This window comes from Shinella kummerowiae (genome assembly GCF_009827055.1).
In the GTDB taxonomy this organism is placed as follows: domain Bacteria; phylum Pseudomonadota; class Alphaproteobacteria; order Rhizobiales; family Rhizobiaceae; genus Shinella; species Shinella kummerowiae.
Genome location: NZ_WUMK01000015.1, coordinates 1 through 57,671 on the forward strand (window position 1 = coordinate 1; position 57,671 = coordinate 57,671).

General features: G+C 62.7%; 52 protein-coding genes. 18 read left to right on the forward strand and 34 right to left on the reverse strand.

Annotated features, from left to right (window positions below):
• Positions 1-189 precede the first annotated feature (189 nt).
• Positions 190-1,503, reverse strand: a complete 1,314-nt coding sequence (locus tag GR138_RS27795; RefSeq protein ID WP_160862523.1) for an ABC transporter substrate-binding protein — start codon at positions 1,501-1,503, stop codon at positions 190-192.
• A 180-nt stretch (positions 1,504-1,683) separates the two neighbouring features.
• Positions 1,684-2,637, reverse strand: a complete 954-nt coding sequence (locus GR138_RS27800) for a sugar-binding transcriptional regulator (protein WP_160862524.1) — start codon at positions 2,635-2,637, stop codon at positions 1,684-1,686.
• A gap of 256 nt (positions 2,638-2,893) precedes the next feature.
• Here GR138_RS27800 and GR138_RS27805 point away from each other — a divergent pair, with 256 nt between their 5' ends.
• Positions 2,894-4,255 (forward strand): NAD(P)-dependent oxidoreductase, encoded by a 1,362-nt coding sequence (locus GR138_RS27805; protein WP_160862525.1) that lies wholly within the window; start codon positions 2,894-2,896, stop codon positions 4,253-4,255.
• A 12-nt stretch (positions 4,256-4,267) separates the two neighbouring features.
• Positions 4,268-5,581 carry an NAD-dependent dihydropyrimidine dehydrogenase subunit PreA gene (preA, locus tag GR138_RS27810; RefSeq protein ID WP_160862526.1) on the forward strand — a complete coding sequence of 438 codons (1,314 nt, stop codon included), beginning with the start codon at positions 4,268-4,270 and terminating at the stop codon, positions 5,579-5,581.
• Between the two features lie 71 nt (positions 5,582-5,652).
• Here the strand turns inward: preA and GR138_RS27815 are convergent, their stop codons facing one another.
• A complete protein-coding gene (locus GR138_RS27815) occupies positions 5,653-6,594 on the reverse strand; it encodes a DMT family transporter (RefSeq protein ID WP_338091188.1) in 942 nt (313 codons plus the stop codon).
• Between the two features lie 83 nt (positions 6,595-6,677).
• Here GR138_RS27815 and GR138_RS27820 point away from each other — a divergent pair, with 83 nt between their 5' ends.
• The gene (locus GR138_RS27820) at positions 6,678-7,151 is read left to right on the forward strand and encodes an Lrp/AsnC ligand binding domain-containing protein (protein ID WP_160862527.1); all 474 of its coding nucleotides are present in this window, start codon (positions 6,678-6,680) and stop codon (positions 7,149-7,151) included.
• A 272-nt stretch (positions 7,152-7,423) separates the two neighbouring features.
• Here GR138_RS27820 and GR138_RS27825 read toward each other — a convergent pair whose 3' ends face one another.
• Entirely contained in the window at positions 7,424-7,714 is a 291-nt protein-coding gene (locus GR138_RS27825; RefSeq protein WP_160862528.1) for a hypothetical protein, read from the reverse strand.
• A 240-nt stretch (positions 7,715-7,954) separates the two neighbouring features.
• Positions 7,955-8,593 carry an exopolysaccharide biosynthesis protein gene (locus GR138_RS27830; protein WP_160862529.1) on the reverse strand — a complete coding sequence of 213 codons (639 nt, stop codon included), beginning with the start codon at positions 8,591-8,593 and terminating at the stop codon, positions 7,955-7,957.
• 119 nt (positions 8,594-8,712) lie between these two features.
• On the opposite strand from GR138_RS27830, the gene GR138_RS27835 reads away from it, so the two are divergent.
• On the forward strand, positions 8,713-9,642 hold the full coding sequence (locus GR138_RS27835; RefSeq protein WP_246200787.1) for a DMT family transporter: 930 nt from the start codon (positions 8,713-8,715) through the stop codon (positions 9,640-9,642).
• Between the two features lie 78 nt (positions 9,643-9,720).
• Positions 9,721-10,944, forward strand: a complete 1,224-nt coding sequence (locus tag GR138_RS27840) for an OpgC family protein (RefSeq protein WP_160862530.1) — start codon at positions 9,721-9,723, stop codon at positions 10,942-10,944.
• Here GR138_RS27840 and GR138_RS27845 read toward each other — a convergent pair.
• Positions 10,934-11,575 carry a TetR family transcriptional regulator C-terminal domain-containing protein gene (locus GR138_RS27845; RefSeq protein ID WP_160862531.1) on the reverse strand — a complete coding sequence of 214 codons (642 nt, stop codon included), beginning with the start codon at positions 11,573-11,575 and terminating at the stop codon, positions 10,934-10,936. The two genes, GR138_RS27840 and GR138_RS27845, sit on opposite strands and share 11 nt — an antisense overlap.
• 275 nt (positions 11,576-11,850) lie before the next feature.
• On the opposite strand from GR138_RS27845, the gene GR138_RS27850 reads away from it, so the two are divergent.
• From GR138_RS27850 to GR138_RS27860, 3 genes are all read left to right on the forward strand, one after another.
• Entirely contained in the window at positions 11,851-13,101 is a 1,251-nt protein-coding gene (locus GR138_RS27850; RefSeq protein WP_160862532.1) for a Zn-dependent hydrolase, read from the forward strand.
• Positions 13,102-13,378: 277 nt separating this feature from the next.
• A complete protein-coding gene (gene hydA / locus GR138_RS27855) occupies positions 13,379-14,833 on the forward strand; it encodes a dihydropyrimidinase (RefSeq protein ID WP_160862533.1) in 1,455 nt (484 codons plus the stop codon).
• On the forward strand, positions 14,833-15,210 hold the full coding sequence (locus GR138_RS27860; RefSeq protein WP_160862534.1) for a hypothetical protein: 378 nt from the start codon (positions 14,833-14,835) through the stop codon (positions 15,208-15,210). The genes hydA and GR138_RS27860 overlap by 1 nt, the downstream gene beginning before the upstream one ends.
• 209 nt (positions 15,211-15,419) lie before the next feature.
• Here the strand turns inward: GR138_RS27860 and GR138_RS27865 are convergent, their stop codons facing one another.
• Positions 15,420-15,833 (reverse strand): cupin domain-containing protein, encoded by a 414-nt coding sequence (locus tag GR138_RS27865; protein ID WP_160862535.1) that lies wholly within the window; start codon positions 15,831-15,833, stop codon positions 15,420-15,422.
• Between the two features lie 116 nt (positions 15,834-15,949).
• Here GR138_RS27865 and GR138_RS27870 point away from each other — a divergent pair, with 116 nt between their 5' ends.
• From GR138_RS27870 to GR138_RS27905, 8 genes are all read left to right on the forward strand, one after another.
• Positions 15,950-16,753 carry an ABC transporter ATP-binding protein gene (locus tag GR138_RS27870; protein WP_160862536.1) on the forward strand — a complete coding sequence of 268 codons (804 nt, stop codon included), beginning with the start codon at positions 15,950-15,952 and terminating at the stop codon, positions 16,751-16,753.
• Positions 16,753-17,088, forward strand: coding sequence for a hypothetical protein (locus GR138_RS27875; RefSeq protein WP_160862537.1), 336 nt, complete (start codon positions 16,753-16,755; stop codon positions 17,086-17,088). Before GR138_RS27870 ends, GR138_RS27875 begins: the two co-directional genes overlap by 1 nt.
• Positions 17,089-17,091: 3 nt before the next feature.
• Complete coding sequence (locus tag GR138_RS27880; RefSeq protein ID WP_160862538.1) at positions 17,092-17,976, forward strand: ABC transporter permease; 885 nt, start codon at positions 17,092-17,094, stop codon at positions 17,974-17,976.
• Positions 17,973-18,842 carry an ABC transporter permease gene (locus GR138_RS27885; protein ID WP_160862539.1) on the forward strand — a complete coding sequence of 290 codons (870 nt, stop codon included), beginning with the start codon at positions 17,973-17,975 and terminating at the stop codon, positions 18,840-18,842. The genes GR138_RS27880 and GR138_RS27885 overlap by 4 nt, the downstream gene beginning before the upstream one ends.
• 25 nt (positions 18,843-18,867) lie before the next feature.
• A complete protein-coding gene (locus GR138_RS27890; protein WP_160862540.1) occupies positions 18,868-19,860 on the forward strand; it encodes an ABC transporter substrate-binding protein in 993 nt (330 codons plus the stop codon).
• Positions 19,861-20,159: 299 nt separating this feature from the next.
• A complete protein-coding gene (locus GR138_RS27895) occupies positions 20,160-21,368 on the forward strand; it encodes an efflux RND transporter periplasmic adaptor subunit (RefSeq protein WP_420853729.1) in 1,209 nt (402 codons plus the stop codon).
• A gap of 139 nt (positions 21,369-21,507) precedes the next feature.
• Complete coding sequence (locus tag GR138_RS27900; RefSeq protein ID WP_160862541.1) at positions 21,508-24,822, forward strand: efflux RND transporter permease subunit; 3,315 nt, start codon at positions 21,508-21,510, stop codon at positions 24,820-24,822.
• A gap of 155 nt (positions 24,823-24,977) precedes the next feature.
• The gene (locus tag GR138_RS27905; RefSeq protein ID WP_160862542.1) at positions 24,978-25,661 is read left to right on the forward strand and encodes a Crp/Fnr family transcriptional regulator; all 684 of its coding nucleotides are present in this window, start codon (positions 24,978-24,980) and stop codon (positions 25,659-25,661) included.
• A 41-nt stretch (positions 25,662-25,702) separates the two neighbouring features.
• Here the strand turns inward: GR138_RS27905 and GR138_RS27910 are convergent, their stop codons facing one another.
• From GR138_RS27910 to urtA, 16 genes are all read right to left on the reverse strand, one after another.
• Entirely contained in the window at positions 25,703-26,374 is a 672-nt protein-coding gene (locus GR138_RS27910; RefSeq protein WP_160862543.1) for an urease accessory protein UreF, read from the reverse strand.
• On the reverse strand, positions 26,367-26,843 hold the full coding sequence (gene ureE, locus GR138_RS27915; RefSeq protein WP_160862544.1) for an urease accessory protein UreE: 477 nt from the start codon (positions 26,841-26,843) through the stop codon (positions 26,367-26,369). Before ureE ends, GR138_RS27910 begins: the two co-directional genes overlap by 8 nt.
• Before the next feature lie 104 nt (positions 26,844-26,947).
• On the reverse strand, positions 26,948-27,733 hold the full coding sequence (locus tag GR138_RS27920) for a diguanylate cyclase (RefSeq protein WP_160862545.1): 786 nt from the start codon (positions 27,731-27,733) through the stop codon (positions 26,948-26,950).
• 148 nt (positions 27,734-27,881) lie between these two features.
• The gene (gene ureC, locus GR138_RS27925) at positions 27,882-29,588 is read right to left on the reverse strand and encodes an urease subunit alpha (protein WP_160862546.1); all 1,707 of its coding nucleotides are present in this window, start codon (positions 29,586-29,588) and stop codon (positions 27,882-27,884) included.
• Between the two features lie 30 nt (positions 29,589-29,618).
• On the reverse strand, positions 29,619-30,239 hold the full coding sequence (locus GR138_RS27930; protein ID WP_160862547.1) for a Urease operon accessory protein: 621 nt from the start codon (positions 30,237-30,239) through the stop codon (positions 29,619-29,621).
• Positions 30,240-30,243: 4 nt separating this feature from the next.
• Positions 30,244-30,675, reverse strand: a complete 432-nt coding sequence (locus GR138_RS27935; RefSeq protein WP_420853730.1) for a lysozyme inhibitor LprI family protein — start codon at positions 30,673-30,675, stop codon at positions 30,244-30,246.
• Position 30,676: 1 nt separating this feature from the next.
• Entirely contained in the window at positions 30,677-30,982 is a 306-nt protein-coding gene (locus GR138_RS27940; protein WP_160862548.1) for an urease subunit beta, read from the reverse strand.
• Between the two features lie 7 nt (positions 30,983-30,989).
• The gene (locus GR138_RS27945) at positions 30,990-31,244 is read right to left on the reverse strand and encodes a DUF1272 domain-containing protein (protein WP_160862549.1); all 255 of its coding nucleotides are present in this window, start codon (positions 31,242-31,244) and stop codon (positions 30,990-30,992) included.
• 4 nt (positions 31,245-31,248) lie between these two features.
• Entirely contained in the window at positions 31,249-31,551 is a 303-nt protein-coding gene (locus tag GR138_RS27950) for an urease subunit gamma (RefSeq protein ID WP_160862550.1), read from the reverse strand.
• 21 nt (positions 31,552-31,572) lie between these two features.
• A complete protein-coding gene (locus GR138_RS27955) occupies positions 31,573-32,388 on the reverse strand; it encodes an urease accessory protein UreD (RefSeq protein WP_160862551.1) in 816 nt (271 codons plus the stop codon).
• A 23-nt stretch (positions 32,389-32,411) separates the two neighbouring features.
• Positions 32,412-33,449: a CE1 family esterase gene (locus GR138_RS27960; protein WP_160862552.1), complete on the reverse strand. Its 1,038-nt coding sequence runs from the start codon at positions 33,447-33,449 to the stop codon at positions 32,412-32,414.
• Positions 33,450-33,538: 89 nt separating this feature from the next.
• Positions 33,539-34,234 carry an urea ABC transporter ATP-binding subunit UrtE gene (urtE, locus tag GR138_RS27965; RefSeq protein ID WP_160862553.1) on the reverse strand — a complete coding sequence of 232 codons (696 nt, stop codon included), beginning with the start codon at positions 34,232-34,234 and terminating at the stop codon, positions 33,539-33,541.
• Positions 34,235-34,238: 4 nt separating this feature from the next.
• Positions 34,239-35,003, reverse strand: coding sequence for an urea ABC transporter ATP-binding protein UrtD (urtD, locus tag GR138_RS27970; protein ID WP_160862554.1), 765 nt, complete (start codon positions 35,001-35,003; stop codon positions 34,239-34,241).
• Between the two features lie 5 nt (positions 35,004-35,008).
• A complete protein-coding gene (urtC, locus tag GR138_RS27975; RefSeq protein WP_160862555.1) occupies positions 35,009-36,175 on the reverse strand; it encodes an urea ABC transporter permease subunit UrtC in 1,167 nt (388 codons plus the stop codon).
• Positions 36,172-37,803, reverse strand: a complete 1,632-nt coding sequence (gene urtB / locus GR138_RS27980; protein WP_160862556.1) for an urea ABC transporter permease subunit UrtB — start codon at positions 37,801-37,803, stop codon at positions 36,172-36,174. Before urtB ends, urtC begins: the two co-directional genes overlap by 4 nt.
• Before the next feature lie 227 nt (positions 37,804-38,030).
• Positions 38,031-39,323, reverse strand: coding sequence for an urea ABC transporter substrate-binding protein (gene urtA, locus GR138_RS27985; RefSeq protein ID WP_160862557.1), 1,293 nt, complete (start codon positions 39,321-39,323; stop codon positions 38,031-38,033).
• Positions 39,324-39,671: 348 nt separating this feature from the next.
• Between urtA and GR138_RS27990 the strand changes: the two genes are divergently transcribed.
• Together GR138_RS27990 and GR138_RS27995 are read left to right on the forward strand one after the other, a co-directional pair.
• Positions 39,672-43,043, forward strand: a complete 3,372-nt coding sequence (locus GR138_RS27990; protein WP_160862558.1) for a hybrid sensor histidine kinase/response regulator — start codon at positions 39,672-39,674, stop codon at positions 43,041-43,043.
• Positions 43,036-43,959 carry a response regulator gene (locus GR138_RS27995; RefSeq protein ID WP_160862559.1) on the forward strand — a complete coding sequence of 308 codons (924 nt, stop codon included), beginning with the start codon at positions 43,036-43,038 and terminating at the stop codon, positions 43,957-43,959. The genes GR138_RS27990 and GR138_RS27995 overlap by 8 nt, the downstream gene beginning before the upstream one ends.
• Before the next feature lie 90 nt (positions 43,960-44,049).
• Here the strand turns inward: GR138_RS27995 and GR138_RS28000 are convergent, their stop codons facing one another.
• The 11 genes from GR138_RS28000 to GR138_RS28050 all read right to left on the reverse strand — a co-directional run bounded on the left by GR138_RS28000 (position 44,050) and on the right by GR138_RS28050 (position 57,596).
• A complete protein-coding gene (locus GR138_RS28000; RefSeq protein ID WP_160862560.1) occupies positions 44,050-45,168 on the reverse strand; it encodes a branched-chain amino acid ABC transporter substrate-binding protein in 1,119 nt (372 codons plus the stop codon).
• Positions 45,169-45,280: 112 nt separating this feature from the next.
• A complete protein-coding gene (locus GR138_RS28005) occupies positions 45,281-45,625 on the reverse strand; it encodes a DUF6867 family protein (protein WP_160862561.1) in 345 nt (114 codons plus the stop codon).
• Between the two features lie 103 nt (positions 45,626-45,728).
• The gene (locus GR138_RS28010) at positions 45,729-46,454 is read right to left on the reverse strand and encodes an ABC transporter ATP-binding protein (protein WP_160862562.1); all 726 of its coding nucleotides are present in this window, start codon (positions 46,452-46,454) and stop codon (positions 45,729-45,731) included.
• A complete protein-coding gene (locus tag GR138_RS28015; RefSeq protein ID WP_160862563.1) occupies positions 46,451-47,347 on the reverse strand; it encodes an ABC transporter ATP-binding protein in 897 nt (298 codons plus the stop codon). The genes GR138_RS28010 and GR138_RS28015 overlap by 4 nt, the downstream gene beginning before the upstream one ends.
• A complete protein-coding gene (gene livM, locus GR138_RS28020; RefSeq protein ID WP_160862564.1) occupies positions 47,347-48,738 on the reverse strand; it encodes a high-affinity branched-chain amino acid ABC transporter permease LivM in 1,392 nt (463 codons plus the stop codon). The genes GR138_RS28015 and livM overlap by 1 nt, the downstream gene beginning before the upstream one ends.
• 4 nt (positions 48,739-48,742) lie before the next feature.
• Complete coding sequence (locus GR138_RS28025; RefSeq protein WP_160862565.1) at positions 48,743-49,645, reverse strand: branched-chain amino acid ABC transporter permease; 903 nt, start codon at positions 49,643-49,645, stop codon at positions 48,743-48,745.
• A gap of 287 nt (positions 49,646-49,932) precedes the next feature.
• Positions 49,933-52,359, reverse strand: a complete 2,427-nt coding sequence (locus tag GR138_RS28030) for a GcvT family protein (RefSeq protein ID WP_160862566.1) — start codon at positions 52,357-52,359, stop codon at positions 49,933-49,935.
• A gap of 184 nt (positions 52,360-52,543) precedes the next feature.
• A complete protein-coding gene (locus tag GR138_RS28035) occupies positions 52,544-53,098 on the reverse strand; it encodes a sarcosine oxidase subunit gamma (RefSeq protein WP_160862567.1) in 555 nt (184 codons plus the stop codon).
• A gap of 10 nt (positions 53,099-53,108) precedes the next feature.
• The gene (locus GR138_RS28040) at positions 53,109-56,066 is read right to left on the reverse strand and encodes a sarcosine oxidase subunit alpha family protein (protein WP_160862568.1); all 2,958 of its coding nucleotides are present in this window, start codon (positions 56,064-56,066) and stop codon (positions 53,109-53,111) included.
• Positions 56,063-56,338: a sarcosine oxidase subunit delta gene (locus tag GR138_RS28045; protein ID WP_160862569.1), complete on the reverse strand. Its 276-nt coding sequence runs from the start codon at positions 56,336-56,338 to the stop codon at positions 56,063-56,065. The genes GR138_RS28040 and GR138_RS28045 overlap by 4 nt, the downstream gene beginning before the upstream one ends.
• Positions 56,339-56,345: 7 nt before the next feature.
• Positions 56,346-57,596, reverse strand: coding sequence for a sarcosine oxidase subunit beta family protein (locus tag GR138_RS28050; protein WP_160862570.1), 1,251 nt, complete (start codon positions 57,594-57,596; stop codon positions 56,346-56,348).
• Between the last annotated feature and the right edge of the window lie 75 nt (positions 57,597-57,671).

Genomic DNA, 57,671 nt, shown 5'->3' on the forward strand with positions numbered 1-57,671 from the left:
TCGTGACCTCCCTTTTCGCCGGCAGCTCCCCGCGCCGGGCAGGCATCGCATCCCCATCGGACCGAGCCCAAGTGCTATTGTCACACGTTTTCCCCGCTCCGGCTGCCAGACTGACCGCGCCGGATGCAGACCCCATCTATCGGCTGCCCGGAACGCGTCCCGGGCAGCCCGTCCTTGGGGAGGAGGTTTTTACTTGATGTAGCCGGCGCGGGTCATTTCACGCGTGGTGACCTGCTGTGCCTGGGCGAGTGCATCGTCGACCGTCATCTGGCCGGCAAGTGCTGCCGAGAAGAGCTGGCCGACCGTCGTGCCGAGACCCTGGAATTCCGGGATGGCCACGAACTGCACGCCGACATAGGGCACCGGCTTGACGGCCGGGTTCTTCGGATCGGCCGCATCGATCGAGTCGAGCGTCATCTTGGCGAACGGAGCCGCCTTCTGGTACTCGGCGTTTTCATAGAGCGACTTGCGCGTGCCCGGGGGCACGTTCGCCCAGCCTTCCTTCTCGGCGACGAGTGCCGCATATTCCTTGCTGGTTGCCCAGCCAATGAACTTCTCGGCCGCTTCGGTCTTCTGCGACCCTGCCGGGATGGCGAGGTTCCAGGCCCAGAGCCAGTTGCCGCGCTTGCCGAGACCGGTATCGGGTGCGAGCGCATAACCGACCTTGTCGGCAACCGTCGATTCCTTCGGGTTCGATACGAAGGACGCAGCGACCGTGGCGTCGATCCACATGCCGCAATTGCCCTGCTGGAAGAGCGCCAGGTTCTCGTTGAAGCCGTTCGAGGACGCGCCCTGCGGGCCGGCGTCGTTCATCAGCTTGACGTAGAAATCGAGCGTGTTCTTCCATTCCGGCTGATCGAACTGCGGCGTCCACTTCTCGTCGAACCAGCGGGCGCCGAAGGCGTTTGCGGTGGCGGTCAGGAAGGCCATGTTCTCGCCCCAGCCGGCCTTGCCGCGCAGGCAGATGCCGTTGATGCCGGCGGCACGGTCGGTCATCTTGCGGGCGGCGTCCGCGATGAACTCCCAGGTCGGGGCGTCGGGCATGGTGAGCCCGGCCTTTTCCATCAGGTCCTTGCGGTACATGACCATCGAGCTTTCGCCGTAGAACGGTGCAGCGTAGAGCTTGCCGTCTTCCCCGGTGAGGCCCGAACGAATGGCCGGCAGGAGATCGTCGACGTCGTAGTCGGCGCCGAGATTGTCGAGCGGCACGAGCCAGCCCTGTTTGGCCCAGATCGGAACTTCATAGGTCCCGATCGTCATGATGTCGTACTGGCCGCCCTTCGTCGCGACGTCGGTCGTGACGCGTTCGCGCAGCACGTTTTCCTCGAGCGTCACCCACTCGAGCTGAATGTCCGGGTTCTTCGTGGTGAAGGCTTCCGTCAGCCCCTGCATGCGCACCATGTCGCCATTGTTGACCGTCGCGATGGTGAGCGTTTCGGCGTTGGCGATTCCGCACAGGAGAGCAGCCGAGCAGGTGCCCAGCAGAAGGGTTCTCAAATTCATCATCTTCCTCCCAGAAGGGTTTTGAGCATTTGCTTCGCTCATGGGCAATTACCCACATATTGCCGTGTGAAGTCAACGACCAATCGTTGCTGCATCGCACAAAGCGAGGCAGCAGACTTTGAATCTGCTAGGAAATTTCTGTGTGGTGGTGGGGCTCCGGCCGGGCGGGAGGAGCCTGCGTCAGGCCGAAAGCAGGTACCGGGCCGTCGACTCGTCGGTGATGACACCGTTGATCATGCCGCCGCGAAGGGCGGCAAGGAGGGCGAGATGTTTGCGTTTACCCTTGGCGAGGCCGATGACCGTCGTCGTCTCGCGCGGCGGCAGCGGAACCGAAGCGACACGCTCGTTGATGCTGTTGTCGAGCAGCCTGCCGTTGCGGTCGAACATCCAGCCGCAGATCTCGCCCGCGGCTCCCTCCTCCATCAGCCGCGCCATTTCCTCCGGATCGAGGAAGCCGTCGAGGCAGAGCGGCGCATCCGCGCCGAGTTCGCCGATACCGACGAAGGCGACGTCGGCCTCGCGGCCAAGCCGCAGGGTCGACTGCACGAGGCTCTGCTTGTGCAGGAGGTCGCGTTCCTCCGTGGAGGAGACGAGAACCGGCAGTGGCATGGGGTAATGCCGCGCCTTCACGGCATCGGCCATGGAGAAGATGACGTTGTAATAGGCGGCCGAACCGTCAGGACCGATATTGCCGGTCAGCGACATGATGCGGTGCTGCGGACATTCCATGGTGGGCAGCTGGTCGATCGCCGCTTTCAGCGTGCGCCCCGTCCCGACGGCGAGTACGATCGGTTCGCTCTTCTTCAGCCAGCGTTCGATTTCCGCCGCACCCGCTTCGGCGATGCCGATCGTCGTCGAACTGGAGCCCGGGTCGCTCGGCACGATATCGACATGCACGAGCGAAAACTTCTTGCGCAGCGCCTCGCCCAGCTCGAGGCATTCGGCGATCGGGTGGTCGAGGCGCACCTTTATCAGCCGCTCGGCGACGGCGAGCGAAACCAGGCGTTGTGCCGACTGGCGCGAAATGCCCATGGCGGAGGCGATCTCGTCCTGCGTGCGGCCGGCGACGTAATAGAGCCAGCCGGCCCTCGCCGCATCATCCAGCCGCCCGGCTGTTTCCGTCCGCTTCGCCATCGTATTCCCCGCTTGTTTCACCCGATTTGCTGCATCTTTTCGGGTCATCTGTCAAACGCCACATGATGCCGCGACAAGAACAGCCTCTGATGCCCGGCCCCGTCACCGACTTGAAAACATAACCAAAAATCTCATGTTTTTCGACGCTGAACCGCCTGAGAAACCGGCATTTCTTTTAAGTTTTTACCGTTTGATAAAAAAATAAACCTGAGTTACCGTTCTGTCATTCAAAAGCCCACGCGAATGGGAGAATAACATGGGAACGACGCAATCTGGGATCCATCGGGGGCGTCTTGCGCCTGCCGAATACGAAACGAACTTTTCCGATCTTCACCCGCGCCTCGACGATCATGAGGCGCTGGTCGCAGCCGACCGCTGCTACTTCTGTCATGACGCGCCGTGCATGACGGCCTGTCCCACCTCCATCGACATTCCGCTGTTCATCCGCCAGATCTCGACGGGCAATCCGATCGGCTCGGCGAAGACGATCTTCGACCAGAACATTTTAGGCGGCATGTGCGCCCGCGTCTGTCCCACCGAAACGCTGTGCGAACAGGCCTGCGTGCGCAACACCGCCGAGCACCGCCCCGTGGAAATCGGCCGCCTGCAACGCTACGCGACAGACGTCGCGATGACGGAGAACAAACATTTCTACGAGCGCGCCGAGCGTACCGGCAAGGCCGTCGCCGTTGTCGGCGCCGGCCCGGCAGGCCTTGCCAGCGCCCATCGCCTTGCCATGAACGGCCATGACGTCGTGGTCTTCGATGCCCGCGAAAAGGCCGGCGGCCTCAACGAATACGGCATCGCCACCTACAAGACGGTCGACGATTTCGCCCAGAAGGAAGTCGATTACGTGCTGGCGATCGGCGGCATCGAGGTGAAGAACGGCCTGAAACTTGGCCGCGACTTCACGCTCGCCGACCTTACCGCCAATTTCGACGCCGTCTTCCTCGGCATGGGCCTTGCCGGCGTCAACGCACTGCGCGCCGAAGGCGAAACCTTGCCGGGAGTGGTTGATGCCGTCGATTTCATCGCGGAACTACGCCAGGCCGAGGACAAAGCCGCCATCCCGGTCGGCCGCCGTGTCGTCGTCATCGGCGGCGGCATGACGGCAATCGACGCCGCCGTGCAGGCCAAACTGCTCGGCGCAGAGGAAGTGACGATCTGCTACCGCCGCGGCAAGGAGCATATGAACGCCTCGCCGTTCGAGCAGGATCTTGCCGCTTCCAAGGGCGTGATGATCCGCCACTGGCTGCAGCCGAAGCGCGTCATCGCCAAGGATGGGCATGTTGCCGGCATCGAGGTGGAATATACCGAGATGCGCGATGGCACGTTGACCGGCACCGGCGAGACCGGTGTGCTGGCAGCTGACCAGGTCTTCAAGGCGATCGGGCAGAGTTTCGAGGCCTCGGGCCTCGGTTCGCTTGCCATGTCCGGCGGCCGGATCGTCATCGATTCCGAAGGTCGCACCTCGGTCCCCAATGTCTGGGCGGGTGGCGACTGCGTGAAGGCCGGCGAGGACCTGACGGTCACCTCCGTCGCCCAGGGGCGCGATGCCGCCGATTCCATCAACCGCATGCTGGCTGCCGGTGCGCAGCCCGCCGTCGCCGTCGCTTGAGGGAGATGAGACATGGCTGATCTTCGCAACAATTTCGTCGGCATCAAATCGCCCAATCCGTTCTGGCTCGCCTCTGCACCGCCGACCGACAAGGCCTACAATGTCGAGCGCGCCTTCAAGGCGGGCTGGGGCGGCGTGGTCTGGAAGACGCTCGGCGAGGAAGGCCCGCCGGTCGTCAACGTCAACGGCCCGCGCTACGGCGCGATCTGGGGCGCCGACCGCCGGCTTCTCGGCTTGAACAACATCGAATTGATCACCGACCGCGACCTCTACACCAACCTGCGCGAAATGAAGCAGGTCAAGATGAACTGGCCGGACAGGGCGCTGATCGCCTCGATCATGGTGCCCTGCGAGGAGGAGAGCTGGAAGGCGATCCTGCCGCTGGTAGAGGAGACCGGCGCCGACGGCATCGAGCTCAACTTCGGCTGTCCGCACGGCATGTCCGAGCGCGGCATGGGTGCCGCCGTCGGTCAGGTGCCGGAATATATCGAAATGGTCGTGCGCTGGTGCAAGCAATACACGCGCATGCCCGTCATTACCAAGCTGACGCCTAATATCACCGACATTCGCAAGCCCGCCCGCGCCGCCAAGGCCGGCGGCACCGATGCCGTGTCGCTGATCAACACGATCAACTCGATTGTTTCCGTCGATCTCGACAGTTTTGCCCCGAACCCGACGGTCGGCGGCAAGGGCACGCATGGCGGCTATTGCGGCCCGGCGGTGAAGCCCATCGCCCTCAACATGGTGGCCGAGATCGCCCGCGACCCGGAAACCCACGGCCTGCCGATCTCCGGCATCGGCGGCATCACCACCTGGCGCGATGCCGCGGAATTCCTGGTGCTCGGCGCCGGCAACGTGCAGGTCTGCACGGCCGCCATGACCTACGGCTTCAAGATCGTGCAGGAAATGATCACCGGCCTGTCCGACTGGATGGACGCCAAGGGCCATCGCGACCTTGACGACATCTGCGGCCGCGCCGTGCCGAATGTCACCGACTGGCAGTATCTCAACCTCAACTACATCGCCAAGGCGCATATCGACCAGGATGCCTGCATCAAATGCGGCCGCTGCCACATTGCCTGCGAGGACACCTCGCACCAGGCGATCACGCAGTTCGTCGATGGCCTGCGCCATTTCGAGGTGATGGAAGACGAATGCGTCGGCTGCAATCTCTGCGTCAACGTCTGCCCGGTGGAGAACTGCATCACCATGGTCGGCCTCGAACCCGGCGTGCTGGACCAGCGCACCGGCAAGCCCGTCGATCCGAACTACGCCAACTGGACGACGCACCCCAACAATCCGATGGCGAAGCAGGCTGCGGAGTAACCTTCTCTGGCAAAATCGATCGCAGGGCTTCGCGTTCTGCGATCGAACTTTGGGTGAGGACGGTAAGGAAGTCAGCGTTTTCTCAAGATCGGGAAGACCATTCCAAATGTTATGCTGGCAATTGCGATGATCTGGGAAGGCGTCAATGTTTCACCCAGCACCGCCATGCCTGCCACCGCCGTCGCCACCGGAATGCACGGCATGAACAGCGAAGCCTGTTGCGGGCCTAGTTGGCGAACCACGTAGGTGTAGAGCACCACCGCGACCGCACCGGCGAGAAAACCCTGGATCACCAATTGCGTGGCGATCTCGGCCATGGATGCCGTTGCCAGTCCGCTCGGCGCCAGAGCGTGCAGCAAGGGAAGCGGCAGGCAGGAGAAGAGGACAACGGCGATCGTCGTGGTCACCGCATCGAGCGACCAGAGCCTCACCAGCACCGCATAGACCGCAAACATGATCCCCGATCCAGCGAACAGCAGATCGCCGCGCAGCGTGTCGCCTGCGACGGCACCCGCATGAAACACGAACAGCAGTAACCCCGCGATGACCGCGGCAATGCCGACCTTGCGCGCGCCGGATACCTTGTCCTTGAACACGATGCGCGAGAACACGAAGGAGAAGAACAGGATGGAGGCGGGCGACAGCGCGGCGGCATGGCTCGCCGGTGCATATGTCAGCCCCTGATTGATGATCAGCGGATAGGGCAAGCCCGTCAGCAGGGCCAGAAGAATGGCCTTGCGCCAGCCGAGCGCCCTCAGCTTTCCGGTGCCGGCCGTCCACAACACCGGCAAGAAGACGAAGGCAGCACCGAGAAAGCGCAGGCTCACAATATCGGCCGCCGTCAGGTGTTCGCGCAGGCTGTAGCGGGCGGCAACGAACTGGATAGTGGTGATCGCGACGAACACAATTCCCGCCAGAATGGCCAGCCGCTTGCTGCCGGCATTGTCTCCGATCATCGCGATATGCACGTATGCCTCCCTCGTGGCGGGACGGGCCTCGCCCGTGACAATCACATGCTATTGCTCAATCATGCGCGCCTAAATATATTGAATTTCCGCATTTAAAGTGAAAATCACCATTCTTTGGATGATATAGCGTGAATCATGAACTTGCCGATCTCGACGCGATCGACCGCACCCTGCTGAGGCTCCTTCAGGAAGACGGACGGCGCACCACGCTCGAACTGGCCAATCGGGTCGGCCTGTCGCCGACGGGTGCCAGCCAGCGCGTCAAGCGCCTGTTTCGCGAGGGTTATGTAAAAGCCGTCAGGGCGATCCTTGACCCAAAAAAGATCGGCCGGGGCACGGTGGTGTTCATACAGGTCCGCCTCGACCACACCGCACCGCATATTTTCGAGCGGTTTTCCGATGCGATCTCGAAGGCGCCCGAAGTGCTGGAATGCCACATGGTCATCGGCGGCTTTGACTATCTCGTCAAAGCGAGAATTGCCGACATGTCGCTGTTTCAGGACTTTCTGGAGCGGGTGATCCTGCCTTTGCCCGGCGTAAGAGAAACCCACACCTATGCATCGGTAGGGGATGTAAAGCCCGACGCCGTGCTGCCGATTTAGTCATCGAGAGGTTGTGCGGATTTGCTGCGGTCCGGCCGAGACGCGCGAGCCGGAACTCACCCGAAGAAATTAAAGCTCTGCCCCGCGCTATAGGCCAGCAGCGCCAGCCCCGCGAAATACACGATCGTCAGCACGACCAGCCCCGTCGCGTTGCGAGATGCCGGCGGCAAGCAGCAGCATGGCGACGCCGGGGGAGCGTGGCAGTGTGAGCGGTAATCGCGCCAGACCTTTACCCACTGCCATTCGAGAGCGTTATGCCCCCGCGTTGGCTTTCATCGTTCTTTTCGCACGCTGTTACAGCTTATATTTAAGTATTCTGGCACAATTAAACGTTCACCTGTACCGCGTACAGCCATTCTGTAAGCTGAAAAGCCATAGGCATCGGCCATCAATTTATTTGGAATCAATATAATTGGAGCCCGATTTTCCGAGCGATCGGTTTCAACGAAGTGTCTGGCATCTTCCATGACCGGAAAAACGACAGCCGACCCTTCATCGCCGTAAAGTCCTTTCAGGGTATATTTGTTTTCCTCATTCTCCGCCGGATGAAGTTCAAAACTCATGGGAGGCCCAGACACCGACACGCATACCTTGTTGCTGTCACACGCGCTGATGGGGTGGCAGGACCAAGGCGGCCCCCCTGGCATCTCCATGGCCAAAGCAGGAGATGTAAAAACAACAAAAAGCATCAAGGGATTCGGTCTCAAAAACGCGCATCCCTTGGAGCAGGTGTTGGTGAAAGATGGCATTCGACTTGCCAGGACTTGTTGAACTCCGGCAGGGAACAGGTCGGCATGGAACTCTCACCCGAAGAAATTAAAGCTCTGCCCCGCGCTATAGGCCAGCAGCGCTAACCCCGCGAAATAGACGATCGTCAGAACCACCATCACATACCCCCCAAGCACCACCAGCCCGTCGCGCTGCGAAATGCCGGCGGCGAGCAGCAGGATGGCGACGCCGGGCAGTGTGTTGGAGAAGGGAATGAGGCCAAGCGGCGCCATGAGGAGAATGCCGGCACCCATCAGCACAAGGCCGTTGACGCGGTTCATGAGGGCGCCGCCGGTCAGGCCCGTTAGCCGCGGCTTGAAGAACCGGTCGAACTTGCGCAGGAACGTGACGCCGCGTTCCAGCACCGGCCGGAGCTTGCCGCTTTCCAGCCGCCGGTCGGCGACCTTTTGCGGCAGCCAGGGCAACCGGTTGAGCGTGATCGCCGCGCTGATCAGCACGATGCCGGCGCCGAACACCGTCGAGACGCCCGGAATGGACACGGGAAAGAGGAATGGCAGCGAGAGGAAGGCGCAAAGCAACAGCAGGCCGCTTTCGCCCATCATCGCCAGAAGATCGCGCAGCGTGATGTGCTCGCCCTTGATCGAGTGAATGATGTCCTCGAGCAATTCGCTCGTCTTGCGGTCCGTATCCTTGAAGCCGATGGCCGTCGTCATGAAGTGTCCTCTCAAGTGCCGCCGGCATATGGGCGGAGATTGCGGCATTCCTGTGGGGTGGCGCATCGCTCCCCACCGGTCTATGACCGCATCGCGCAGCAGACAATAGGGTGATTTTCTTGACGAAGCGTATGCCGGCCCGCGCGGCCCTTTCCGTTCATGCCAGGGGCCGCGAAAAACTCAAGGGCCACCTCGCGATGCTGCTCTTCGCGGTGCTGATCGCCGGTTCCTTCTCCTTCGGCGGGCTGGCCGCGCGCTACATGGAGGCCGAGCCGCTGACGCTCTGGCGCTACATATTGACGATCGTCGTCATGGCCGCGCTCGCCTTCGGCGCCTTCAAGGTGCCGGCCGTCTGGCCGAAAGAGATCTGGCGCTTCCTTTTGCTTGGCGGCCTCATTGCCATCTACATGTTGACCATGTTCACCGCGCTCGAATTCACGAGCCCCATCGCAACCGGCGCCGTCTTCACCCTGATGCCACTGTTGAGCGCCGGCTTCGCGCTGCCCGTGCTCGGCCAGAAGACCCGGCCCGGCGTGCTCGCCGGCCTGATCATCGCCGCAGCCGGCGCGGTCTGGGTGATCTTTCGTGGCAATATCGGTGCCATCCTGTCCTTCGACATCGGCACCGGCGAGATGATCTTTTTCGCAGGCGTCATCTGCCACGCCCTCTACGTGCCGCTGATCCGCCGCTTCGACCGCGGCGAACCGGCCGTCGCATTCGGCTTCTGGGTGACGGTCGGCGCGGCGCTCTGGCTCGTGCCGCCCGGCATTCGCGGCCTGATCGAGACGGATTTCTCTGCCCTGCCGCTGGCCGTCTACGCCGCCGTCGCCTATCTCGCCGTCGTCACCACGGCCTTTACCTTCCTGCTGTTGCAATATGCCTCGATGCGCCTGCCTGCCTCGAAGGTGCTCGGCTACGGCTATCTGACCCCGAGCTTCATCATTCTGCTGGAAGGCCTGCTTGGCCACGGCTGGGCGAGCCTGCCGGTGCTTGCTGGTGCGCTTGTCACAGCCTGCGGCCTCGCGCTGATGGCTTTTCTGCCAGACTGATTTTTTTCGGAACGATCCGTCACCTCGTGCGTTGCGGCCCCGTTGGGGCGCACGGTGAGTATCGACGGAGCGCATATTTTGAAGCGATTTGAAATCATAGACGGCATGCGGGGCTATTTCCTCGTCTTCATGCTGATCAACCACCTGATTTTTGTCGGGGGCTACTGGATGATGGAGGTCAACCATCGCCAGTTCGCCTTTGTCGAGGACGCGCAGGGCTTCGTCTTCCTCTCCGGCCTGCTGATCGGCATGGTCTATGCGCGCAAGATGCTGAAGTCGGGCTATGAAACCGGCCGGCAACTCCTGCGCAACCGCGCTTTCGAGCTCTACCGGTATGCGATGGGCACGGTGATGGCGGTTCTCATCGTCCAGATGGTCCTGCCCGATGCCTACAAGCTCTGGTACAACTGGCTCGGTTACACGAATTTCGACGAGCCTTTGCGGCTGGCGGCCATCGCTACCTTCCTGTTCCAACCGACCTTCATGGACATCCTGCCGCAATATATCGTCTACATGCTCTTTGCGCCGCCGCTCGTCTGGCTGTGCCTGCGCGGAAAGTGGGCGCATGTGCTGGCCGGCTCGCTGATCGTCTGGATGGCGGCGCAGCTCGGCCTGCAACGCTTCGTCACCGATCCCCTGAACAGCCTCTTCACCGGCTCGGACGGACAGGGCATCCGCGCGAGCTTCAACATGCTCGGCTGGCAGATCGTCTTCTTCTCCGCGATGGTGATCGGCGCGCTGACCGCTCAGGACAAGATCGACTGGGGACGCATTTTTGCGCCGGAAAAGACGCTGCTGCCGAAGGCGGCGCTCGCCATCTGCCTGTTCTTCCTGCCGCTGCGCATCATCACCGCCTGGGATCTGCTGCCGCAATCGGTGCTCGACAAGTTCGCGACGATGGAAATCCGCGCGGATTTCGGTCCGGTCTATCTGATAAACTTTGCCGCCGTCGCAACCGGTCTCACCTGGCTGCTGATCGCCGGGCCGAAACACCACAATATGTGGGTGCGCAGGCTGGCAAACGGCGTCACCACCGTCTTCACGCTGCGCTTCCTGCGCCTGCTCGGTCGTCATTCGCTGCAGGTCTATGTCTGGCACGTCGCCATCGTCTATGCGGTCTATTATGCCGATGGGCGCACGGCGGAACTGTCGCAGCTCACCAAGACCACCATTGCCGTCGTCTGCATCGCACTGCTGGCCCTACCCGCACTCTGGCGCGAACGGGAACAGATCGTCGCCAGCCTGTTCGGCCAGCCGAAGGCCGAACCGGTGAAAGGAAAAACGACGCCGGCTACTCGCTGACGTGGAGACCACTGAGGAAGAGCTGTTCGAGGAAGCGCGCCGCATCCTCGAACCGCCCTTCGCCGGCTTGATCCTGTCCGAGCACCGCGCGCACCTGTACGTCGAAGTCGGCATAGTGCTGGGTCGTCGACCAGATCGAGAAGATCAGGTGGTAGGGGTCGCATTTGGCGATCTTGCCCGCCTTCGCCCAGGCACGGATGACCTCCGCCTTCTCATCCACCAATGACTTCAGCGGCCCTTTCAGCTCATCCTCGATGTTCGGCGCCCCTTGCAGGATTTCATTGGCGAACAGCCGGCTTTCGCGCGGAAAATCGCGCGCCATTTCCAGCTTGCGGCGAATGTAACTGCGGATTTCCGACACCGGATTGCCCTCCGCATCGAACTCGCGCAGCGGGTCGAGCCAGGTATCGAGCACGCGGGTGATCAGAGAGCGGTGCATCGCCTCCTTGGTGCGGAAATAGTAGAGCAGGTTCGGCTTGGACATGCCGGCCACCTCGGCGATCTGGTCGACTGTGGCGCCGCGGAAGCCATGCAGTGAAAACACCTCCAGCGCCGCCTCGAGGATCTGCTCCTCCTTCGCCTCCTGGATGCGCGTACGCCGTTGAGTCCTCGCCGCCCTCGGTAGTGCCATGTCGCCCCCTCGGCCTTGACCGTTGGACCGGAAAAGTGCCGCCAAATTCACCAGTTTAAACAGCCGCCATTTTCTTGGGCGCACCCGAATGCTTTTTGGTTTTTCGGCTTGAGTGCCGCTACGGAAGCTGTAATGTTTACCAACCGGTCAAATTATCAGACAGTTATCAAGTAAAGGCAACTGCTCTGATCGGAAGGCGCAAAACAAACAATCGCGCCGCCAGCCGGTGGGAACAAATCGAGGCTGCAAGAGCCTGAAGACGTGGGAGCATAGACATGGCCGCACCTGGCGAAAACATGCGTGTCAACGCGGACCGCCTGTGGGATTCCCTCATGGACATGGCGAAGATCGGCCCCGGCATTGCCGGCGGCAACAATCGCCAGACGCTGACCGATTCCGACGCCGAAGGCCGCCGCCTCTTCCAGACCTGGTGCGACGCCGCAAGCCTCACCATGGGCGTCGACACGATGGGCAACATGTTCATGACGCGCGCGGGCACCGACCCGGATGCGCTGCCCGTCTATGTCGGCTCGCATCTCGATACCCAGCCGACCGGCGGCAAATATGACGGCGTGCTCGGCGTGCTGGCCGGCCTCGAAGTCATCCGCTCGATGAACGATCTCGGCATAAGGACGAAGCACCCCATCGTCGTCACCAACTGGACGAATGAGGAAGGCGCCCGCTTCGCCCCCGCCATGCTCGCCTCCGGCGTCTTCGCCGGCGTGCATACTCAAGACTATGCCTATGGCCGCAAGGACCCGGACGGCAAGACGTTTGGCGACGAGTTGAAGCGCATTGGCTGGGTCGGCGACGAAGAGGTCGGCGCGCGCAAGATGCACGCCTATTTCGAATATCATATCGAACAGGGGCCGATCCTTGAGGCAGAGGAAAAGCAGATCGGCGTCGTCACCCACTGCCAGGGCCTGTGGTGGCTGGAATTCACGCTGACCGGCCGCGAGGCGCATACCGGCTCGACGCCGATGGCGATGCGCGTCAATGCCGGGCTTGCCATGTCGCGCATCCTGGAGATGGTGCAGACCGTCGCCATGGAAAACCAGCCGGGCGCCGTTGGCGGTGTCGGCCAGGTGTTTTTCTCGCCGAATTCGCGCAACGTGCTGCCCGGAAAAGTCGTCTTCACCGTCGACATCCGATCGCCAGACCAGGCCAAGCTCGACGGCATGCGCGCCCGCATCGAAGCGGAAGCGCCGAAAATCTGCGCGACGCTCGGCGTCGGCTGCTCCGTCGAGGCGGTCGGCCATTTCGACCCGATCACCTTCGATCCGACATTGGTCGCGACCGTGCGCAAGGCTGCCGAAGACCTCGGCTACAGCCATATGAACCTCATCTCCGGCGCCGGCCACGACGCCTGCTGGGCCGCCAAGGTGGCACCCGCCACGATGATCATGTGCCCCTGCGTCGGCGGCCTTTCGCACAACGAGGCGGAGGACATTTCGAAGGAATGGGCCGCCGCCGGCGCCGATGTGCTGCTGCATGCGGTGATCGAGACGGCGGGGATTGCGGAGTGAGAGTCTATAGAAAAGCCTGCGGGAGAGAAGCCACTCCCAGAGACGGCTACTATTTGGCGTTCCCTCCCGGTGAAAACATTACCCCAGCTAGTGAGCGCTTCAAAACCGTAGAAGAACTAGCACTGTTCCTACTGAAGAACCCTAAGTGGAAAGTTTGGCTAGCAGCAAACTCTCTGCATAAAGACGGGCAACTTAGTTCGGAAATAATAATCGAAGGCAGATTGGATCGTGACGCCCTGATATCACAGGGGTTGTTATAGAACTCGGGAGTGACATCATGAGCACAGTCATCAAAGGCGGAACCATTGTCACCGCCGACCTGACCTACAAGGCGGACGTCAAGATCGACGGCGGGAAGATCGTCGAGATCGGCCCCAATCTCTCGGGCGACGACGTGCTGGATGCGGCAGGCTGTTATGTCATGCCGGGCGGCATCGATCCGCATGTGCATCTGGAAATGCCCTTCATGGGCACCTATTCGGCCGATGATTTCGAGAGCGGCACGCGCGCCGGACTTGCCGGCGGCACGACCATGGTGGTCGATTTCTGCCTGCCCGATCCCGGCCAGTCGCTGCTCGACGCGCTGAAGCGCTGGGACAACAAGTCGACCCGCGCCAACTGCGACTATTCCTTCCACATGTCCGTCACCTGGTGGGGCGAGCAGGTGTTCGACGAGATGAAGGCGATCGTCGAGGAAAAGGGCATCAACACCTTCAAGCACTTCATGGCCTACAAGGGCGCGCTGATGGTGAACGACGACGAGATGTTCGCCTCGTTCCAGCGTTGCGCCGCCCTCGGCGCCCTCCCCCTTGTGCATGCGGAAAACGGCGATGTCGTCGCCGCCATGCAGACGAAGCTGATGGACGAGGGCAACAACGGTCCCGAAGGACACGCCTATTCGCGCCCGCCCTCCGTCGAAGGCGAGGCGACGAACCGCGCCATCATCATCGCCGACATGGCGGGCAGCCCGCTCTATGTCGTGCACACCTCCTGCGAACAGGCGCATGAAGCCATCCGCCGCGCCCGCCAGAACGGCATGCGCGTCTATGGCGAGCCGTTGATCCAGCACCTGACGCTCGACGAAAGCGAATATTTCAACAAGGATTGGGACCATTCCGCGCGCCGCGTCATGAGCCCGCCCTTCCGCAACAAGCAGCATCAGGATTCGCTCTGGGCCGGCCTTGCGAGCGGTTCGCTGCAGGTGGTCGCCACCGACCATTGCGCCTTCACCACCGACCAGAAGCGCACAGGTGCCGGCGATTTCCGCAAAATCCCCAATGGCACCGGCGGCCTCGAAGACCGCATGCCGATGCTCTGGACCAACGGCGTCAACACCGGACGGCTGACGATGAACGAGTTCGTGGCCGTCACCTCCACCAACATCGCCAAGATCCTCAATGTCTACCCCAAGAAGGGCGCGATCCTCGTCGGCGCCGATGCGGATATCGTCGTCTGGGACCCGAAGCGCGCAAAAACCATTTCCGCCAAGAGCCAGCAATCCTCGATCGATTACAACGTCTTCGAAGGCAAGGAGGTGGTGGGCCTGCCGCGCTACACGCTGACGCGCGGCGTGGTCGCCATCGAGGAGAGCACGGTGAAGACGCGCGAGGGCCACGGCCAGTTCGTCAAGCGCGACCCCTTCACGGCGGTCAACAAGGCGCTGTCGACCTGGAAGGAAATCACCGCGCCGCGCAAGGTGGAGCGCAGCGGCATTCCGGCGAGCGGCGTCTGATGCCTCCCGGTCGCCCCCTCCTCGCCCTTCTCCTTGGTATTGCACTCGCCGGACCGGCGGGGGCGGCAGCCGATATCATCGACGGCAGCTATGGAGACGAGGAAGGCTGCCGCTATGCGACCACCGGCGAATCCTCCGGTGCGGATTTCTTCTTCCTGCTGAACAGGGATGGCGTGACCACTGCGGCTTCCTACTGCGAATTCAAGGGCGAAGGTGAACAGGTGGGCGGCGCCACGAAGATTGCGGCCGAATGCCACGAAGAAGGCATGGAAGAGGTCACGCCCTACGACCTGACGCTGACGCCGGACAATGGCGGCTACACGGTCAGCTTTCCGGATGGGACGCGCTGGGGGCCCATCATGCGGTGCAAGAAATGAAGGTTGAGGGGCGCAGATATACCCCCCTCTGTCCTGCCGGACATCTCCCCCACAAGGGGGGAGATTGGCTGGAAGCGCTCTCTTTGCCTCCTGGGAAGCGAGCGGTTTTCCGCAAGCAGAGTGTTTGCGTTTGGGCACGACGGGGCCTTCTTCCGATCTCCCCCCTTGTGGGGGAGATGTCCGGCAGGACAGAGGGGGGTGCCTTCGCCCTAGACCGAAACCAGCGCCTCGAGATGCGGCAGAAGCACCACGCTCTCCTGCTCGTGGGGGTCTGTCCGGGCAATGACCGCCGAAGCCGGCTGGTCGGAAAGATTGGCGGGCAGATGCGGCACGCCGGCGGGGATGTAGAACATCTCGCCCGCCTTGACGACGACGTGGTTTTCCAGCCGCTCGCCGTACCAGGTATGCGCCTCGCCGGAGAGCATGTAGATCGCCGTCTCGTGGCTCTCATGCATATGCGCCTTCGCCCGCCCGCCCGGAGGTATCGTCAGGAGATGCATGCAGATGCCCGACGCTCCCACGCTCTCGCGGGCAATACCCTCGAAATAGCTGAACCCCTGCTTGCCGTCATAGGTGCTGCCCGGCCGCACCACCCGGCATTCCGCCTTCGTTTCCACTGCCATCGCCCCATCCCCCGAAAGAATTCCGTGCCCAAAGTGATACTGCAGACAATGCCGATTGCAATGCCGCGAAGGGACATGCAGTCTGCCGAAAACCGCGCCGTGCGGGGCGCCGAAAGATGACCAGCATGCCCGTCTCCGATACCGTTGTTTCTGCAAAAGATCTCGGCCTTACCTTCCAGACCGCCGATGGCCCGGTCACGGCGCTGACCGGCGTCAACCTGACCGTCGAAAAGGGCGATTTCGTCTCCTTCATAGGCCCCTCCGGCTGCGGCAAGACCACCTTCCTGCGCGTCATCGCCGATCTGGAAAAACCGACCTCCGGCACGATCACCGTCAATGGCCTGTCGCCGGAGGACGCCCGCAAGCGTCGCGCCTATGGCTACGTCTTCCAGGCCGCAGCACTCTATCCCTGGCGCACGATCGAAAAGAACATCGCCCTGCCGCTGGAGATCATGGGCCACTCGCGTGACGAACAGAAGGCACGCGTCGCGCGCACGCTCGACCTCGTCAACCTCACCGGCTTCGGCAAAAAGTATCCCTGGCAGCTTTCCGGCGGCATGCAGCAGCGGGCCTCGATCGCCCGCGCGCTTGCCTTCGATGCCGACCTGCTCCTGATGGACGAGCCCTTCGGCGCGCTCGACGAGATCGTGCGCGACCATCTCAACGAACAGCTTCTGAAACTCTGGGCGGCGACCCAGAAGACGATCTGCTTCGTCACCCACTCGATCCCCGAGGCCGTGTATCTCTCGACGAAGATCGTCGTCATGAGTCCTCGCCCCGGCCGCGTCACCGATATCATCGATTCGCCGCTGCCGAAGGACCGCCCGCTCGGCATCCGCGAAACGCCGGAATTCCTGGAGATCGCTCACCGGGTGCGCGAGGGCCTGCGCGCCGGCCACAGCTATGAGGAGCACGCCTGATGAAGCTCTCCTATATGCTCTGGCTGTTCGGCGCGACGGCCGTGTTCATCGGTGCAGCCACGTCATCGCGCGCTTATGTCGGCACCACGAACATCCTTTATCTGCTGCTCTCCATGGCGCTCTACATCGTCGGCAACCTGATGATGCTGAAGCTGATGCGCGAGGGCGGGCTCGGCATTGCCATTTCGCTCTCCGCCATCACCCAGCTTCTGCTCATCAACGTCATCGCCTTCATCTTCTTCGGCGAGCGGCTGAGCAGCACCCAGCTTGCCGGCGTCGGCCTCGGCATTCTGGCCATGGGGCTGATGCTGCTGCCCACCACGGCGCGGAGCTGAGCGATGGGTGAGGCAAGCTTCTTCCGCGACCGCCTGCTTCCGATCAGCACTGTCCTGCTGGCCCTCATCGCGCTCTGGTATGCCTTCGTCGTTGTGCTGAACGCGCCCTTCGAGCGCGACACCGCCGCGCGCGCCGGAACGACGATCAGCTTCATGGAACTTCTGCCGAACACCATGGCGCAGGAACGCCCCGTGCTGCCGGCGCCGCACCAGGTTTTCGCCGAACTGTGGGATACGACCGTCAACAAGGCGATCACCTCGAAGCGCAGCCTTGTCTACCATGCCGGCATCACGCTCTCCGCGACGCTGATGGGCTTTGCCATGGGCACCGTGCTCGGCATCCTGCTTGCCATCGCCATCGTGCACAACCGCGCGATGGACCGGTCGCTGATGCCGTGGGTCATCGCCAGCCAGACGATCCCGATCCTCGCCATCGCCCCGATGATCATCGTCGTCTTGAACGCCGTCGGCATTTCCGGCCTGATGCCGAAGGCACTGATCTCGACCTATCTGTCCTTCTTTCCGGTCGTCGTCGGCATGGTGAAGGGGCTGCGCAGTCCCGAGCAGATCCAGCTCGACCTGATGCACACCTATCATGCCTCCTCGTCGCAGACCTTCTGGAAACTGCGCTGGCCCGCCTCGATGCCCTACCTCTTCACCTCGCTGAAGGTGGCGATCGCCATCTCGCTTGTCGGCGCCATCGTCGGTGAGCTGCCGACGGGCGCCGTCGCCGGCCTCGGCGCGCGCCTGCTGGCCGGCTCCTACTACGGCCAGACGGTGCAGATCTGGGCGGCCCTCTTCATGGCCGCGGCCGTCGCTGCCCTGCTCGTCATCATCGTCGGCTTCGCCCACTCCCTCGTCCTCAAACGCATGGGGGCGCGGGCATGAACCTTTCCATCCTCGCAGCCGCAATCGTCTTCTGGCTCGCCGCCTGGGCCTTCAACGAATGGCTGGTGCGCCAGAAATTCGCGAACCCGGTGGCGGACCGCACTGCCCGCATCGCCGTCCCGCTGATTTTCGGTGCGACCATCCTCGTGCTCTGGGAAGGCATCGTGCGCGGTTTCAACGTGCCCTCCGTGCTGTTGCCGCCGCCGAGCATGATCTGGGCGCGGCTGATCAACTCCGTGCCGACGCTCTGGGCGGATTTCCGCCAGACCTTCCTGAAATCCGTGCTCGTCGGCTACGCGTTGGGCTGCGGGCTCGGCTTCCTCGTCGCGATCCTCATCGACCGCTCGCCGTTCCTGCAGAAGGGTTTGCTGCCGCTCGGCAATTTCGTCTCGGCGCTACCGGTCATCGGCGTGGCGCCCATCATGGTCATGTGGTTCGGCTTCGACTGGCAGTCGAAGGTTGCCGTCGTCGTCATCATGACCTTCTTCCCCATGCTGGTGAACACGGTCTCCGGCCTTGCGGCGACGAGCCACATGGAGCGCGACCTGATGCGCACCTACGCCGCCGACTGGTTCCAAACCCTCGTCAAGCTGCGTCTTCCCGCCGCCTGGCCCTTCATCTTCAACGCGCTCAAGATAAACTCCACGCTCGCGCTGATCGGCGCGATTGTCGCCGAATTCTTCGGGACGCCCATCGTCGGCATGGGTTTCCGCATCTCCACGGAAGTGGGCCGCATGAATGTCGACATGGTTTGGGCCGAAATCGCGGTTGCCGCGGTGGCTGGCTCCGCCTTTTACGGGATCGTCGCGCTCATCGAGCGGGTCGTCACGTTCTGGCACCCGTCTGTCCGTGGTGGGCAGGCGTAAAATAAGAAAGAAAGAGGGAACTGACATGAAAACGAAGATCGCATCGCTGCTTCTGGCAAGCGCCTTCTCGCTTGCCGCGTTCCAGGCCGAGGCCGCCGACAAGGTGACGCTCCAGCTGAAATGGGTCACCCAGGCCCAGTTCGCCGGTTACTACGTCGCGAAAGACAAGGGCTACTACGAAGAAGAAGGCCTCGACGTCGAAATCAAGCCGGGCGGACCGGATATCGCCCCCGCGCAGGTTATCGCCGGCGGCGGTGCCGATGTCATCGTCGACTGGATGCCGTCTGCCCTTGCCACCCGCGAAAAGGGCGTGCCGCTCGTCAATATCGCCCAGCCGTTCAAATCGTCCGGCATGATGCTCACCTGTTTGAAGGAATCCGGCGTCACCGGCCCGGAAAACTTCAAGGGCAAAACGCTCGGCGTCTGGTTCTTCGGCAACGAATATCCGTTCCTCTCCTGGATGGCGCATCTGAAGATCCCGACGGATGGCGGGCCGGAGGGCGTGACGGTCCTGAAACAGGGCTTCAACGTCGATCCGCTGATCCAGAAGCAGGCCGCCTGCATCTCCACCATGACCTACAACGAGTACGGCCAGGTTCTCGATGCCGGCATCAAGGCCGAGGATCTCGTGACCTTCAAGTATGAGGACCAGGGCGTCGCCACACTCGAAGATGGTCTCTACGTGCTGGAAGACAAGCTCGCCGATCCGGCCTTCAAGGAGAAGATGGTCAAGTTCGTGCGCGCGTCCATGAAGGGCTGGAAATACGCTGAAGCGAACCCGGACGAAGCCGCTGGAATCGTTCTCGAAAACGACTCGACCGGCGCGCAGACCGAAGCGCACCAGAAGTTCATGATGGGCGAGGTCGCAAAGCTGACTGCCGGCTCCAACGGCGCCCTCGACGAGGCGGATTACAAGCGCACCGTGGCCTCGCTGCTCGCCGGCGGTTCCGACCCGGTCATCTCCAAGGAGCCGGAAGGCGCCTGGACGCATGCCGTCACGGACGAAGCGCTGAAATAGTCCATTTCGTCAGAAATTGCGGCGTGCGGGACCCTGTCCCGCACGTTTTGTTTTGGGCGGGACCTGCGACAGCACGCCGCGATTGCCATCGAAAAGCCAAACGCATAAAATAATGAGGCACCATTTCGTTGCCCCTTGTAAGGGCAATGGACGCTGATTACATAGTCGGCAACGTGGGAGCGAGGAGAGGCAGGGGAGCCACTCCGTGTCCGCCATATTGCTTGGGAATTCGGTCCGGTAGAACACAAAAAATATCCGGCCTGCAATCATAAAGTCATGCTTTTGAGAAAGTTCGGCCTATGGCTTCTGGACACATGAAGGTTCTCTCTCTTTCCGTCGTCGCGTTCATGACGGCCGGCCCGATGACTGCTTTCGCCGCCGATGCGGCAACGGGCGAAGCCGATACGACCCAGCAGGTGCAGAACCTGCCCGCCATCGTCGTCACCGCCGCTGAAACCCGCACCATCATCGACCGGGTGATTGCGACCGGCACGGTCCAGGCGGTCGATGAAGTCTATGTCACACCGCTCGTCGACGGCCTGTCCATCCGCACGCTCGCCGCAGACGTCGGCGACACGGTCGAGGCCAACGGCACGCTCGCCACGCTCAACGACGATGCTCTTATCCTCGAGAAGAGCCAGACCGAAGCCTCGCTCGCCAAGGCTGAAGCGGCCCTTGCACAGATCAAGGCGCAGTTCGTCGAGGCAAAGGCCAATGCGGACGATGCCGTGCGCACGCGCGACCGCGCGCTGAAACTCGTCAAGTCCGGCTCTCAGTCGCAGGCCACCGCCGAGCAGGCTACGGCGGCAGCAGATGCGGCCCTTGCCCGCGTCAACTCCGCCGAACAGGCGATCGGCGTTTCGCAGGCCGATATCAAGGTCGCCCAATCGCAGATCGACGACATCAACTTGAAACTGGCCCGCACGGCGGTGAAGTCGCCGGTTGCCGGCATCGTCTCCGCCCGCACGGCCAAGGTTGGCGCGATCGCGAGCGGTGCCGCATCGCCACTCTTCACCGTCATCCAGGATGGCGCGATTGAGTTGAAGGCCGACGTTTCCGAGGACGGCATCCTCAAGCTCGCACCTGGCCAGAAGGCGACCATCACGCTTGCCGGCGGCGCTGCCGAAGTCACTGGCGAAATCCGCCTCGTCGAGCCGACGCTCGACGCGCAGAGCCGTCTCGGCCGCGTCTTCATCCGCTTCGACGATCCCGGCAAAGCACGCGCCGGCATGTTCGCCAATGCGGAGATCATCGTGGAGGAGAAGCAGGGCATCGTGCTCCCGCTCTCGGCCATCACGACGACGGACGGCAAGACGGTGGCCCGCAAGGTCGAGAACGGCGTGGTCACGCTGGTGCCGGTCGAAACCGGCGTTCAGGACGGCCAGGTTATCGAGATCGTCAGCGGCCTCAAGGAAGGCGATGAAGTCGTCGCCAAGGCCGGTGCCTATGTTCGCGATGGCGACAAGGTCAATCCAGTCAAGGCCGAACAGGCTTCGGCAACGAAATGACGTGAAGGCTCCCAAGGGGAGCCGCCTCCGCAGCATGCGGAGGCGAATGCCGGGCTGGGGCGCCCGGTAGCATGACGGGTGATCCGGACGGGGCCGGAGCCTGAAGTACGTCTGGTCTCTTATCGAGGACTTTGGGGACATGAACTTTTCAGCTTGGTCCATTCGCAATCCGATTGCGCCGCTGCTCGCGTTTTTCCTGCTGATGTATGTCGGCATCCAATCCTTTTACGCGCTGCCCATCACGCGCTTCCCGAACATCGACGTCCCGGTCATCGCCATCAGCGTGACACAGAGCGGCGCCGCCCCGGCGGAACTGGAAGTGCAGGTCACCAAGGAGATCGAGGACGCCGTCGCCGGCATCGAAGGGGTGGACGACATCACCTCTACCGTGACGGACGGCAGCTCGGTCACTTCCGTGCTCTTCGAGATCGAAAAGCCGACGAACCAGGCGCTTCAGGACGTCAAGGATGCGATCGACCGCATCCGCAGCGACCTGCCGGCGTCAATCGAAGAGCCGGTCGTCACCAAGATCGACGTGGAAGGCCAGGCAATCCAGTCCTTCGCCGTCTTCTCGCCGAACATGACGTTGGAAGAACTGTCCTGGTTCGTCGACGACAAGGTCAAGCGCGCGCTGCAGGGCCGGCCCGGCATCGGCAAGATCGACCGCTTCGGCGGCGCCGACCGCGAGGTGCGCATCGACCTCAACGCCGACAAGCTCGACTCCTTCGGCATTACTGCCGCCGACGTGAACCGTCAGATCCGCAGCATGAATGCGGATTCCGGTTCCGGCCGCGGCCAGATTGCCGGCGCCGAGCAGGCGATCCGTACCCTCGGCGACGCCCGCTCCGTCGAGAAACTGACGAACACGATGATCGCGCTGCCGAACAACCGCTTCGTGCGCCTTTCGGAACTCGGCACGGTCACCGACACCTATGAGGAGCCGCGCTCCTTCTCACGTTTCAACGGCAACCCAGTGGTGACCTTCGCCGTCTTCCGCTCCAAGGGGGCCAGTGAAGTGACCGTCGCCGAATCGGTCGCCGAATCGCTGGAAAAGGTGCGCAAGCAATATCCTGACGTGTCGATCCAGTTGGTCGATGACGCGGTCTATTTCACCTACGGCAACTATGAAGCAGCACTCCACACGCTGCTCGAGGGCGCGCTTCTCGCCGTTGCCGTGGTCCTCCTCTTCCTGCGCAACTGGCGCGCGACGCTGATCTCCGCCGTCGCCCTGCCGCTGTCGGTTATCCCGACCTTCTTCGTGATGGACATGCTCGGCTTCTCGCTGAACCTGGTCTCGTTCCTCGCGCTGACGCTCGCGACGGGCATCCTCGTCGACGACGCCATCGTAGAAATCGAGAACATCGCGCGGCACATCCGCATGGGCAAGTCTCCCTACAAGGCGGCGATCGAGGCCGCCGACGAAATCGGCCTCGCCGTCATCGCCACGACCTTCACCATCATTGCCGTCTTCGTGCCGGTGTCGTTCATGCCGGGCATTCCTGGCCAGTACTTCATCCAGTTCGGCCTGACGGTGGCCGTCTCGGTGTTCTTCTCGCTCGCGGTGGCGCGCCTCATCACGCCGGTCATGGCGGCCTATCTCATGCGCTCGGGCGATGGGGACGGACATGGCGAGGAGAAGGAAGGCGTCTTCATGCGCTCCTATACCTGGCTCGTCAGCACGACGACGAACAAGTGGTATGCCCGCTACCTGACGCTGATCGCCGCCTTCGCCTTCCTGGTCGGTTCGGTCATGCTGCTTGCCACCGTTCCCGGCAGTTTCCTGCCGCCGGAAGACGCCTCGCGCGTCGTTCTCTCGGTGGAGCTGCCGCCGGATGCCATGCTTGCGGATACCGATCGCACGACCACGCAGATCTACGAGCGGGTCAAGGACATCAACGGCGTCGAAAGCGTCTTCGTGCTCGGCGGCTCCTCGCCGAAGGGTGACCTGGAACTGCGCCGCGCCTCGATCACGGTCATCCTCGACAAGCTGGAACACTCGCTGACCTACAAGCTGGTGAACGATGTCATCGGCCGCATTCCGGTCATCGGCCAGTATCTGCCGAAGATGGAAGCGCACGGCCGTCTGCGGCCGCAGTGGGATATCGAGAAGGAAATCTTCGCGACCCTGCGCCAGATCCCGGACGTGCGCATCATCAAGCTCAACGACCGTGGCGAGCGCGACCTGGCGTTCAACCTGCTTTCCAACAACGAGGCGGATCTCAACAACACCGTCGCCGTGCTGGAATCCAAGCTGCGTGCCGATCCGGTCCTGTCCAATGTCAGCTCGGAAGGCTCGCTGCCGCGGCCGGAACTGCAGATCCGCCCGCGTGACGAGCAGATGGCCCGCCTCGGCATCACCACGGCGCAGATCGCCGAAGTGGTGCGCGTCGCCACCATCGGCGATATCGACGCCCAGCTCAGCAAGGTCTCGCTGGATGACCGGCTGATCCCGATCCGCGTGCAGGTCGACCGCGGCTTCCGCACCGACCTTGCCGCCATCCGCAACCTGAAGATCCAGGCGGCGAGCGGCCAGGTCGTGCCGCTCTCCACCGTCGCGGATATCGACTATTCGGAAGGGCCGAGCTCGATCAAGCGGCACAACCGCAACCGTGTCATCTCGATCGGTTCCGACCTCCAGCAGGGCGTTGCACTCGACACGGCAACCGGCCGTTTCAAGGAGATCGCCAACAGCATCGACATGCCGCCGACCGTGCAATTCAGCGAAAGCGGTGATGCGGAAATCCAGGGCGAGATGCAGCAATCCTTCGGCAATGCCATGCTGCTCGGCCTGCTGCTCGTGCTGATGGTGCTGATCCTGCTCTTCAAGGACGTGATCCAGCCCTTCACCATCCTGCTCTCGCTGCCGCTCGCCATCGGCGGCGTGGCGGCGGGCCTGATCCTGACGCAGAACGCGCTTTCCATGCCCGTTCTGATCGGCATCCTGATGCTGATGGGCATCGTGACGAAGAATGCGATCCTGCTCGTCGACTTCGCCATCGAGATGGTCAACCACGGCATGCACCGCGTGGAAGCGATGATCGAGGCGGGCCGCAAGCGCGCGCGACCGATCGTCATGACCTCGATTGCCATGTCGGCCGGCATGCTGCCGTCCGCGCTCGGCGTCGGCGAAGGCGGCTCGTTCCGCTCGCCCATGGCGATCGCGGTGATCGGCGGCATCATCGTCTCGACCGTTCTGTCGCTCGTCGTCGTGCCGTCGTTCTTCCTCATCATGGACGACCTGTCGCGCCTGCTCGGCTGGGTCTTCGGCCGCTTCGTCGGCAAGAAGGACGATGAACTGCTGGCGATGGAGCCGGAGGCACTGACCCGCCTTGCCGACCAGACGGCGCGCGACGTGTCCGACCTCGAAAAGCGCATCGAAACGCTCGAGAAGAAGAAGGGCGGCGAGCGCAACCACCTCAGTGTCGTGCACCACTCGACACTCGCTGCCGAATAGGCAGCCGCGACCCCAGATCGAAAACGGCCGGTTCGTCGAAACGAACCGGCCGTTTTCATGTTCATTGATCGAAATCAATTCGCGCTTGCCCACCCTCGACTATCGTCCTGTCATCGAAGACCGAACGACGCCTGCGGGAGCATGGAGTGAGATCGATGAACAGGCTGATGAAACCCGGTGCCCGGGAACGGGAAACCCTTCTGAATTCCGGACTGCTGTCGATGCTTGGGGTCGAAAGCGTCGCGGCCATGATGGAGATCGCTATCATCGGCAACCTGCCCGCGCGGCAGATCCTGTTTCGCGAGGGCGAGCCCGCCGACATGCTGCATTGCGTTCTGTCCGGCTACATCCGTCTCTACAAGCTAGATCCGGATGGCCGCGAGGCTGACGTCGAACTCTATGGCCCGGGTGATCTCGTCGGCGCCAGCGTGGTGCTCGATGGCGGACGCTATGCCGCAACCGCCCAGGCCGCGGAGCCCGCCCTCATCGCGCGTTTCGACCTGAAGCGCGTGCGCGACATCGCCAACCGCCGGCCGGATCTGGCGGTAGCGCTGACCGATGCCGTCTCCGCCCAGCTTGCCAAGGTTTTCGGCTGCCTCGCCAACGACCGGCTCCACACGGCGCCGCAACGTGTCGCCCGCTATCTGCTTGGCCATTGCCCACAGGATGGCAAGGCCGTCAGCTTCCGCCTGCCCTACCAGAAAAGCCTGCTTGCCGGAAAACTCGGCCTCGCCCCCGAAGCTCTTTCACGAGCCTTCTCGATGCTGCGCGACCATGGCGTCACCGTGCGCGGCCGCCTCGTCCACATCGGCGATCCCGAGGCGCTCCGGCGTCTCTGATCACGGCCACCCTCCCCGCGCGAGCGCCGCAACCAGCGTGCTCACGAGCGAAACAGCCTGGTGGTCAGCGTCTCATGTTTGAGGCTGGCAATATCGGCTCGCACGGTGGCGGAGCCGAGGTCATCGAGCGTCGAGCGGGCGGCCGCGGCGGCGAACGCGAGGATCCGAGCCTCCAGCCCGGCAAGTGTTGCCACGCCGTCGCGCTGGCCGATGACGCTGCAGCGGATCGCAACGGAGACAAGATTGGAGGCGACCGCATGGAGATAGGCCGCAAGCGCCGTCTCGGCGGCAATGCCATGCCCGCCTGAAACCGCACCGACCGCGATCGGATAGGCGGCCGCCTCGCCAAGCGTGGCCAGCACCGCATGCGGCCAACCTGCCGCGGCGGCAAGAAAAGCCTCGCCCTGCAGCATGGTCTCGCGATGGCGCTCCGCCGAGCCCGAGAGGGCTTCCGCAAGGGCCGCAACGGCGGCAAGCCGCTCAGCATCTTCGACGGAGCGGTGCGCTTCCGCAAAGAGCACCGCATCGTTCCAGAGCGCGCCGTGCGCCAAAAGGCTCGCGAGCCAATCTCGAAGAGTGCCCGCATCGCGGACATCGCCATCGGCCACCGCCTGCTCCAGCCCGCCGGAATAGGAGAAGGCCCCGACAGGAAAGGCCGGCGAGAGCCAGGTCATCAGCCGGACCAGCGCTTCGGGCGAGGCCGTCTCAGCCATGGTTATGGTTGTGATGCCCGTGGTCGTGACCGGCACTGTGATAGGCGCCCCGCACCGGATGGAATGGTTCGGAAACATCCCGAACCAGAGCGCCGAGTCCGACCAGCATGTCGCGGATCACGTGGTCACGCAGGATGAGGATGCGCCCCTCCTCGATCTGGGCCGTAAGATGTCGGTTGCCGAGATGCCAGGCGAGTTCGACGAGATGCAGGCGGTCTTTCGGCGCCACTTCGTAAAGCTCTTCCTCTGCGGCGATCACCTCGACAACCTCCCCCGTCTCGGTGAGCAACAGGTCACCGTGGGCAAGCTGCACCGGCGCCTTCAGGTCGAGCATCACCACGTCGTCATGCTGCATGTGCAGGAGCTTGCGGCGCACGTGGCGCTGATCGTGCGTCAGCACGACGACGTCGATGGGCGTGCGATCTCCGCCGGTACCGTGCGGCAGGATTTCCGTTGAGCGATAGGGCAAGGCGACCTCGGGTGTCGATGGATGAGTCCTGCCGAGAAAAGCATGTTTGCCTGGCCAAGGAAACCGTCGAAGCGATGGACTACGTCATTTGTCGTAGGCAAGACTTAGCGCCGACGCCCGCCATTGGCGACCCGGCGGCTCGGCGCGAGCAGGCCGTCACCCTCATCCTCATGGGTCGCCCGGTCGCGGCCGAGCGACTTTGCAAGATAGAGCGCCCGGTCCGCCGCCTCGAACATCGCCTCGAACATCCGGTCCGCGGGCCGGTCGGCGATCCCCGCCGACAATGTGACGGCGACGACGCCATGGGCGGTCTCGACACGCCGTGCGGCGACCGATCGGCGCACCTCTTCGACTAGCAGGCCGCAGTCGCCACGGTCGTCGTTCTGGAAGAACACGGCGAATGCCGAGCCCCCAAAGCGCCCGACAAGATGCGGTGGCGAAAAGACCCGCGCCAGTTCCTCCGCGACAGCGACAAGGACCTCGTCGCCAGCCGCATGGCCATACCCGTCATTGACGGACTTGAAACGATCGATATCGAACAGCACGAAGAAACCGTTAACGCTGCGGCCCGCCAGTTCCTCGATGAAAGCCGGGCGGTTCAAAAGGCCGGACAACGGATCGAGCCGGCTCAACCGCTCGAATTCGGCGCGCGACAGCGAAATCTCATGGATCGCCATGCCAAGCAGCCAGGCCAAGAGCGCCAGGACGCTTGCCGAAATCAGCACTGTCGTCGACGCGCCGAAGTTGAGCGCAACGGGGAAAGAATGGGTCGAAAGGTTGAAATTCACGAGGATTGCCGCGCCCATGAGATAGGCCGCCGTGGCAAGCGTGATCGTCACCAGAACGGTGTTCAACACGAACATGGAAATGTCGGCTCGCGTCTGGAACACACCCACCTCCCACTGGGCCCTTATCCATAGGGCCACCCTGCCTCGCATCATTCTCTCCATCATCAGCAAAGGGACACTACGCCACTTTCTTTCAGACTCCGATAATGCGTTCGCTAGAAGTTTAACTGTCCCGTTTTGACGCGCGCCCTTAGAAGAGAAAATAGCGCTGCGCCATCGGCAGCACGGTTGCAGGCTCGCATGTCAGAAGCTCGCCATCGGCCCGCACCTCGTAGGTCTCCGGGTCCACCTCGATATGCGGCGTCAGGTCGTTCAGGATCATCGAGGCCTTGGAGATTGCGCGTGTGTTGCGCACCGGCAGCAGCTGCTTGGCGACGCCAAGGCGCTCCCGCAGGCCAAGATCGATCGCCGCCTGCGAGACGAAGGTGACGGACGAATTGGTGCGCATCTTGCCGAAGGCCCCGAACATCGGACGATAATGCACCGGCTGCGGCGTCGGGATCGAGGCGTTCGGGTCGCCCATCGGCGCCATGGTGATCGTTCCGCCAAGCAGCACCATATCGGGCTTCACTCCGAAGAAGGCCGGGTTCCACAGCACGAGATCCGCCCGCTTGCCCACTTCGATCGAGCCGATCTCGTGACTCAGTCCCTGGGCGATGGCGGGATTGATCGTGTATTTCGCGATATAGCGGCGGATGCGCAGATTGTCGTTGTCGCCCGTCTCGCCGGCAAGCCGGCCGCGCTGGCGCTTCATCTTGTCCGCCGTCTGCCAGGTGCGGATCGCCACCTCACCGACGCGTCCCATGGCCTGGCTGTCGGAGGAGATGATCGAGAAGGCGCCGATATCGTGCAGGATATCCTCCGCCGCGATCGTCTCCTTGCGGATGCGGCTTTCGGCAAAGGCGATGTCCTCGGGAATCGAGGAGGACAGGTGATGGCAGACCATCAGCATGTCGAGATGCTCGGCGATCGTATTGACCGTGTAGGGGCGCGTCGGATTCGTCGACGATGGAATGACGTTCGAGTGGCCACAGACCTTGATGATATCCGGCGCATGTCCGCCGCCTGCCCCTTCCGTGTGGAAGGCATGGATCGTGCGGCCTTTGATGGCGTCTATCGTGTCCTCTACGAAGCCGCTTTCGTTGAGCGTATCCGTATGGATCATCACCTGCACATCGTATTCGTCGGCAACGGAAAGGCAGCAATCGATCGCCGCCGGCGTCGTGCCCCAATCCTCGTGCAGTTTCAGCGACGAGGCGCCGGCCTTCACCATCTCGACGATCGGCGCAGGCAGCGAGGCATTGCCCTTGCCGGCGAGCGCCAGGTTCATCGGGAAGGCATCGAAACTCTCGATCATGCGCTCGATATGCCAGGCGCCCGTGCAGGTCGTCGCCAGCGTGCCATGCGCCGGGCCGGAACCGCCGCCGAGCATCGTGGTGATGCCGCTGACCAGCGCCTCCTCGATCTGCTGCGGGCAGATGTAATGGATATGCGCATCCATGCCGCCGGCCGTGAGGATCTTGCCTTCCCCCGCGATCACCTCCGTCGAGGGGCCGACGATGATGGTGACGCCCGGCTGCGTATCCGGGTTTCCGGCCTTGCCGAGCGCAGCGATACGCCCGTTCTTCAGGCCGACATCCGCCTTGAAGATCCCGCTATGGTCGATGATCAGCGCATTGGTGATGACGGTATCGACGGCACCTTCGGCACGCGTCGCCTGGCTCTGTCCCATGCCGTCGCGGATGACCTTGCCGCCACCGAACTTCACCTCGTCGCCATAGGTGGTGAAATCCTTCTCCACCTCCGCGAAGAGTTCCGTATCGGCAAGACGCACCTTGTCTCCGGTGGTCGGGCCGAACATGCTGGCATAGGCGGCGCGGGACATTCTGTATGACATGATGCGGTTCCCCGGGAGGCAGGTGTTGTTCTAGCTGTCGAGACGATCGAGATGGCCGGCGGCGATCAGCGCATTGACCCAGCGCCGCTCCGCGGCGAAGGGATGCCATTGCCAACCCTGGTGGCCGAAGCCGGCGATGGAAATGCGGTCACCCTGTTCGGCAACGTTTTCGAGGACATGGGCGATGGCGATGAGCCCGGAACTCGGCACCACATAGGGCGTCGGGTCATAGGCCTTGAGCGCGGCATCGACCGCATGGTGAACGGAGGCCGGAATTCTTCCCAATTTCCGGCCGGTGGCCTCCGCGAAGGTTTCAAAACCGATCGTGTAGTCATCGCAGAAATCGTCGAGGTCCGGATGGCTTTGCGCAAGGACGCCACGCATTGCGGCAAACACCTCCGAGGTGCGCACGCACCAGATTTCCTGCGCCTGCCGCACGGTCTCGCTCGCCTTCCAGCGCCCGCCGGCCAGCATATCCAGCGCTGGCCGGCCGGTGTTGCAGGCCGCGATCACATCCGTCTTGAAACCGCCGCGCCCCGCCGAACGGCAGAGGTTGAAGCGGATCACCATATTGGCGGAATCGATCACTCCGGCCAGCCCCTCCGGGATGTCGCCATTGCCGACGATGACGATCCTGCGCGACACCGGCAACCCCTCAGTTTTCCTGCTCGTAGACGGTCTTCAGTTCGGCCGTGCGCTTGCGCGTGAGATCGGCGAGGCAACCGGAAACCAGCATCGGCTCCATCGAACCGCCGCGCGCCTCGAACCCCGCCAGCTCGCACTGGCCGTCGCGATAGCCGATCCACGATCGCTGGGCGCGCTTCAGCGCATCGACGGCGCCGACATAGTGCTCGCCCATCTCCTTGGCCTGCACATCCATTTCACGGGCCGCCGCCATCGCCTTCTTGTAGACGGCGTTGAGTTCCGTGTCGGCCGCCTGGTAGTCGCGACCGGCGCAGATGTTCATCTCGATTTGCGCCATGGCATTGTCGCAATCGACCTCCGGCTCGCCATCCTGCGCCGAGGCGAAAGAGGCGGACATGAAAACCGCGGCGAAGGCGAGCAGAACACGGAGGGGAAAAACCATGTCAGAGTTTCCCCATCACACTCTGGCGGAAACCATAGACCTCCCGCTTGCCGGCGAAGGGAACGAGACGCACCGTCCGCGTCTGTCCCGGCTCGAAGCGTACGGCCGTGCCGGCCGGGATATCGAGCCGCAGGCCCCGCGTCGCCTCGCGGTCGAAGGAAAGCCCGGAATTCGTCTCATAGAAATGATAGTGGCTGCCGACCTGGATCGGCCGGTCGCCGGTGTTGGAAACGTCGAGCGTGGTGACCGGCAGGCCGGCATTCAGTTCGAGGTCGCCGGTGGCCGTGATGATTTCACCCGGGATCATGTCTTCCTCACGCAGCTTCCGCCGGCCCGCAGCCTTCGGCTTTCAGGACCCGCTTGGTGGATGGCGGATATTTCGCAAGCAGGACGGCAGGCCGCACCGGCCGGCGCGCGAAGTCGCCGCCGCAGTTCGGGCAGGTGCCGCCAAGAACCGTGGTCACGCAATCGGCGCAGAACGTACATTCGAAGGTGCAGATCATCGCCTCCCGGCTGTCCGGCGGCAGATCGCGATCGCAACATTCGCAGTTGGGTCGAAGGTCGAGCATGGTCCTACCTTATCGGTTCGTGCACGGTCACGAGTTTCGTGCCATCGGGAAACGTCGCTTCCACCTGGATGTCGTGGATCATTTCGGGGATGCCCTCCATGACCTGGTCGCGACTGATGACATGCGCACCCGCCTCCATCAGATCGGCAACGGACCGGCCGTCGCGCGCGCCTTCCACCACAAAGTCGGTGATGAGCGCGATGGCTTCGGGATGGTTGAGTTTCACGCCGCGCTCCAGCCGCTTGCGCGCCACGATCGCCGCCATGGCGACCAGCAACTTGTCTTTTTCGCGGGGAGTGAGGTTCATCGGCGATCCATCGCTTTGTTCTTACAGTGTCCAGACTTTCGGCACGCTCGCGCCATTACGCAAGTGCGAAATGACCGGGATGAGTTTTTTTCTGAGCGCGAACCCGTCGGCCGCAACGACGCGGGCAACGAGCTTGTCCTGCCAATGGCTGACCCAGCCCTCGGCCGCCTCCAGCAGCCGGCGCAACGGCTCCAGATGCGCCTCGGCATTGCCTCCACAGAACAGCACCGTCGCGAAGGCGCGCCCACCGGCAAGCACCGCCCGTTCCTCCGTTAAGCCAGCGACATCGCCGGTGAAGCACGCTTCCTCGGCATGAATCAGCTTGCCAGCGCGGCGGATGCGCCAGCGGTCGCGAAACAGCCCCGTCTCCATCCTTTCGCCCATGGCCTTGCGGCCGAGCAGGATGGCCTCGACGGCGAGGAAGGTCGCGTCATGGGCGAGGTCCACCTCCAGCCTGCGGCTCAGTGAGGAGCGGTCGAAAAGAATGGTTTCCTGCGGCAGCCAGTCCGCCCGCGCCCCGGCACCAACAGTAATTCGGGTCTCGACCGTCGCGGTGAAGGCGCTTGCCTTGTAGGCACGCTCACAGGCCTGGGTGGTCGCGGTCAGGTGCGTGCCGCTGGCGACATCGAAGGTCCAGTCGATATGATCGCCGCCCGTCAGGCCACCGGCCGTGTTGATGAGAACGGCCTCCATCGTGCCGTCGAAACTGCGCGGCAGGCGGATCTTGGCGCAGCCTTCCTGATAGAAGGTGTGGAGCCGGGTCCGGCCGCCGAACGGTTTCGTCGCAAGCCGGCCGGTTCCTCGGGCCCTTTGCGCCTTCTGTTGTGCTGCGGTCACGCGTCCCCTCTCCTTGAAACCGCTCAGCCGGAGCGCTTTGTTGCGTCACCGGCCGTCAGCGGCGTTTCTTCCGGCGAGCGCGTGTTCTTGAAGAACTCCCACATGCGCCCCGTCGCGTCCCGCTCCGAAGTCACCTTGCCGTTCGCGTCGAAGGTACGAAACAGCACGCTGCGGGCCGGCCAGGCATGCGTGTTCTCCTTGAGCAGATAGGAATTGATGCGCGCGCCGCCGGCACAGGTGTTGAACGAAAGCGCCGTCATCATCGCATCGACGATGACATTGCCCTTGCCCTCGCACTTGTCGAGCTCCGCCCAGCGTTGCAGCGCCGTCTCGCCGCCATATTGCCAATAGGGCTTGCCTCCGCCGGCAAACGGGTTGGTGACATCCTTCATGCCGGAAAAGGCGATGATGGAAATCGGATTGCCGGGTTTGCAGCTTGCGACATCCGGCTGCCAGACACCGTCGCGTTCCACCGGATAGCCGGCGCGCAGCCCCATGACGAAGCCGGCGGCAGCGAACTCCGGATGCCCGTTGCAGATATATTGCGACAACATGCGCCCGCCGCCCGAATATCCGGACGCGTAGATCCGGGTGGGATCGACGCAGAACGTGGACTTGACCGTCTTGATCGCGTCCGTGATGTAGCGTTCGTCGTCGTGCGTGCCGCCGTGCGTCACACCCGGCACGTTCCAGGCATGCGTGCCCTCGTACTGGCCGCCGAGACTGCCTTGCAGCGCGATGGAGACGAAACCCTCGTGCTCGGCAACGGCATCCCAGCCGCTGCGGCGAAACTGGCCGGCCGGGCCGGAATTGCTGCCGTGGAAATCGAAGACGACCGCAAGTTTGGTCTTGCCGTCATAAGCGGCCGGAATATGGGCCAGCGCCGGGCGCTCGATCCCGCCGGTCTTCACGGTGAACTCCATCGGACCGGGTTTCAGGGCCTGGCCACATCCTGCGGCAAAACCTGGCCCCGCCAGGCCGAGAAAGAGAAGAAGTCCCATCGCGGTTACGCGGACAGAACCTTCAGGCCGCACGCGGCCACGCAGACGAAGTGTATCCATCAAGACGCCTTGTAATAGCTGGTGTGTTACGGCTGGCGTTGTGGCCGACATTTCGGACCGGGTGACGCATGACATCAGGGTTGCCGCCGTTATACTGTCAAATGCCGGCGCGCTTCCGGTGTGTCAAGCGTTTCGGCCGCACCCTCGTGAACAATTTCTCCCCGGTCCATGATATAAACGTGATCGGCAAGCTCCCGGCAAAAATCAAGATATTGTTCTACAAGCAGAATTGCCATGCCCGTCGAATCCCGCAGGTATTTGATCGCCCGGCCGATATCCTTGATGATCGACGGCTGGATACCTTCGGTCGGCTCGTCGAGCACGAGGATTTTCGGCCGCGTGACCAGCGCCCGGCCGATCGCCAATTGTTGCTGCTGCCCGCCGGAAAGGTCGCCGCCCCGCCGGCCGAGCATGGTTTGCAGCACCGGAAAGAGGCTGAAGATTTCGTTCGGAATGAAGCGGTCCGAACGCTTCACCGGCGCATAACCGGATTCGAGATTCTCCTTCACCGTCAGCAACGGAAAGATCTCACGGCCCTGCGGCACATAGCCGATGCCCTGCCTGGCGCGGTTATAGGGCGCCAGGCCGTCGAGCTTCACGTCGTTGAAAACGACGCTACCGGAAGAGAGCGGATGTTGGCCGCTAATCGCGCGTAGCAGGCTCGACTTGCCGACGCCATTGCGGCCGAGCACGCAGGTGATCTTGCCCATCTCCGCGTTCAGCGAAATGCCGCGCAGCGCCTGTGCGGCACCGTAATGGAGATTGGCTTTTTCGACGGTCAGCATGGCCTCATCTCCCCAGATAATTCTCGATGACCTTCTGGTCGGCGCTGACGAAGTCGATCGAGCCTTCCGCCAGAACAGAGCCCTCCGCGAGGCACGTCACCTTCACGCCGAGATCGCGGATGAAGCCCATGTCGTGTTCGACGACGACGACGGAGCGGGTTTTTGCGATCTCCTTCAGCAGGACCGCTGTTTCCGCAGTCTCCGCGTCCGTCATGCCGGCAACGGGTTCGTCGACCAGCAGGAGTTCCGGCTCCTGCGCGAGCAGCATGCCGATCTCCAGCCATTGTTTCTGCCCGTGGCTGAGATTGGCCGCAAAATCGTCCTTGCGGTTGGTCAGGCGCACGGTCGAGAGAATCTCCTCGATACGCGCCCTGTCCTCGGCCGTCAGACGATAGAACAGCGTGGAAAAGACACCACGCTTGCGGTTGAGCGCCAGTTCCAGATTGTCCCACACCGTGTGGCTTTCGAAGACCGTGGGTTTCTGGAATTTGCGACCGATGCCAAGCTGGGCAATCTCCGCCTCGTCCTTCTGCGTAAGATCGATCGAGCCCTTGAAGAACACTTCGCCCGAGTCCGGCCGCGTCTTGCCGGTGATGATATCCATCATCGTCGTCTTGCCGGCACCGTTCGGGCCGATGATGGCGCGCAGTTCGCCGGGCTCGATGACGAAGGACAGCGAATTCAGGGCCTTGAAGCCATCGAAGGAGACGGAGACGCCGTCGAGATAGAGGATGCTGTTGGGTTTGGTATTACCAACGAGGGTGTTCATGCCGGTCACTCCGCCGCCTGGGGTTCTGCCGCAGCCGCAAAGGTGCGCGCGTCTTCGGCCTCCCGCGCCTTGCGGTATTCCTTGCGCCGCTCGACGAACTGCCGTGCCGTGCCAACAATGCCCTTGGGCAGGAAGAGTGTGACGAGTACGAAGAGGCCGCCAAGCGCGAAGAGCCAGAATTCCGGGAAAGCCGCAGTAAAGATGCTCTTTCCGCCATTGACGAGGATGGCGCCGACGATCGGCCCGATCAGTGTGCCGCGCCCGCCGACCGCCGCCCAGATGACGACTTCGATCGAGTTGGCCGGATCGAATTCACCCGGATTGATGATGCCGACCTGCGGCACATAGAGCGCGCCGGCAATGCCTGCCATCATGGCGGAAACAACGAAGGCGAAGAGCTTCATGTGTTCGACGCGGTAGCCGAGAAAGCGCGTGCGGCTTTCGGCATCGCGCACCCCGACGAGGATCTTGCCGTATTTAGAGCGCACGATGCCCGAGGTGATGATCAGCGAAAGGGCGAGCGCTATGGCCGAGGCCGCAAAGAGCGCGGAACGGGTGCCGTTTGCCTGGATATTGAAGCCCAGAATATCCTTGAAATCGGTGAGGCCGTTGTTGCCGCCGAAGCCCATGTCGTTGCGGAAGAAGGCAAGCAGCAGGGCAAAGGTCATGGCCTGGGTGATGATCGACAGATAGACGCCGTTGACGCGCGAGCGGAAGGCGAACCAACCAAAGACGAAGGCGAGCAGGCCGGGCACGACGACCGCCATCAGGGCGGCGAACCAGAACATGTCGAAGCCGTACCAGAACCAGGGCAATTCCTTCCAGTTGAGGAAGACCATGAAGTCCGGCAATAGCGGGTTGCCGTAGGAGCCGCGCGCGCCGATCTGGCGCATCAGGTACATGCCCATGGCATAACCACCGAGCGCGAAGAACGCGGCGTGGCCGAGCGAGAGAATGCCGCAGAAGCCCCAGACGAGATCGAGCGCCAGCGCCAGCAGCGCATAGGTCAGGTACTTGCCGAACAGCGAGACGATATAGGTCGGCACGTGCAGCGGATGGTCCGATGTCGTCAGCAGGTTGAGCGCCGGAACGAGAGCAGCGAGCACCAGCAGAATCGCGACGGCGATGACGATGTTGCGCCCGAGCGCCTTGGCGAGAAACGACGTGATCATGCTTCCACCGCCCGTCCCTTGAGTGCGAAGAGCCCGCGCGGCCGCTTCTGGATGAAGAGGATGATGAGCACGAGCACAAGGATCTTGCCGAGCACGGCACCGGCATAGGGCTCGAGGAACTTGTTGAGGATGCCAAGCGTGAAGGCGCCGACCAGCGTGCCCCAGAGATTGCCGACACCGCCGAAGACCACGACCATGAAGCTGTCGATGATGTAGCCCTGGCCAAGGTTCGGCGAGACGTTGTCGATTTGGCTCAGCGCCACGCCGGCAATGCCCGCAATGCCGGAGCCGAGCGCAAAGGTCAGCGCGTCGACCCAGGGCGTCCGGATACCCATCGAAGAGGCCATGCGGCGGTTCTGCGTGACAGCACGCATCTGCAGGCCCATCGGCGTCTTCTTCAGGAGGAAGAGCAGGAAGGCGAAGACGGCGAGCGAGAAGACGATGATCCAGAGCCGGTTCCAGGTGACGGTGAGGCCGCCAAGTTCGAAGGCGCCGGACATCCAGGACGGGTTACCGACCTCCTGGTTCGTCGGGCCGAAGATCGAGCGCACGGCCTGCTGCAGGATCAGCGAAACGCCCCAGGTGGCGAGCAAGGTTTCGAGCGGCCGGCCATAGAGGAAGCGGATGATGCCGCGCTCCATGACGAGACCGACTGCGCCAGTGACGAGGAAGGCAAGCGGCAGCGCGATCGCCAGCGACCAGGCGAAGGCGTCGGGATAGGAATTGCGGATGATCTCCTGCACCACGAAGGTGGTGTAGGCGCCGAGCATGACCATCTCGCCATGTGCCATGTTGATGATGCCCATCACGCCGAAGGTGATGGCAAGCCCGATTGCCGCGAGCAGCAGCACCGAGCCGAGCGACAGGCCGTACCAGATATTCTGGCCGGCGGCCCAGAGCGCAAGCTGGTCCTCGATCTGCTGGATGCCGGTCTCGATATCCGGCCGCAGGCTTTCATCGGCAGAAGAGAGAGCGCCGGAAAGCAGCGACAGCGAATCCCGCCCGCCGGTCTGGACGACGGTGGCGATGGCGGCCTTCTTCTCCTCCACAGGCCGGTCGGACACGAGGACGGAAGCTGCGCGGGCTTTTTCGAGCACGGCCTTGACCGCGCTGTCCGTTTCACCGGCAAGCGCCGCATCGAGGCCTTCGAGAGAATCGGCGGATGGCGTGCGCAGGATTGTCTGCGCTGCCTGGAGGCGAACGCCTGCATCAGGGCTCATCAGCGTCAGGCCGCCGAGTGCGGCGCGGATCACGCGGCGCAGCCCGTTGTTGACCTTGACCTTTTCGAGCGCCGCCTTGGCTTCCTCGCCGGCCGCATCTCCCGTCAGGGCGTCGACGAGTTTGAAGTTGGAACCGGCCGGCTTGACGATGAAGACCATGCCGTCGGATTTGCGCTGGTAGAGATCCCCTTCGGACAATGCCTCAAGCGCCGGAACGATCTTCGGATCACCCGTCTTGGCGAGCGCCTCGACCTGTTTCTGGTTTTCCTGGAAACTGCCGCCGCCGAGCGCGTTGACCATGGTGCGCAGGTCGTCCGCCGCGCGCAGGTCCGTCGCGAGCACCGTCACCACCACGCAGAAGGCGATGAGCAGGCATTGCAGGAAACGATGGATGAGGCGCGTGGGCATCTCATGTCCTCGGAGCGATAACGGAGAAAGGATTTGGTCCCGACGCAATACGCCGGGACGATGGTTTGTCAGCAAAGCCCCCTCATCCGGCCCTTCGGGCCACCTTCTCCCCGCGGGGGAGAAGGGAGTAGAAGGCGTTTGCGATCTTCCCCTTCTCCCCTGCGGGGAGAAGGTGCCGGCAGGCGGATGAGGGGGCGTTCGCCACAACACCCGCCCTCGCTTCAGGATCAGGACCCCTTGCCGCCGCACTTGCCGGTGGCGACGTTGAAATTGCCGCACGACATCGGCGCACGCCAATCGGCGATCAGATCCTTCGAGTCGGGCAAGAAGTCCGACCATTCGTCGCCGACCACGAGGCCGGGGGTTTCCCAGACGGTCTCGAACTGGCCGTCGGCCTGGATTTCGCCGATCAGCACGGGCTTGGTGATGTGGTGGTTCGGCATCATGGTGGAGAGGCCGCCCGAGAGATTCGGCACGGAGACGCCGATCATCGCGTCGAGCACGGCGTCCGTATCCGTCGTGCCGGCCTTTTCTACGGCCTTCAGCCACATGTTGAAGCCGATGTAGTGCGCTTCCATCGGGTCGTTGGTGACGCGTTTTTCGTTCTTGGTGAAGGCCTTCCACGTCTTGATGAACTCGGCATTCGACGGGTTGTCGACGGACTGGAAGTAGTTCCAGGCAGCCAGGTGGCCGACGAGCGGCGTCGTATCGAGACCGGCCAGTTCCTCTTCGCCGACCGAGAAGGCGACAACCGGAATGTCTTCGGCCTTGACGCCCTGGTTGCCGAGTTCCTTGTAGAAGGGAACGTTGGCGTCGCCGTTGATGGTCGAGACGACGGCGGTCTTCTTGCCGGCCGAGCCGAACTTCTTGATGTCGGAGACGATCGTCTGCCAGTCGGAATGGCCGAACGGCGTGTAGTTGATCATGATGTCCTCGGGCTTCACGCCCTTGGAGATCAGATAGGCTTCGAGAATCTTGTTGGTCGTGCGCGGATAGACATAGTCGGTGCCGGCGAGAACCCAGCGCTCGACGCCTTCGTTCTCGGCGAGATAATCGACGGCCGGGATTGCCTGCTGGTTCGGCGCAGCCCCGGTATAGAACACGTTGCGCTGGCTTTCTTCGCCCTCGTACTGGACGGGGTAGAAGAGGATGGAATTCAGCTCTTCGAAGACCGGCAGCACGGATTTGCGCGACACGGAGGTCCAGCAGCCGAACACGGCCGAGACCTTATTGACCGATACCAGTTCGCGTGCCTTTTCAGCAAAGAGCGGCCAGTCGGAGGCCGGGTCAACGACGACGGCTTCGAGCTTCTTGCCGAGAAGACCGCCCTTCTTGTTCTGCTCATCGATGAGCATCAGCATGGCATCCTTGAGCGTCGTCTCGGAGATGGCCATAGTGCCGGAAAGCGAATGCAGGATGCCGACCTTGATCGTGTCGTCGGCTGCGAAAGCGCCGTGGAAGGCGGTTGTCGAGAGAATGGCTGCAAGCAATGCGCCGGTGGCGCGCGCCTTGATGGACATGTCGGAACCCCTCTAGTTCTTTTTTTGACCGCAACGGGGCGGAAGCTTTTTTACCGTTGCTTAACAAACTATCGGACAGCGATGCTGCGCTGCACATACGTCATTCTACGTAGGTGCCGGGGGTAAGCGGGAAGCATTTGCCGCGACGCACCAATTTCGGGGGCACAGCATCTGTGTTACGAAGGGCCATTGTGTTGAATAACCGCCCTGTCCTCCGTCACCTGCGGCATGGATCCTCGGGTCAAGCCCGAGGATGACGGAGAGGGTGGGTTTAGGGCACGCCACAACGCACACCCAAAGGGCCGGATGGACAGGCCTTGAAACGTCACAGGGGAACAGCAGCAAAAAATGGCCGCACGCCAGCGCATCATACCGATCCGCCGCGAATACAATCGCTGGGTCGCCAACCAGACGCTGGAAGACTATGCGCTGCGTTTCACGGCCAAGAGCGCGCGGCGCTTTTCATCCGACCGCATCTCGCAGACCGCCATCGGCGCCATCTCCTTCCTCGCGCTCGAGGCGATCGGCGGCGCGATCACCATGTCCTATGGCACGACGAATGCCATCGTCGCGATCATTGTCGCCAGCCTGATGATCCTGCTGGTCGGCCTGCCGATCAGCCGCTACGCCATCCGCCACGGCGTCGACATCGACCTTTTGACCCGCGGCGCGAGCTTCGGCTATATCGGCTCGACGCTGACCTCGCTGATTTATGCGAGCTTCACCTTCATCCTCTTCGCCATCGAAGCCTCCATCATGTCCGGCGCGCTGGAGCTGGCGCTCGGCATCCCATTGTGGATCGGCTACATCATCTCGTCCGTCGTGGTGATCCCCCTCGTCACGCACGGCGTGCAGCTCATTTCGCGCTTCCAGCTCATCACCCAGCCGTTCTGGATCGTGCTCAACATCCTGCCTTTCGTCTTCATCGCCTTCGCGGACTGGGAAAAGGTCGGCGAATGGCTTGCCTATTCCGGCCTGCACCACGCCTCCGGCCCACCCGGCACCTATGCGCCCTTCAACCTGCTCGAGTTCGGCGCGGCCTCCGCCGTCATTTTCGCGCTGATGGCGCAGATTGGTGAGCAGGTCGATTTCCTGCGCTTCCTGCCGCCGGACGGGCAGCGCAAGCTGCATCATCGCATCGCCGTGTTCCTTGCCGGCTCCGGCTGGGTCATCGTTGGCGCGCCAAAACTGATTGCCGGGTCGTTCCTCGTGGTGCTGGCGCTATCGGCCGGCGTGCCCTCCACCCGGGCTGCCGATCCGGCGCAAATGTATTACACCGCCTTCGGCTACATGCTGCCGTGGGATATGGCCGCCCTGTTGCTGATGGTCGCCTTCGTGGTGGTCTCGCAGCTCAAGATCAATGTGATGAACGCCTATGCGGGTTCACTCGCCTGGTCGAACTTCTTCTCGCGCCTGACCCACAGCCATCCCGGCCGTGTCATCTGGCTCGTCTTCAACGTGGCGATCGCGCTGCTGCTGATGGAGCTCGGCATCTACCGGCTGCTGGAGGAAACGCTGGGCGTCTTCTCGATCGTCGCCATGGCCTGGCTCTGCACGATCTCGGCCGATCTCTTCCTCAACAAGCCGCTCGGCCTGTCGCCGCCGGGTATCGAGTTCAAGCGCGCCCATCTCTATGACATCAACCCGGTCGGCCTCGGCGCCATGACGCTCTCGGCGATCATCGCGCTCACCGCCCATTTCGGCACCTTCGGCGAAATCCCCGCCTCGCTGGCGCCCTACATCGCCGCCGTCGTCGCCTTCATCGCCTCTCCCGCCATCGCCTGGGCGACCGGCGGCAAATATTATCTGGCGCGAAAACCCCGGAAGAGCTGGGCACAGCAGCAGTCCATCACCTGTTCGATTTGCGAACACCCCTTTGAGCCGGAAGATATGGCGTGGTGCCCGGCCTATGCCGCGCCGATCTGCTCACTCTGCTGTTCGCTCGACAGCCGCTGCCACGACCTCTGCAAGCCGAAGGCCCGCTTCAACGCACAGGTGGCAGCTGTCGCAAAAACCATCCTGCCGGCACCGGTAACGGCGGCGCTCGGCACGCGCCTCGGCCGCTACGGCATTGCCACGGCGCTTTCCATCACCAGCATGGGCATCATCCTTGCGATGATCGCCCATCAGGTCGGCACCGGCTCGCCGGAGACGGCCACCGTGGTGGAACGCACCATCGCCATCGTGTTTTTCGTCTTTGCCGTGGTGGCCGGCATCGTCTGCTGGTTTTATGTGCTGGCACATGACAGCCGGGTCGTCGCCGAGGAAGAATCCTCGCGCCAGACCACACTGCTCCTCAAGGAAATCGCCGCGCACAAGAAGACCGACGCGGCCCTCCAGCAGGCAAAGGAAACGGCCGAGGCCGCCAACCGCGCCAAGAGCCGCTACGTCGTCGGCCTTAGCCACGAGCTGCGCACCCCACTCAATGCCGTGCTTGGCTACGCGCAGGTGCTGGAGCGCGACGAGAGCATCCCGCCGCAGCGTCAGGGCGCGATCCGCGTCATCAAGCGCAGCGCCGACCACCTCTCCGGGCTGATCGACGGCCTGCTGGATATTTCGAAGATCGAGGCCGGCAAGCTGCAGGTCTATTCGAACGAGATCAACATCCACGAATTCCTCGACCAGATCATCGAGATGTTCCGTCCGCAGGCCCAGGCGAAAGGCGTGGCCTTCGAGCACAGCCGCTCCGCCAGTCTACCGCAATATGTGCGCACCGACGAGAAACGCTTGCGCCAGATCCTCGTCAACCTCATCTCCAATGCGATGAAGTTCACCGATAGCGGCCGCATCTCGCTCGATGTCCTCTATCGCAGCCAGGTCGCGACCTTCACCGTCGCCGACAGCGGGCGGGGCATCCTCGAAAAGGACCTGCCGCGCATTTTCGAACCCTTCCAGCGCGGCGATGCCGAACATGGCCGCATGCCGGGCCTCGGTCTTGGCCTGACCATCACCCGGCTGCTCACCCAGACCCTCGGCGGCGAAATTTCGGTGAAGAGTGAACGCGACAGGGGCACGGAGTTCAAGGTGCGCCTCATGCTCTCGGCGGTTGACCGCCCGACCGCGCCGAAGATATTGCATATCAAGGGTTACAGCGGACCGCGGCGGACCATCCTCGTCGTGGACGACAATGCAGACCACCGCAATCTGATGGAGGAGGTGCTGCGTCCGCTCGACTTCATCGTTCTGACGGCTCGAAGCGCCGCGGATTGCCTCTCCCTCATCGAGGGTGTGAAGCCCGACCTGTTCTTGATCGACATTTCCATGCCCGGCATGAGCGGCTGGGAACTGGTGGAACGGCTGCGCATTCTCGGGCAATCCAGCCCGATCATCATGCTCTCGGCCAATATCGGAGACGGCTCCGCTTCCGCCCAGAACGGCCACAACGACACGCTGGCAAAACCCTTCGACATCCGCCAGCTTGCCGACAAGCTTGCTTTGCATATGCGGCTCGATTGGGTCTACCAAGGCCAAACGGCAGCGAAGGAACCCGAAAAGGCAGCCATCATCATTCCGGCGGAGAGCCATGTGCAGGAATTGATACGGCTTGGCGAAATCGGTTATGTGCGCGGTATCGAGGCGAAGCTTGCCGAGATCGCCCGCACGCCCGAACACCAGCCGTTCACCGATGCGGTGCGCGCCTATGTGCAGGCTTTCGACCTTTCCGGTTACGATGCCTTCCTGAAGACCATGGACCCACAAGAGGACGCTGCCCGTGACTGAAACGGCCACTCCGCGCGATATCGTCCTCATTGTCGACGACTCCCCCGAAGCGCTTGGCTTTCTGACCGAAGCGCTGGAGCAATCCGGCTTTTCCGTGCTGATCGCCACCTCCGGCGCCTCGGCGCTGAACATTGTCGACCGCATCACGCCGGACATGATCCTGCTCGACGCCGTCATGCCCGGCATGGACGGGTTCGAGACCTGCCAGCGCCTGAAGGCCAACCCGGCGGCAAGCCCCGTGCCCGTCGTCTTCATGACCGGGCTGACCGAGACAGAACATGTCGTGCGGGCGCTCGAGGCCGGCGGCGTCGACTACCTCACCAAACCGATCAACATCGATGAGCTGCGTGCCCGCATCCGCGTGCATCTCACCAATGCCCGCTCCGCCCAGAGCGCCCGCGTGGCATTGGACGCGGCGGGCCGGCACCTGCTGGCCGTGAGTGGCGAGGGCAAAATCCGCTGGTCGACGCCGCAGGCGACACGCCTCGTCAATGCCGCAACCGGCAGCGATGAAGGCCTCGACGCGGTATCGGCGCATATCCGCACCTGGATGAAGACCCGCGAGCGGCCGGGCATGGCGCGCGACACCACGTTCACCATCCGGCAGGCGGGCCAGGCGAGCCTGCAACTCTCCTTTCTCGGTGCGATCGGTGCGGACGAGTATCTTTTCCGCCTGACCGCGGAGAACCGGCTGTCCGACGACGAGATCCTGCGCCAGCATTTTTCGCTGACCCAGCGCGAATCCGAAGTGCTGCTGTGGATCGCCAAGGGCAAGGCAAACCGCGATATCGGCGAAATCCTGGGGCTGAGTTCACGCACCGTCACCAAGCATCTCGAACAGATCTACGTGAAGCTCGGCGTCGAGAACCGCGCATCCGCGGCCGTAAAGGCAGCCCACGTCCTCCACGAAGTCTGATCCCCGGCAACAAAAAAGCCCGGCACGAAGCCGGGCTTGAGGTCAAGCGGCCGGGCGGCGTCGATGCACCGCCCGTTCCGTAAACAAGGACTACTCGTTCTGGAAGTAGGTGTACTTGCCGTCTTCACCCTTCTTCCAGGTGTAAAGAACGTAGTCCGGACGGGTGATGTCGCCCTTTTCGTCGAAGCCGAGTTCGCCGATCGCGGTCTTGAACGGACCCTTGGCCTTGATGGCTTCGGCAACGGCCTGCGGGTCGACGCCGCCAGCAGCCTTGGCGCCTTCAGCGATGACCTGAACGGCAGCGTAGGCGTAGAGCGTGTAGGCTTCCGGCTCGAAGCCGGCTGCGCGGAACTTCTCGACGATGTCCTTGGCAGCTTCGTTCTTGCGCGGATCCGGAGCAAACGTCATCAGCGTGCCATCAACGGCGTCGCCGGCGATGGAAGCCAGTTCGTTCGAGACGATACCGTCGCCCGAGATGAACTGAGCCTTCAGGCCCTGGTCGGCAGCCTGGCGCTCGATGAGGCCAAACTCGGTGTGCAGGCCGCCCCAGTAGACGACCGATACGCCGGCTTCCTTCATCTTGGCGATGAGAGCGGAGAAGTCCTTGTCGCCGACGTTGACGCCTTCATAGATGGCTTCGGTGATGCCAGCTTCGTTCGTCGCCTTCTTGGTTTCGTCTGCAAGGCCCTGACCATACGGGGTCTTGTCATGCAGGATGGCAACCTTGGCGTCCTTGAAGTTGGCAGCGATGAAGGAGCCCGCTACCGCGCCCTGCTGATCGTCACGACCGCAGGTACGGAAGGTGTTCCACAGGCCGCGCTCGGTGTAGGTCGGGTTGGTCGAGGCCGGAGAAATCTGCAGGATGCCGTTTTCGGCATAGATTTCCGACGCCGGGATGGAAACGCCCGAGTTGAAGTGACCGACCACGAACTTCACGCCGTCAGCAACGAACTTGTTGGCAACGGATACGCCCTGCTTCGGGTCGGACACGTCGTCGCCCAGCACAACCTTGATCTGTTCGCCGTTGATGCCGCCTGCTGCGTTGATGTCGGCAGCAGCCTGCTCGGCACCCTTCTGCAGCTGCGCGCCGAAGGCAGCGTTCGGACCGGTCAGCGGGCCGCCGACGCCGATCAATACGTCGGCCCAGGCGCTGCCGCTGAATGCGACCATTGCAGCCAAAGCAACGGCCGACATGAGAGACTTCTTCATATTATTACTCCCAAATTTATAGCGGGTTCGTTTCAACCGGTCGCAACACCCGCATTCATTGCGCCGATATCGCTATGCCCGCAGCCGAGGACCGGCTGCGGCGTTCCCTTTGTTATTTCGACTTCCAGGAAAAAGGCGACGCCTTTTCATAGAGCCAATAGTAGTTGTTGGTCATTTGCCGCGTGCGGTAGTAGCGGTAACCGAGCGTAGCAAACAACAAAAGCACGACCGTGTCCACGACATAGTACTGGAATGTCAGCATGCTGCCGTGGAACAAAGCGTGGTGGATGAAACGGATCGCGACGCCGAGAAGCAGGATGTAAATCAACAGCGTCGTGTAGCTCTGCCAGTTCTCCGCCACGCTCTTGCCCGTGCGCCAAGCCGTCCAGCCGCCCATGATGACGGTGATGAACAGGAACTGCCAGATGGATGGTTCTTCGTAGAGAATTCCCTGCATTTTCTTATCTCCCCTACAGCGCTGCGCGTCATGCCATGATGCGCAAAGGTCGCTGTAACTTCTTACATCTGCACAGGGTCCCAGAGAATCCTGTGCGCCCGCCTTAGTGGCGCCCGCCTTCGAGATAGGCGGCGCGCACTTCCGGGTTGGCCAGAAGTTCCTTGCCAGAACCGCTCATCGTCACCTGACCGTTGACCATCACATAGGCCCGGTGGGAGAGTTTGAGGGCGGCGAACGCGTTCTGCTCGACGAGGAACACGGTCAGCCCTTGTTCCTCGTTCAGCACCTTGATGGCATCGAAGATCTGCCTGATGATCAGCGGCGCAAGACCGAGCGACGGTTCGTCGAGCAGAAGCAGCTTCGGACGGGCCATCAGCGCGCGGCCGATGGACAGCATCTGCTGTTCGCCGCCCGAAAGCGTGCCGCCGCGCTGGGCCTGGCGTTCCTTGAGGCGCGGGAAGAGCGTGAAGATCTTTTCCACGTCCTCGTCGAAGTACTTCAGATTGTCGAGGCTCGCGCCCATCTGAAGGTTCTCGTACACGGTCATGCGCGGAAAAATACGGCGACCTTCCGGCGATTGGGCAATGCGGCGGCGCGCGATCAGATGCGTCGGCAGGCGCGTGATGTCCTCGCCATCGAAGGTGATGGTGCCGGTGCGGGCCTGCGGGCTGCCGCAGATCGTCATCATCAGGGTCGACTTGCCCGCGCCGTTCGCGCCGATGAGACTGACGATCTCGCCCTTCTTCACATCGACGTTGACGCCGCCGAGTGCGCGGATATTGCCGTAATAGGTTTCCACGCCCTGAACGCTGAGAAGCGTATCGCTCATGAGTGCGCCCCTCCCTGCGGACCTTCGCCCTCTGCGATAACCTCGATTTCCTCGATCACCTCTTCGACCTCATCATCTTCAACACCGAGATAGGCCGCAATAACCTTCGGATCGTTCTTCACATGGTCCGGCGTGCCGTCGGAAATCTTCTGCCCGTATTCGAGCACGACCACATGGTCGGAGATTTCCATGACGACCGACATGTCGTGCTCGATGAGCAGGATCGACGCGCCGCTGTCCTTGCGGATGGAGCGCAGGAGTTCGTTGAGCGCCAGCGATTCACGCGGGTTGAGACCGGCTGCCGGTTCGTCGAGGCAGAGGAATTCCGGCCCCGTGCACATGGCGCGGGCGATTTCCAGACGGCGTTGCGCGCCGTAAGGCAGGTCGCCCGCCGGGTCGTCGGCACGCTCGATGAGGTTGGCCTTTTCCAGCCAGTACTTGGCGATGTCGATCGATTCGGCCGCTGCCTTCTTGTAGGTGGGCAGGCCGAGCAGGCCGAGGATCGTATAGCCGGAGGCCTTCATCAGCGCATTGTGCTGGGCGACGAGCAGGTTTTCCAGAACCGTCAGGCCCGAGAAGAGCCGGATGTTCTGGAAGGTACGCGCCACCTTCGCATCGCGATTGACCTCGAAGTCGGTCATGCGCTCGAGCAGGAACTCCTTGCCGGCCTTCTGGCGCATGGTGATCATGCCCATGGTCGGCTTGTAGAAGCCGGTCACGCAGTTGAACACCGTGGTCTTGCCGGCACCGTTCGGACCGATCAGCGCGGTGATATCGCCGCGATAGGCTTCGAAGGAGAGGTCGTTGATGGCCATGAGACCACCGAAGCGCATCGACAGATGCTCGACTTTCAGGATGGGATCTTTCGTCATCGTATTCGTTCCGGGCGCCATCAGCCGTGCCCTTCCTTGGTAAAGCTGCCGGAGACGTTCTTGCGTTCCTTGAGGAAGGCCGTCGGTTCACGGCTTCCGACGAAGCCGCGCGGCTTCAGCACCATGACGACGACCATCGCCAGACCGAAGATCAGCATGCGGTAGAGTTCCGGGGTGAAGTCCGGGCCGAAGATGCTCTTCAGGAAGGTCATCTCACGCAGCAACTCGGTACCGCCGACCATGACGACCGCCGCAACGGCGATGCCGATGAGCGAGCCCATGCCGCCGAGAACGACGATGGCAAGGATGATTGCCGATTCGAGGAAGACGAAGCTTTCCGGCGAGACGAAGCCCTGGCGCACGGCGAAGAACGAGCCGGCAAAACCGCCGAACATTGCGCCGATGGCAAAGGCCGTCAGCTTGGTCGTCACCGTGTTGATGCCGAGCGAACGGCAGGCGATCTCGTCTTCGCGCAGCGCTTCCCACGCACGGCCGATCGGCATGCGGCGCAGGCGGATCGTCACGTAGGCGGTGAGCAGAGCAAGCGCCAGGATGAGATAGAACAGGAAGATCTTGTAATAGGCCGATGACATCGGCAGTTCGAAGACCTTGGCGAAGTTGTTCGGCGCGCTGACGTCGAAGGACCAGATGCCGAAGACCGAAGCCTTCGGAATGCCGGAAACGCCGAACGTTCCCTTGGTCACTTCCGTCCAGTTTATCAGGACCAGGCGGATGATTTCCCCGAAGGCGAGCGTGACGATGGCGAGGTAATCGCCCTTGAGACGCAGCACAGGGAAGCCGAGGATCATGCCCCAGAAGGCGGCGAGGATACCGGCAAGCGGCAGCAGCACCCAGAAGGACAGGCCGAAATACTGCGACAGCAGCGCGTAGGAATAGGCGCCAACCGCGTAGAAGGCGACATAGCCGAGGTCGAGCAGGCCGGCGAGGCCGACGACGATGTTCAGACCCCAGGCCAGCATCACATAGATGAGGATCTGGATGCCGAAATTGTCGACCCATTTCAGCGAGCCCTGCACGCCAAAGAGCACGACCATGAGGGGCGGATAGAAGATCAGCGCAACGATCGCGATCTTGCTGAAGTTACGCTTGAAGAAGCTCTCTTCTGTCTCGGTGGACGCCGTTGCCGAAGCGGCGGCCTTGCGGGCAGCCAGCCAGGGACGCAGATAGGCGACCGAAAGGAAGCGGCCGACGGCAGCCACGATCACGAAGACCGCGAGCAGACCCCAGCGCTGGTTCAGAACAAGCTCGTTGCGGATGTTCTGCGTGGTCTCGAGACCGACGAAGAGAACGAAGAGGCCGAGCGAGATGACGCCGGCATAAAAGCCCTCGCGCAGAGCCCGCGCCGTCAGATTACCGCCGGCGCTCTCATGAGTATTGGAAATGTTGGCCATTTAATCAAACCTTCTCGACTTCCGGTCGTCCAAGAATACCGGACGGCTTGAAGATCAGGACGATGGCGAGGATGGAGAACGTCGCAACGTCCTTGTAGTCGATGGTGAAGTAGGCGGACCACAGGCTCTCGATGAGGCCGATGAGCATGCCGCCGAGAACGGCGCCCGGCAGCGAGCCGATACCGCCCAGAACCGCAGCCGTGAAGGCCTTGACGCCCGGCACGAAGCCGTCGGTGAAGACGGTCACGCCGTAATACATCAGGTACATCGTACCGGCGACGGCCGCGAGCGAAGCACCCATGACGAAGGTCACGGAGATGGTGCGGTCGACGTCGATGCCGAGCAGCGCCGCCATCTTGCGGTCCTGCTCCGTCGCGCGCTGGGCGCGGCCAAGGGCCGTCTTATTGACGATGTACCAGAAGATCGTCAGCAGGCTGACCGTCAGGATCATGATGATGATCTGCTTCAGCGAGATCGAGATGCCGAAGACGTTGTAGACGGACGAGACCAGCGGCGGGATCGGCTTGTTGCGCGGACCCTGCGTGACCTGGATGAAGTTCGATAGCGCGATCGACATGCCGATTGCGGTGATCAACGGCGCGAGGCGGAAAGAACCGCGCAACGGCCGGTAGGCCACCTTCTCGATCGTCCAGTTCCACAGCGACGCCGTCAGCATGGCCGCAGCAATCATGACCAGCAGCAGAAGCACAACCGGAAGGCCGGCAAAGATGCTGGTGAGCAGAAGGAAGACGATGAGAGCGGCAAATCCACCCAGCATGAAGATATCGCCATGGGCGAAATTGATCATGCCGATGATGCCGTAAACCATGGTGTAGCCGATGGCTATCAAACCATAAATAGATCCAAGCGTCAGCCCGTTGACGAGCTGCTGGACGAAGTACTCCATATATATAATCCCCCGGATGCGGTTCCTGATCGGCCACATCTCTTGTTCTTGACGCTCATTTTTGAGCTTGTTTAGACAAGGAGATTCCATACCGCTTTCGAGACAAAAGGGAAGCCAAAAAAGGCCCGATCGACAATTTCTTTAGCAAGAAGCGTTAAATGACGTAATTAACGCCAGCGAAACCAAAAAAACGGCAGGAAAATCCGCACTTTTGTGCAAAATAATGCACGAAAGCTGCAAAACGCGGTGTCTCGATAAGACACACCGCGTTTCGTATGTGTATCAAATCACCCGCGCATTTTCGCGCCGGTCGCGTCGAAGAGCGGCTCCGGCTGCAAGCGGGCCGCCAGCACCTCGCCGAGCAGCTCGATCGACCAGCCCGCCTCGATGTCCGCGATCTCCTTCGGCACGTAGCCGACCGCAACCGAGACGCCGGCCGCATGAGCATACCCGCCCGAGGTCACCCAGCCACGCACCGCGCCGTCCAGATAGATCGGCTCGTCGCCGATGACGTCGGCGTCCTTCGCCTCGAGGATGAAGGTCCGCAGCCGCAGTTCGCCGCCTGATTCGCGTTCGGCCTTAACCGCAGCCTTGCCGATGAAGTCCGCGCCCTTGCCGACGGCGACGAAACGCTCCAGCCCCGCCTCGAGCGGGCCGTAGAGTGGGCGGTATTCCCGCGACCAGCTGCCGTAGGATTTTTCGAGGCGCAATGCATTGAGCGCCCTGAGACCGAAGAGCTTGATGTCGAATTCGGCGCCGGCCTCCATGATGAGATCGTAGAGATAGCGCTGGTACTGCGGCTTCATCCAGATCTCGTAGCCGAGATCACCCGTGTAGCTGACACGTCCGACGATCGCCGGCGCCATGCCAAGATCCATCTTCCGCACCGTCATGAAGGGGAAGGCCGCGGTCGAAAGATCCTGATGGGTCAGCTTTTGCAGAACATCGCGCGCCTTCGGACCGGCAATCGCCAGGCCGACGAGGCCGAGGTTCAGCGCTTCGAGCGTCACCGATCCATCCTTCGGCAGATGCGTCTCGAACCAGCGCATATGATAGTCTTCGGCGATGCCGGAGCCGATGAGCAGGAAGCCCCCCTCGCCCAGCTTCGCCAGCGTGAAATCGCCGATCAGCTTGCCGTCGTCCTTCAGCATCGGCGCCAGCGTCATGCGGCCGGCTGCCGGCATGCGGCAGGTGAGCAGCTGATCGAGCCATGCTTCCGCGCCTTCCCCCTTCACCGCATATTTGGCAAAGCCGGAGGTCTCCATAAGGCCGACGCTGTCGCGAACCGCCCGGGCTTCCGCGCCGACGGTCTCGAAGTCCGTGGAACGGCGCCAGGAGAACTGGTCCTCGACCCCTTCCGGCGCAAACCACAGCGGCGCCTCCAGACCGTAGGACGCGCCGAAGACGGCACCGGCCGCCTTCAACTTGTCATAGATCGGCGTCGTCAGCAGCGGCCGGCCGGCCGGCAGCTCCTCATTCGGATAACGGATCGAGAAGCGGCGGGAATAGTTCTCGCGCACCTTGGCATTGGTATAGCCGAGTGTCGCGAAATCGCCGTAGCGGGACACGTCCATGGCGAAGACGTCGAAGCCCGGATCGCCGTGGATCATCCAGTTGGCGAGCGCGAGGCCCACGCCGCCGCCCTGGCTGAAGCCGGCCATCACCGCGCAGGCCGACCAGTAATTCGTCATGCCGCGTACCGGTCCGACCAGCGGGTTGCCGTCCGGCGAGAAGGTGAAGGGACCGTTGATGATCTTCTTGATGCCGGCCTTGTTGAAGGCCGGGAAGTGGCGGAAGCCGACTTCCAGCTCCGGCGTGATGCGCTCGATATCCTCGTCCAGCAGCTCGTGGCCGAAATCCCAGGGCGTGTTCAGCGGCGACCACGGGCGGCAGGCCTTTTCATAGGTGCCCATCAGCATGCCATTGCGCTCCTGGCGGAGATAGATTTCCCCGTCGAAGTCGACGCAATGCATCAGCTCCTTGCCGCGCGTCTGGTTGAACTCGATGACTTCGGGCATGTCCTCGGTGATGAGATACATGTGCTCCATGGCAAGCACCGGCAGTTCGAGCCCGACCATGCGGCCGACCTCACGCGCCCAAAGTCCACCGCAATTGACGACATGCTCGGCGATGATCTCGCCCTTGTTGGTGATGACCCGCCAGCTGCCGTCCTCGCGCTGCACGAGATCTTCCACTTTGGTGTGAAGATAGATGTCGGCACCGTTCTTCTTGGCCGATTTCGCATAGGCATGCGTCGTGCCGTAGGGATCGAGATGCCCCTCGACCGGATCGAAAACGGCACCGACGAACTGGTCGGGGTCGAGCAGCGGCATCAGCTCATGCGCCTCCTTCGGCGTCAGGAGATGCGCATCGAGCCCCATGTAACGACCCTTGGCGAGGATCGACTTCATCCAGTCGAAACGGTCCTTGGTCGAGGCCAGCATCATGCCGGAGGTCATGTGCAGGCCGATATCCTGGCCGGAATAGTCCTGAATCTCCTTGTAGAGCTCCACCGTGTATTTCTGCAGCTTGGCGACGTTGGGGTCGCCATTGATCGTGTGCATGCCGCCGGCCGCATGCCAGGTCGAGCCGGAGGTCAGCTCCGAGCGCTCGACGAGCACGACATCGGTCCAGCCGAATTTCGTAAGATGATACAGGACGGAACAGCCGACGACGCCGCCTCCGATGACGACGACCCTTGCATGGCTCTTCATGAATAACTCCGGCTTTCGGCGGGTTGAAGGGAACTGTGTGCTGCAGACGAAACGCAGCCTATTTTGTCCCCCGGAGCCCCCACAAGCCCGTGGTGCGAAACCTCATGTCGCTTTGCCGATTTCGGGTGTCGGTGTTGGGGTCGCAGCGCGGCGAAAAGCCGGATCCGGATCCGGCGCATCCGTGTCAGCGCGTCGCGAAATCCACGGACAGTTCATGGCTGCGCGCCATGGTCTTGAGATCATCGACCAGCGCCTCGGCGAAGCTGCGCATCACGACGAGATCGAAGCTGTCCGCAGCGGTGCGGGCAAGATTGACCGACAGATGGTTGCACAGCACGTTCGCCGCCCGACCGACGGGGAACACATCCGCATGGAGATCGATGGCAATGCCGTTGGCCAGGATGCGTGCGGCGTCGGGGCCAGCGAGCGTCAAGGCGACGCGGCCATGGCTCTGGTCGATGACGAAGGCGAAATCGCCCAGTCGGACGGACAATTCCGCGCAGAGCGTTTCCGGCGCATGCACCTCGGACAGGATCAGCCATTCGCCAGGCCCCGAAAACCGCGCCTCGAACTCCCCGTTCGCAACGAGAATGCCCGCCGCCTCCGCCGTCTGGCCGGGTGCCGCCAGCACGACGGCAATCGCCGTTGCACGGTGGACGGCGAGATGGTTGGCACGCCGCTCGGAAATCGCGCCGATCGTACCGTCGAGCGCGTGCACTGCTTGATAGTCGTAAGCCATCGTTGTCACCTCACGCCATCAGCTTGCGGTTTTCCGGATCGACGAAGACCGGGTTGCAGACCTCCGCCATGGTCTCGACGCCGCGCAGCTGATCCCAGACCACGATCTTTTCGCCGTAGCGCTCGCGCCCTGACTTCAGGAAGGCGAGTGCGATATGGCCACCGAGCGTCGGCGAGAAGCAGGCGGAGCTGACCCAGCCCTGGTCATTCAGCGTCGACGGTTTTGCGCCATCCTTCAGCAGATGCGCTCCCGCGCGAAAATCCTTGTCCGCCTCCAGCGCCTTCAGGCCGACAAGCTGCGCACGGTCCGCCGCCGTCAGGCCGAAGCGCGTGGACAGCCGCTTGCCGATGAAATCGTGCTTTGCGCTGCCCATCATGCGCCCGAGGCCCGCATCGTCCGGCGTCACGCGACCGTCGAGTTCGGCGTGGGTGACATGTCCCTTCTCGATGCGCAGCACGTTCAGCGCCTCTACACCGTAGGCGCAGAGGCCGTGCGGCTGCCCTGCCCGCATCAACGCATCCGCCGCCGCCTCGCCATGGCCCGCCGGCACCGCCAACTCATAGGCAAGCTCGCCGGAGAAGGAGATACGGAACAGCCGCGCCTTCAGATTGCCCTTCAACCGCACCTCGCGGGCAGCAAGGAAGGGGACGGCTGCATCGGAAAGGTCGTCTTCGACAACGGCCTGCAGGATGGTGCGCGCCTTCGGCCCGGCAATCGACATCTGCGCCCACTGGTCCGAAACGGAGAGGAAGCGCACGCGCAGGTCCGGCCAAAGCACCTGCGTGGCAAACTCCATATGCGAGAGCACGCCGCCCGCCATGGCCGTTGTCGTGGTGACAAGGAAATGTGCCTCGCCAAGCCGGCTCACCGTACCGTCGTCATAGACCATACCGTCCTCGCGCAGCATCAGCCCATACCGAGCCTTGCCGATCGGCAGCTTCAGCACGGGATTGCAGTAGAGCCTGTTGAGGAACTCGGCGGCATCCGGCCCGAAGACCTCGATCTTGCCGAGCGTGGAGACATCGCAGAGGCCGGCGTTTTCCCGCACGGTGCGCACTTCGCGGTCGACGCTGTCGCGCCAGGTCTTTTCGCCTTCCTTGGGGAACCAGGAGGAGCGATACCAGAGCCCGGCATCGATGAAGACAGCGCCGTTTCGCGCCGCCCAACCGTGCAGCGGCGAACGGCGCGTTGGCATGGCGTGTTCATCCACGGACGTGCCGGCAAGCGCGCCGAAGGAGACCGGCGTGTAGAACGGCCGAAAGGTCGTAGTGCCGACATCGGCGGGGCTGACGCCGCGCATCGCGGCAAGAATGCCGATGGCATTGATGTTGCCGAGCTTGCCTTGGTCCGTCGCCATGCCGCCCGTCGTGTATCGCTTGGCGTGCTCGACATGGCCAAAGCCTTCGCGCACGGCAAGACCCAGATCCTTGGTGTGCACGTCGTTCTGGAAGTCGACGAAGGCTTTCGATTTTGCGCCCGGCACGTGCCACAGCGCGGTGAAGGAGGGATCGACTTCCTCACCGACCGCCGGGCGGTCGAAACCGGCAACCGAGTGCCCAAGCGCCTCGACAACCGCCGACGCCTTGCGCGCGCCGTCCTCGACGCATTCGGACAGACGGTAATGTCCCGCTGCGGCACCGGCTATCACCAGGCCCGCCCCCACCTCGGGTGCCATAAAGGCCTGAAGGGCTTCCGACCAGACGGGCTTGCCGCCACGCTGGCAGGCGAGATGGATAACCGGGCTCCAACCGCCGGACATGGCGACGGCGTCGCAGGCGAGCAATTCTTCAAAGCCGCCGCGATCGGTGACGATCGCGCGAAGACGCTGACGTCCCTTCGTGTCGACGACGGATCCGCCGCGAATGAGCCGGACGCCGTCCGGCGCCGTATCGGCAGCATTCGTCCGCGTGTCGATGACCGCGGCAATCTCAATGCCCTGCGATGTCAGGTCCCGCGCCGTGCGATAGCCGGAAGAGCCGTTGGTGAACACGGCAACCGACTTGCCCACAGCGACGCCGAAACGGTTGGCATAGGCGCTGACGGCGCTGGCCGTCATGACGCCCGGCCGGTCGTTGCCGCCGAAGACCAGCGGCCGCTCCTCCGCACCCGTCGCGAGAACAGCGTGTTTTGCCACGATGCGCCACAGCCGCTCGACGGGCCTTGCGGCGTCGACGACCGCGCTATGCTTCTGCACGCGTTCGACCGCGCCGAAGACATTGTCATCGTACCAGCCAAAGACCGTCGTGCGCGCCAGCAGTGTGACATTCGGATTGGCCTGCAACTCCTCGATCACGCGGCGGGCAAAGACGACGGGTGGTTCGCCATCGAGCCGCGTCGTCTCCGACAGCAGCGCACCGCCGAGGGCAAAATCCTGCTCGGCGAGGATGACGCGCAGGCCCGAACGGGCGGCGACCAGGGCGGCGGCAAGGCCGGCCGGACCGGACCCGACGACGAGCAGATCGCAATGCGCCCAGCTCTTTTCGTAACCATCGGGATCGCGCGGCAGATCCGTACGTCCGAGGCCGGCGGCGTGGCGGATCAGCGGCTCGTAGACCTTTTCCCAGAAGGCGGCGGGCCACATGAAGGTCTTGTAGTAGAAGCCGGCCGAGAGGAAACGCGACATCAGGTTGTTCACCGCGCCGATATCCCAGGACAGGCTCGGCCAGCGGTTCTGGCTCGTCGCGGTGAGGCCGTCATACAGTTCGGCGACGGTTGCCTTGGTATTGGGATCGCGACGCGCGCCGCTGCCGACGGTCACGAGCGCGTTCGGCTCCGCCGGACCGGCGGTCACGATACCGCGCGGACGATGGTACTTGAAACTGCGGCCGACGAGCAGCCTGTCATTGGCAAGCAGTGCCGAAGCGAGCGTATCGCCGGCATGTCCCGAAAGCCTCGCCCCATCGAACGAGAACGGCACCGTCTGGCTGCGATCGACGAGGCCACCGGCGGCGAGACGAAAGGCCGTCATCTGGCGCCTCCCTGCTCCAGGGACGCATCGCTCACGGAAAACACCTCGTGGGTGAAATTGTCTCGCTCCACCACCAGCCAGCGCCGGCATCCGGCGATATGCTGCCAATGCTCGCGAATGCGCCCGCGCGGATTGGCACGGACATGCATATAGTCATTCCAGACCTCGTCGGCAGCCATCGGCGCAGGCCGAACAGGCGTCGCGTCGCCGCGCACGGAAAACTCTTGCCTCGGACGCGTGCCGCAATGCGGACAGGGAATCAGGCTTGCCATCGCTCACTCAATGCAGGTTGGGCTGGGTGCCGACACCCGCCTCGTCGATCGGGAAACCGCGCTCGAAACGATCGAGCCGGAGCGCGCGCGCCACATGGTGGCTCTCGCCCTTGGCGATCAGATACGCAAAACAGAAACCGGAAGCCGGCGTCGCCTTGAAGCCGCCATAACACCAGCCGCAGTTGAGATAGAGGTTATCAATCGGCGTGCGGTCGATGATCGGCGAGCCATCCATCGACATGTCCATGACGCCGCCCCAGGCCCGCAGCACCCGCACGCGGGAAAGGCCGGGGATCATCGTCACCCCCTCCTCCATGACATGCTCGGCCGTCGCGAGATTGCCGCGCTGGGCATAGGAGGAATAGCCGTCGATCTCCGCGCCGAAAACGAGGCCGCCCTTGTCCGACTGGGAGATATAGAAGTGCCCCGCACCGTAGGTGATGACGTGGTCGATGCAGGGTTTCAGCCCTTCCGTCACGAAGGCTTGCAGCACATGGCTCTCGATCGGCAGCTTCAGTCCGGCCATCTCGCCGACGCGGGACGTGTTGCCGGCCGCCGCCAGCGCCAGCTTGTTGCAGCCGATGAAACCCTTCGTCGTTTCGACGCCGGTGACCACGCCGCTTTCGCGGCGAATGCCGGTGACCTCGCAATTCTGGATGAGATCGACGCCAAGCCTGTCGGCGCCACGCGCAAACCCCCAGGCGACGGCATCGTGCCGAGCCGTGCCGGCACGCTTTTGCAACAACCCGCCGATAATCGGGAAGCGCGCATGGTCAAAATTGAGGAAGGGCAGCATCTTCTTCAGCGTGTCGCGATCGAGCTGTTCGGCCGCCACCCCTTCCATCATCATCGCATTGCCGCGACGCGTATAATGATCGCGCTGGCTGTCGTTGTGATAGAGGCTGATAATCCCACGCTGCGACAGCATGACATTGTAGTTGAGCTCCTGCTCCAGCCCTTCCCAAAGCTTCAGCGAGAACTCGTAGAAGGGCTCGTTGCCGGGCAGCATGTAGTTCGAGCGCACGATCGTGGTGTTGCGCCCGACATTGCCGGAGCCGAGATAGCCCTTCTCCACCACCGCGATGTTGCGGACGCCGAATTCCTTGGCAAGATAGTAGGCTGTCGCAAGGCCATGCCCGCCGCCACCGACGATGATCACGTCGTAATGCGGCTTCGGCTGCGGCTCCCGCCAGGCGGGTTTCCAGCCGAGGTTTCCGGCAAGGGCTTGTTTGAAGATCGAAAAGGCGGAGTAGCGCATGCGGGTTCCCGGATCAGTCGCCACACATTCGCATATGCAGCACAAACGGCAAGACGCAAGAGCGTCGCAACGGGC

Coding starts and splice junctions, on each gene's coding strand:
- GR138_RS27795 (WP_160862523.1), bottom strand. CDS start 1,503: ATGAATTTGAGAACCCTTCTGCTGGGCACCTGCTCGGCTGCTCTCCTG.
- GR138_RS27800 (WP_160862524.1), bottom strand. CDS start 2,637: ATGGCGAAGCGGACGGAAACAGCCGGGCGGCTGGATGATGCGGCGAGG.
- GR138_RS27805 (WP_160862525.1), top strand. CDS start 2,894: ATGGGAACGACGCAATCTGGGATCCATCGGGGGCGTCTTGCGCCTGCC.
- preA (WP_160862526.1), top strand. CDS start 4,268: ATGGCTGATCTTCGCAACAATTTCGTCGGCATCAAATCGCCCAATCCG.
- GR138_RS27825 (WP_160862528.1), bottom strand. CDS start 7,714: ATGAGTTTTGAACTTCATCCGGCGGAGAATGAGGAAAACAAATATACC.
- GR138_RS27830 (WP_160862529.1), bottom strand. CDS start 8,593: ATGACGACGGCCATCGGCTTCAAGGATACGGACCGCAAGACGAGCGAA.
- GR138_RS27845 (WP_160862531.1), bottom strand. CDS start 11,575: ATGGCACTACCGAGGGCGGCGAGGACTCAACGGCGTACGCGCATCCAG.
- GR138_RS27850 (WP_160862532.1), top strand. CDS start 11,851: ATGGCCGCACCTGGCGAAAACATGCGTGTCAACGCGGACCGCCTGTGG.
- hydA (WP_160862533.1), top strand. CDS start 13,379: ATGAGCACAGTCATCAAAGGCGGAACCATTGTCACCGCCGACCTGACC.
- GR138_RS27860 (WP_160862534.1), top strand. CDS start 14,833: ATGCCTCCCGGTCGCCCCCTCCTCGCCCTTCTCCTTGGTATTGCACTC.
- GR138_RS27865 (WP_160862535.1), bottom strand. CDS start 15,833: ATGGCAGTGGAAACGAAGGCGGAATGCCGGGTGGTGCGGCCGGGCAGC.
- GR138_RS27870 (WP_160862536.1), top strand. CDS start 15,950: ATGACCAGCATGCCCGTCTCCGATACCGTTGTTTCTGCAAAAGATCTC.
- GR138_RS27875 (WP_160862537.1), top strand. CDS start 16,753: ATGAAGCTCTCCTATATGCTCTGGCTGTTCGGCGCGACGGCCGTGTTC.
- GR138_RS27880 (WP_160862538.1), top strand. CDS start 17,092: ATGGGTGAGGCAAGCTTCTTCCGCGACCGCCTGCTTCCGATCAGCACT.
- GR138_RS27885 (WP_160862539.1), top strand. CDS start 17,973: ATGAACCTTTCCATCCTCGCAGCCGCAATCGTCTTCTGGCTCGCCGCC.
- GR138_RS27890 (WP_160862540.1), top strand. CDS start 18,868: ATGAAAACGAAGATCGCATCGCTGCTTCTGGCAAGCGCCTTCTCGCTT.
- GR138_RS27895 (WP_420853729.1), top strand. CDS start 20,160: ATGGCTTCTGGACACATGAAGGTTCTCTCTCTTTCCGTCGTCGCGTTC.
- GR138_RS27900 (WP_160862541.1), top strand. CDS start 21,508: ATGAACTTTTCAGCTTGGTCCATTCGCAATCCGATTGCGCCGCTGCTC.
- GR138_RS27905 (WP_160862542.1), top strand. CDS start 24,978: ATGAACAGGCTGATGAAACCCGGTGCCCGGGAACGGGAAACCCTTCTG.
- GR138_RS27910 (WP_160862543.1), bottom strand. CDS start 26,374: ATGGCTGAGACGGCCTCGCCCGAAGCGCTGGTCCGGCTGATGACCTGG.
- ureC (WP_160862546.1), bottom strand. CDS start 29,588: ATGTCATACAGAATGTCCCGCGCCGCCTATGCCAGCATGTTCGGCCCG.
- GR138_RS27935 (WP_420853730.1), bottom strand. CDS start 30,675: ATGGTTTTTCCCCTCCGTGTTCTGCTCGCCTTCGCCGCGGTTTTCATG.
- GR138_RS27940 (WP_160862548.1), bottom strand. CDS start 30,982: ATGATCCCGGGTGAAATCATCACGGCCACCGGCGACCTCGAACTGAAT.
- GR138_RS27945 (WP_160862549.1), bottom strand. CDS start 31,244: ATGCTCGACCTTCGACCCAACTGCGAATGTTGCGATCGCGATCTGCCG.
- GR138_RS27950 (WP_160862550.1), bottom strand. CDS start 31,551: ATGAACCTCACTCCCCGCGAAAAAGACAAGTTGCTGGTCGCCATGGCG.
- GR138_RS27960 (WP_160862552.1), bottom strand. CDS start 33,449: ATGGATACACTTCGTCTGCGTGGCCGCGTGCGGCCTGAAGGTTCTGTC.
- urtE (WP_160862553.1), bottom strand. CDS start 34,234: ATGCTGACCGTCGAAAAAGCCAATCTCCATTACGGTGCCGCACAGGCG.
- urtD (WP_160862554.1), bottom strand. CDS start 35,003: ATGAACACCCTCGTTGGTAATACCAAACCCAACAGCATCCTCTATCTC.
- urtC (WP_160862555.1), bottom strand. CDS start 36,175: ATGATCACGTCGTTTCTCGCCAAGGCGCTCGGGCGCAACATCGTCATC.
- urtB (WP_160862556.1), bottom strand. CDS start 37,803: ATGCCCACGCGCCTCATCCATCGTTTCCTGCAATGCCTGCTCATCGCC.
- urtA (WP_160862557.1), bottom strand. CDS start 39,323: ATGTCCATCAAGGCGCGCGCCACCGGCGCATTGCTTGCAGCCATTCTC.
- GR138_RS27990 (WP_160862558.1), top strand. CDS start 39,672: ATGGCCGCACGCCAGCGCATCATACCGATCCGCCGCGAATACAATCGC.
- GR138_RS28000 (WP_160862560.1), bottom strand. CDS start 45,168: ATGAAGAAGTCTCTCATGTCGGCCGTTGCTTTGGCTGCAATGGTCGCA.
- GR138_RS28005 (WP_160862561.1), bottom strand. CDS start 45,625: ATGCAGGGAATTCTCTACGAAGAACCATCCATCTGGCAGTTCCTGTTC.
- GR138_RS28010 (WP_160862562.1), bottom strand. CDS start 46,454: ATGAGCGATACGCTTCTCAGCGTTCAGGGCGTGGAAACCTATTACGGC.
- GR138_RS28015 (WP_160862563.1), bottom strand. CDS start 47,347: ATGGCGCCCGGAACGAATACGATGACGAAAGATCCCATCCTGAAAGTC.
- livM (WP_160862564.1), bottom strand. CDS start 48,738: ATGGCCAACATTTCCAATACTCATGAGAGCGCCGGCGGTAATCTGACG.
- GR138_RS28025 (WP_160862565.1), bottom strand. CDS start 49,645: ATGGAGTACTTCGTCCAGCAGCTCGTCAACGGGCTGACGCTTGGATCT.
- GR138_RS28030 (WP_160862566.1), bottom strand. CDS start 52,359: ATGAAGAGCCATGCAAGGGTCGTCGTCATCGGAGGCGGCGTCGTCGGC.
- GR138_RS28035 (WP_160862567.1), bottom strand. CDS start 53,098: ATGGCTTACGACTATCAAGCAGTGCACGCGCTCGACGGTACGATCGGC.
- GR138_RS28040 (WP_160862568.1), bottom strand. CDS start 56,066: ATGACGGCCTTTCGTCTCGCCGCCGGTGGCCTCGTCGATCGCAGCCAG.
- GR138_RS28045 (WP_160862569.1), bottom strand. CDS start 56,338: ATGGCAAGCCTGATTCCCTGTCCGCATTGCGGCACGCGTCCGAGGCAA.
- GR138_RS28050 (WP_160862570.1), bottom strand. CDS start 57,596: ATGCGCTACTCCGCCTTTTCGATCTTCAAACAAGCCCTTGCCGGAAAC.